General features: G+C 35.2%; 56 protein-coding genes, 1 pseudogene, 2 riboswitches and 1 other annotated feature (1 of these 60 only partly in view). Of the genes and pseudogenes, 43 read left to right on the top strand and 14 right to left on the bottom strand.

Annotated features, from left to right (window positions below; translation table 11 throughout):
- The 3 genes from G8Y84_RS01730 to menC all read left to right on the top strand — a co-directional run.
- Nucleotides 1–186, top strand: partial view of an Asp23/Gls24 family envelope stress response protein gene (locus tag G8Y84_RS01730; protein ID WP_037574529.1) — the end only. It extends 309 nt beyond the left edge of the window; the window shows 186 of its 495 coding nt (coding positions 310–495); its start codon lies beyond the left edge, outside the window; it ends in the stop codon at nt 184–186.
- 255 nt (nt 187–441) lie between these two features.
- Entirely contained in the window at nt 442–1,851 is a 1,410-nt protein-coding gene (gene menE, locus G8Y84_RS01735) for an o-succinylbenzoate--CoA ligase (RefSeq protein WP_037574527.1), read from the top strand.
- Complete coding sequence (menC, locus tag G8Y84_RS01740) at nt 1,848–2,837, top strand: o-succinylbenzoate synthase (protein ID WP_165806077.1); 990 nt, start codon at nt 1,848–1,850, stop codon at nt 2,835–2,837. The genes menE and menC overlap by 4 nt, the downstream gene beginning before the upstream one ends.
- Here the strand turns inward: menC and yidD are convergent.
- Nucleotides 2,834–3,064, bottom strand: a complete 231-nt coding sequence (gene yidD, locus G8Y84_RS01745; RefSeq protein ID WP_037574520.1) for a membrane protein insertion efficiency factor YidD — start codon at nt 3,062–3,064, stop codon at nt 2,834–2,836. The genes menC and yidD overlap by 4 nt on opposite strands.
- A 62-nt stretch (nt 3,065–3,126) precedes the next feature.
- Between yidD and ytkD the strand changes: the two genes are divergently transcribed.
- On the top strand, nt 3,127–3,591 hold the full coding sequence (gene ytkD / locus G8Y84_RS01750; protein WP_037574517.1) for an RNA deprotection pyrophosphohydrolase: 465 nt from the start codon (nt 3,127–3,129) through the stop codon (nt 3,589–3,591).
- A complete protein-coding gene (locus G8Y84_RS01755) occupies nt 3,578–4,363 on the top strand; it encodes an alpha/beta hydrolase family protein (RefSeq protein ID WP_210433435.1) in 786 nt (261 codons plus the stop codon). The genes ytkD and G8Y84_RS01755 overlap by 14 nt, the downstream gene beginning before the upstream one ends.
- A gap of 35 nt (nt 4,364–4,398) precedes the next feature.
- On the opposite strand, the gene pckA is transcribed toward G8Y84_RS01755, so the two are convergent.
- A complete protein-coding gene (gene pckA, locus G8Y84_RS01760) occupies nt 4,399–5,979 on the bottom strand; it encodes a phosphoenolpyruvate carboxykinase (ATP) (protein ID WP_037574513.1) in 1,581 nt (526 codons plus the stop codon).
- Nucleotides 5,980–6,184: 205 nt separating this feature from the next.
- Nucleotides 6,185–6,295, top strand: a riboswitch (SAM riboswitch).
- Nucleotides 6,296–6,403: 108 nt separating this feature from the next.
- Here pckA and metK point away from each other — a divergent pair.
- The 3 genes from metK (at nt 6,404) to G8Y84_RS01775 (ending at nt 9,687) form a co-directional block, all read left to right on the top strand.
- Nucleotides 6,404–7,603: a methionine adenosyltransferase gene (metK, locus tag G8Y84_RS01765; RefSeq protein ID WP_037574511.1), complete on the top strand. Its 1,200-nt coding sequence runs from the start codon at nt 6,404–6,406 to the stop codon at nt 7,601–7,603.
- Nucleotides 7,604–7,692: 89 nt separating this feature from the next.
- Entirely contained in the window at nt 7,693–8,601 is a 909-nt protein-coding gene (locus G8Y84_RS01770; RefSeq protein WP_037574509.1) for an NERD domain-containing protein, read from the top strand.
- 249 nt (nt 8,602–8,850) lie between these two features.
- Entirely contained in the window at nt 8,851–9,687 is an 837-nt protein-coding gene (locus tag G8Y84_RS01775; RefSeq protein ID WP_103158792.1) for an aldo/keto reductase, read from the top strand.
- 131 nt (nt 9,688–9,818) lie between these two features.
- On the opposite strand, the gene G8Y84_RS01780 is transcribed toward G8Y84_RS01775, so the two are convergent.
- From G8Y84_RS01780 to G8Y84_RS01790, 3 genes are read right to left on the bottom strand one after another with little or no spacing between them, the layout of a single operon-like run.
- Complete coding sequence (locus G8Y84_RS01780) at nt 9,819–10,193, bottom strand: fluoride efflux transporter FluC (RefSeq protein WP_037574506.1); 375 nt, start codon at nt 10,191–10,193, stop codon at nt 9,819–9,821.
- The gene (gene crcB / locus G8Y84_RS01785; protein WP_105965361.1) at nt 10,190–10,555 is read right to left on the bottom strand and encodes a fluoride efflux transporter CrcB; all 366 of its coding nucleotides are present in this window, start codon (nt 10,553–10,555) and stop codon (nt 10,190–10,192) included. Before crcB ends, G8Y84_RS01780 begins: the two co-directional genes overlap by 4 nt.
- Nucleotides 10,556–10,572: 17 nt before the next feature.
- Nucleotides 10,573–10,875: a hypothetical protein gene (locus tag G8Y84_RS01790; protein WP_037574501.1), complete on the bottom strand. Its 303-nt coding sequence runs from the start codon at nt 10,873–10,875 to the stop codon at nt 10,573–10,575.
- 149 nt (nt 10,876–11,024) lie between these two features.
- Here G8Y84_RS01790 and G8Y84_RS01795 point away from each other — a divergent pair, with 149 nt between their 5' ends.
- Both G8Y84_RS01795 and G8Y84_RS01800 read left to right on the top strand, forming a co-directional pair.
- Nucleotides 11,025–11,735, top strand: a complete 711-nt coding sequence (locus tag G8Y84_RS01795) for a transaldolase (RefSeq protein WP_037574499.1) — start codon at nt 11,025–11,027, stop codon at nt 11,733–11,735.
- A 100-nt stretch (nt 11,736–11,835) separates the two neighbouring features.
- The gene (locus G8Y84_RS01800; RefSeq protein ID WP_037574497.1) at nt 11,836–12,288 is read left to right on the top strand and encodes a hypothetical protein; all 453 of its coding nucleotides are present in this window, start codon (nt 11,836–11,838) and stop codon (nt 12,286–12,288) included.
- Here G8Y84_RS01800 and G8Y84_RS01805 read toward each other — a convergent pair.
- Both G8Y84_RS01805 and G8Y84_RS01810 read right to left on the bottom strand, forming a co-directional pair.
- Nucleotides 12,268–12,696 carry a competence protein ComK gene (locus G8Y84_RS01805; RefSeq protein WP_037574495.1) on the bottom strand — a complete coding sequence of 143 codons (429 nt, stop codon included), beginning with the start codon at nt 12,694–12,696 and terminating at the stop codon, nt 12,268–12,270. The two genes, G8Y84_RS01800 and G8Y84_RS01805, sit on opposite strands and share 21 nt — an antisense overlap.
- Nucleotides 12,697–12,713: 17 nt before the next feature.
- Complete coding sequence (locus G8Y84_RS01810; RefSeq protein ID WP_103158790.1) at nt 12,714–13,181, bottom strand: sigma-70 family RNA polymerase sigma factor; 468 nt, start codon at nt 13,179–13,181, stop codon at nt 12,714–12,716.
- Nucleotides 13,182–13,376: 195 nt separating this feature from the next.
- Between G8Y84_RS01810 and G8Y84_RS01815 the strand changes: the two genes are divergently transcribed.
- From G8Y84_RS01815 to ribH, 7 genes are all read left to right on the top strand, one after another.
- Nucleotides 13,377–13,601 (top strand): hypothetical protein, encoded by a 225-nt coding sequence (locus G8Y84_RS01815; RefSeq protein ID WP_037574491.1) that lies wholly within the window; start codon nt 13,377–13,379, stop codon nt 13,599–13,601.
- Nucleotides 13,602–13,763: 162 nt separating this feature from the next.
- A complete protein-coding gene (gene sagB / locus G8Y84_RS01820; RefSeq protein ID WP_037574490.1) occupies nt 13,764–14,630 on the top strand; it encodes a peptidoglycan release complex glucosaminidase SagB in 867 nt (288 codons plus the stop codon).
- A gap of 531 nt (nt 14,631–15,161) precedes the next feature.
- Nucleotides 15,162–16,790 carry an FAD/NAD(P)-binding protein gene (locus tag G8Y84_RS01825; RefSeq protein WP_165806078.1) on the top strand — a complete coding sequence of 543 codons (1,629 nt, stop codon included), beginning with the start codon at nt 15,162–15,164 and terminating at the stop codon, nt 16,788–16,790.
- Nucleotides 16,791–16,904: 114 nt separating this feature from the next.
- Nucleotides 16,905–17,034, top strand: a riboswitch (FMN riboswitch).
- 145 nt (nt 17,035–17,179) lie between these two features.
- Nucleotides 17,180–18,226, top strand: a complete 1,047-nt coding sequence (gene ribD / locus G8Y84_RS01830) for a bifunctional diaminohydroxyphosphoribosylaminopyrimidine deaminase/5-amino-6-(5-phosphoribosylamino)uracil reductase RibD (protein ID WP_107366670.1) — start codon at nt 17,180–17,182, stop codon at nt 18,224–18,226.
- Nucleotides 18,227–18,230: 4 nt separating this feature from the next.
- The gene (locus G8Y84_RS01835; RefSeq protein ID WP_037574483.1) at nt 18,231–18,860 is read left to right on the top strand and encodes a riboflavin synthase; all 630 of its coding nucleotides are present in this window, start codon (nt 18,231–18,233) and stop codon (nt 18,858–18,860) included.
- A 13-nt stretch (nt 18,861–18,873) separates the two neighbouring features.
- Entirely contained in the window at nt 18,874–20,055 is a 1,182-nt protein-coding gene (ribB, locus tag G8Y84_RS01840) for a 3,4-dihydroxy-2-butanone-4-phosphate synthase (RefSeq protein ID WP_105965366.1), read from the top strand.
- Nucleotides 20,056–20,072: 17 nt separating this feature from the next.
- Nucleotides 20,073–20,531, top strand: coding sequence for a 6,7-dimethyl-8-ribityllumazine synthase (gene ribH, locus G8Y84_RS01845; RefSeq protein ID WP_105965367.1), 459 nt, complete (start codon nt 20,073–20,075; stop codon nt 20,529–20,531).
- Nucleotides 20,532–20,740: 209 nt separating this feature from the next.
- On the opposite strand, the gene G8Y84_RS01850 is transcribed toward ribH, so the two are convergent.
- Complete coding sequence (locus tag G8Y84_RS01850) at nt 20,741–21,787, bottom strand: proline dehydrogenase family protein (protein WP_084276030.1); 1,047 nt, start codon at nt 21,785–21,787, stop codon at nt 20,741–20,743.
- Between the two features lie 527 nt (nt 21,788–22,314).
- On the opposite strand from G8Y84_RS01850, the gene G8Y84_RS01855 reads away from it, so the two are divergent.
- The 4 genes from G8Y84_RS01855 to G8Y84_RS01870 all read left to right on the top strand — a co-directional run bounded on the left by G8Y84_RS01855 (nt 22,315) and on the right by G8Y84_RS01870 (nt 25,298).
- The gene (locus G8Y84_RS01855; protein WP_037574475.1) at nt 22,315–22,647 is read left to right on the top strand and encodes a hypothetical protein; all 333 of its coding nucleotides are present in this window, start codon (nt 22,315–22,317) and stop codon (nt 22,645–22,647) included.
- Between the two features lie 197 nt (nt 22,648–22,844).
- Entirely contained in the window at nt 22,845–23,666 is an 822-nt protein-coding gene (locus G8Y84_RS01860) for an alpha/beta fold hydrolase (protein ID WP_037574472.1), read from the top strand.
- Nucleotides 23,667–23,786: 120 nt separating this feature from the next.
- Nucleotides 23,787–24,743 (top strand): L-lactate dehydrogenase, encoded by a 957-nt coding sequence (locus G8Y84_RS01865; RefSeq protein ID WP_103158785.1) that lies wholly within the window; start codon nt 23,787–23,789, stop codon nt 24,741–24,743.
- Between the two features lie 144 nt (nt 24,744–24,887).
- Complete coding sequence (locus G8Y84_RS01870; protein ID WP_037574466.1) at nt 24,888–25,298, top strand: transcriptional regulator, SarA/Rot family; 411 nt, start codon at nt 24,888–24,890, stop codon at nt 25,296–25,298.
- A 117-nt stretch (nt 25,299–25,415) separates the two neighbouring features.
- On the opposite strand, the gene mnmM is transcribed toward G8Y84_RS01870, so the two are convergent.
- A complete protein-coding gene (gene mnmM / locus G8Y84_RS01875) occupies nt 25,416–25,988 on the bottom strand; it encodes a tRNA 5-(aminomethyl)-2-thiouridylate-methyltransferase MnmM (RefSeq protein WP_037574463.1) in 573 nt (190 codons plus the stop codon).
- Nucleotides 25,985–26,944 carry a tRNA modification radical SAM protein MnmL/YtqA gene (gene mnmL / locus G8Y84_RS01880; RefSeq protein ID WP_037574460.1) on the bottom strand — a complete coding sequence of 320 codons (960 nt, stop codon included), beginning with the start codon at nt 26,942–26,944 and terminating at the stop codon, nt 25,985–25,987. The genes mnmM and mnmL overlap by 4 nt, the downstream gene beginning before the upstream one ends.
- Before the next feature lie 111 nt (nt 26,945–27,055).
- Here mnmL and G8Y84_RS01885 point away from each other — a divergent pair, with 111 nt between their 5' ends.
- From G8Y84_RS01885 to G8Y84_RS01895, 3 genes are all read left to right on the top strand, one after another.
- Nucleotides 27,056–28,237: an MDR family MFS transporter gene (locus G8Y84_RS01885; protein ID WP_037574457.1), complete on the top strand. Its 1,182-nt coding sequence runs from the start codon at nt 27,056–27,058 to the stop codon at nt 28,235–28,237.
- Nucleotides 28,238–28,368: 131 nt separating this feature from the next.
- Nucleotides 28,369–28,552: a binding site (T-box leader), on the top strand.
- Nucleotides 28,553–28,571: 19 nt separating this feature from the next.
- Complete coding sequence (gene leuS / locus G8Y84_RS01890; RefSeq protein ID WP_103159186.1) at nt 28,572–31,010, top strand: leucine--tRNA ligase; 2,439 nt, start codon at nt 28,572–28,574, stop codon at nt 31,008–31,010.
- A 26-nt stretch (nt 31,011–31,036) separates the two neighbouring features.
- Nucleotides 31,037–31,348 carry a rhodanese-like domain-containing protein gene (locus tag G8Y84_RS01895; RefSeq protein WP_037574451.1) on the top strand — a complete coding sequence of 104 codons (312 nt, stop codon included), beginning with the start codon at nt 31,037–31,039 and terminating at the stop codon, nt 31,346–31,348.
- 265 nt (nt 31,349–31,613) lie between these two features.
- Here the strand turns inward: G8Y84_RS01895 and G8Y84_RS01900 are convergent, their stop codons facing one another.
- Nucleotides 31,614–32,876 carry a BaiN/RdsA family NAD(P)/FAD-dependent oxidoreductase gene (locus tag G8Y84_RS01900; protein ID WP_103159184.1) on the bottom strand — a complete coding sequence of 421 codons (1,263 nt, stop codon included), beginning with the start codon at nt 32,874–32,876 and terminating at the stop codon, nt 31,614–31,616.
- 116 nt (nt 32,877–32,992) lie between these two features.
- Here G8Y84_RS01900 and G8Y84_RS01905 point away from each other — a divergent pair, with 116 nt between their 5' ends.
- From G8Y84_RS01905 to G8Y84_RS01940, 8 genes are all read left to right on the top strand, one after another.
- Entirely contained in the window at nt 32,993–34,633 is a 1,641-nt protein-coding gene (locus G8Y84_RS01905) for a putative polysaccharide biosynthesis protein (protein WP_165806079.1), read from the top strand.
- Entirely contained in the window at nt 34,633–35,349 is a 717-nt protein-coding gene (locus G8Y84_RS01910) for a pseudouridine synthase (RefSeq protein WP_037574445.1), read from the top strand. Before G8Y84_RS01905 ends, G8Y84_RS01910 begins: the two co-directional genes overlap by 1 nt.
- A gap of 106 nt (nt 35,350–35,455) precedes the next feature.
- A complete protein-coding gene (locus tag G8Y84_RS01915) occupies nt 35,456–35,875 on the top strand; it encodes a hypothetical protein (RefSeq protein WP_037574442.1) in 420 nt (139 codons plus the stop codon).
- A gap of 181 nt (nt 35,876–36,056) precedes the next feature.
- Nucleotides 36,057–37,466, top strand: a complete 1,410-nt coding sequence (gene pepV / locus G8Y84_RS01920; RefSeq protein WP_103159183.1) for a dipeptidase PepV — start codon at nt 36,057–36,059, stop codon at nt 37,464–37,466.
- Nucleotide 37,467: 1 nt separating this feature from the next.
- Nucleotides 37,468–38,316 carry a D-amino-acid transaminase gene (gene dat / locus G8Y84_RS01925; RefSeq protein WP_037574439.1) on the top strand — a complete coding sequence of 283 codons (849 nt, stop codon included), beginning with the start codon at nt 37,468–37,470 and terminating at the stop codon, nt 38,314–38,316.
- A gap of 230 nt (nt 38,317–38,546) precedes the next feature.
- Complete coding sequence (locus tag G8Y84_RS01930; RefSeq protein ID WP_037574436.1) at nt 38,547–39,338, top strand: phosphotransferase family protein; 792 nt, start codon at nt 38,547–38,549, stop codon at nt 39,336–39,338.
- 14 nt (nt 39,339–39,352) lie between these two features.
- Nucleotides 39,353–40,018 carry a tRNA (guanosine(46)-N7)-methyltransferase TrmB gene (gene trmB, locus G8Y84_RS01935; RefSeq protein ID WP_037574434.1) on the top strand — a complete coding sequence of 222 codons (666 nt, stop codon included), beginning with the start codon at nt 39,353–39,355 and terminating at the stop codon, nt 40,016–40,018.
- A gap of 86 nt (nt 40,019–40,104) precedes the next feature.
- On the top strand, nt 40,105–40,950 hold the full coding sequence (locus G8Y84_RS01940; RefSeq protein ID WP_165806080.1) for a YtnP family quorum-quenching lactonase: 846 nt from the start codon (nt 40,105–40,107) through the stop codon (nt 40,948–40,950).
- A gap of 163 nt (nt 40,951–41,113) precedes the next feature.
- On the opposite strand, the gene G8Y84_RS01945 is transcribed toward G8Y84_RS01940, so the two are convergent.
- Nucleotides 41,114–41,431, bottom strand: a complete 318-nt coding sequence (locus tag G8Y84_RS01945) for a hypothetical protein (RefSeq protein ID WP_105965374.1) — start codon at nt 41,429–41,431, stop codon at nt 41,114–41,116.
- Nucleotides 41,432–41,513: 82 nt separating this feature from the next.
- Between G8Y84_RS01945 and G8Y84_RS01950 the strand changes: the two genes are divergently transcribed.
- The 10 genes and pseudogenes from G8Y84_RS01950 to ccpA all read left to right on the top strand — a co-directional run bounded on the left by G8Y84_RS01950 (nt 41,514) and on the right by ccpA (nt 53,555).
- Nucleotides 41,514–42,593: a M42 family metallopeptidase gene (locus tag G8Y84_RS01950; RefSeq protein ID WP_103159181.1), complete on the top strand. Its 1,080-nt coding sequence runs from the start codon at nt 41,514–41,516 to the stop codon at nt 42,591–42,593.
- A 13-nt stretch (nt 42,594–42,606) separates the two neighbouring features.
- Nucleotides 42,607–42,915, top strand: coding sequence for a thioredoxin family protein (locus G8Y84_RS01955; protein ID WP_037574424.1), 309 nt, complete (start codon nt 42,607–42,609; stop codon nt 42,913–42,915).
- A gap of 92 nt (nt 42,916–43,007) precedes the next feature.
- A complete protein-coding gene (locus G8Y84_RS01960; RefSeq protein ID WP_105965375.1) occupies nt 43,008–43,868 on the top strand; it encodes a DUF1444 domain-containing protein in 861 nt (286 codons plus the stop codon).
- 8 nt (nt 43,869–43,876) lie between these two features.
- Nucleotides 43,877–44,476, top strand: coding sequence for a YtpR family tRNA-binding protein (ytpR, locus tag G8Y84_RS01965; RefSeq protein ID WP_165806081.1), 600 nt, complete (start codon nt 43,877–43,879; stop codon nt 44,474–44,476).
- A 14-nt stretch (nt 44,477–44,490) separates the two neighbouring features.
- Complete coding sequence (locus G8Y84_RS01970) at nt 44,491–47,808, top strand: DNA translocase FtsK (RefSeq protein ID WP_165806082.1); 3,318 nt, start codon at nt 44,491–44,493, stop codon at nt 47,806–47,808.
- Between the two features lie 22 nt (nt 47,809–47,830).
- Entirely contained in the window at nt 47,831–49,144 is a 1,314-nt protein-coding gene (gene murC / locus G8Y84_RS01975) for a UDP-N-acetylmuramate--L-alanine ligase (protein ID WP_037574413.1), read from the top strand.
- Nucleotides 49,145–49,220: 76 nt separating this feature from the next.
- Nucleotides 49,221–49,697, top strand: a pseudogene (locus G8Y84_RS11320) (DUF948 domain-containing protein); the annotation flags it as partial.
- Between the two features lie 363 nt (nt 49,698–50,060).
- The gene (locus G8Y84_RS01985) at nt 50,061–50,996 is read left to right on the top strand and encodes a hypothetical protein (protein ID WP_165806083.1); all 936 of its coding nucleotides are present in this window, start codon (nt 50,061–50,063) and stop codon (nt 50,994–50,996) included.
- A gap of 270 nt (nt 50,997–51,266) precedes the next feature.
- Nucleotides 51,267–52,358, top strand: coding sequence for a bifunctional 3-deoxy-7-phosphoheptulonate synthase/chorismate mutase (locus G8Y84_RS01990; RefSeq protein WP_037574409.1), 1,092 nt, complete (start codon nt 51,267–51,269; stop codon nt 52,356–52,358).
- 204 nt (nt 52,359–52,562) lie between these two features.
- Nucleotides 52,563–53,555 (top strand): catabolite control protein A, encoded by a 993-nt coding sequence (gene ccpA / locus G8Y84_RS01995; RefSeq protein WP_037574406.1) that lies wholly within the window; start codon nt 52,563–52,565, stop codon nt 53,553–53,555.
- 115 nt (nt 53,556–53,670) lie between these two features.
- Here the strand turns inward: ccpA and G8Y84_RS02000 are convergent, their stop codons facing one another.
- Both G8Y84_RS02000 and G8Y84_RS02005 read right to left on the bottom strand, forming a co-directional pair.
- A complete protein-coding gene (locus tag G8Y84_RS02000; RefSeq protein WP_103159176.1) occupies nt 53,671–54,825 on the bottom strand; it encodes an acetoin utilization protein AcuC in 1,155 nt (384 codons plus the stop codon).
- Between the two features lie 14 nt (nt 54,826–54,839).
- On the bottom strand, nt 54,840–55,472 hold the full coding sequence (locus tag G8Y84_RS02005; RefSeq protein WP_037574400.1) for a GNAT family N-acetyltransferase: 633 nt from the start codon (nt 55,470–55,472) through the stop codon (nt 54,840–54,842).
- A gap of 155 nt (nt 55,473–55,627) precedes the next feature.
- On the opposite strand from G8Y84_RS02005, the gene acsA reads away from it, so the two are divergent.
- Nucleotides 55,628–57,337, top strand: a complete 1,710-nt coding sequence (gene acsA / locus G8Y84_RS02010) for an acetate--CoA ligase (protein WP_105965382.1) — start codon at nt 55,628–55,630, stop codon at nt 57,335–57,337.
- Nucleotides 57,338–57,671 lie beyond the last annotated feature (334 nt).

Below are 57,671 nucleotides of genomic sequence, written 5' to 3' on the forward strand. Positions count from 1 at the left end.
GGTGAATCAGCACCAAAAATTTTCCGTAAAGTTACTGAAATTATTAAAGAGCAAGTAAAACACATGACTGGTTTAGACGTTGTTGAAGTGAACATGCAAGTAGACGATGTGATGACTCGTAAAGAATGGCAACAAAAAAATGAAAAAAATAGACAAAACAATAACGAAAACAAAGGTTTACAATAATTTCGTTGTTCACACCTAGCACAATTTGTGTTAGGTGTTTTTTTATGTCTTGAGATGTGAGGTGAACTTCTTAATGAGAGTTTTACTTTGTAAAGTAGCATGAAAATATAAATTTTAATAAATGACAATTGTGACTTTTAGATTTTGGGTTATTAATTCCTAAAGCTAAAGTTGCCCCCTAATTTGAGTCCTCTTTGTGCAACGCAATCAAATAAAGTTTATAATAGTATTGAGATTGTTTTTGGAGGCATAGATATGAAACATTGGCTTGAAATACGTGCAACCGAACAGCCTGATTTTATTGCGATAGAAACAGATGAATCGCAAATGACTTTTAAAGAATTATATGCACATTCAGTAGAGTTCGGGAAAAAATTAAAATCTTTAAATGTGCCACGTTTAGGATTTTACGTTAACAATACGATTGAAGCTATCATTGCTGTGCATGCCGCATGGCTTTACGGCATAGAAGTAGTGATGATTAATCACAGATTAACGTCAAATGAAATCATCAAACAATTAGACTCTGTCAATGTGCGCGATGTGATTACTACAAAACCGATAGAACTATCCGAATCGATAAATGTCTATTTATATCATGAAGTTCAATCAATATGTAATTCCGAGCCTACTGCTTTTGCAGATTTTAACATCCAAAATATTGCTTCTATAATGTTTACTTCTGGCACTACGGGTCCTCAAAAAGCTGTGCCACAACGTTTTAAAAATCATTTGGCAAGTGCAAAAGAATGCAAGGCTACATTAGGATTTTCCTCAGAATCTAAGTGGCTCACTGTTTTGCCAATTTATCATATTTCAGGTCTTAGTATCATTATTAGAAGTGCTATATATGGTTTTACTGTTTATTTAAAAGAAAAATTTGACGTTGTGGAGACCCTTGAATGTATCAAATCGAAACAGTTAACGCATGTTTCATTAGTCCCCCAAACTTTGATTAGACTCATGAATGGTGGGTTAGATCAACCGTATACTTTAGAAAAAATCTTGCTAGGCGGGGCGAAACTAGACGAAACGATGATTCAGAGCGCTTTAGAACGTGAACTTCCGATTTATAATTCTTTTGGCATGACAGAAACTTGCTCCCAATTTTTAACTGCTTCTCCTAAGATGCTTAAAACGCATCCCAATACAGTCGGAGTGGTAGGACCTTCACAAGAAATTAAAATCAGTCAGCCCAATGCTCAAGGACATGGCATACTATGTGTTAAAGGACAAAATGTGATGGAGGGCTATCTTTATCCAAGTGAAGTGAATTCGCAAGCTTTTGATGATGAAGGCTTTTTTAATACGGGAGACATCGCAAGTGTCAATGATGGCTATGTAACGATTTATGATCGTAGAAAAGATTTAATTATTAGTGGCGGAGAAAATATTTATCCGTTCGAAATTGAGGCTTTAACAAAAACATTTCATGGCGTTGAAGATGCGATGTGTGTGGGCATTCCCGACGACACTTGGGGTGAACGACCGATTCTTTATGTAGTTAGTTCCATAGGGGAAAAAGTGATTACAGGTCTACAAGAATTGTTAAATGAACGCTTAGCAAAATACAAACATCCTAAAGTGATATATTTAGTAGAAACTTTACCATATACAAGTACTGGTAAATTACAAAGACAGGTTTTAAATGAGGGACATTTATGATTATAAAAGATGTCAATTTTTATATTTTTGAACCTTGTTTTAAACAAATGATTCAAACTCCAAAAGTGACAATGACCCACCGTAAAATACTGATTATCGGACTTGTAGATAACACGGGTAAAGAATGGTTTGGAGAATCTAATGTTTTTGATTCAGATTGGTATTACGAAGAAACCATTGATTCTGTAAAAAGAGATATTTTAAATTGGTTTACCCAAACGAAGGGGCAACCGTTACATTTCTTTGACCAATTGGTTGAAAGTTTAAATCTTCTCAACGAGGCACCAGCAGCTAGAGCAACTGTGATGATGGCGTTATATCCGAATTTTCATACGTTATCTTATTTTCAAATTGCGCCCATACAAACGATTAATGGAGATTTTAATGATAGAATTGTGCAATTAGATCACGTCGCACGTCTAAAACTAAAGTGGTCATCACATATTTTAGAACAAGTTCAAATAATACGACTTATGTATCCTGATATGCCAATTAGTATTGACGCAAACCAAACGTTATCTGCATCGGATGTACCGACTTTAAAACAATTAACTAAAGCACAGATTTCTTATATAGAGGAACCTTTTCATACGAATGAATTATTAAAAAAGGCGGACGTGTTACCACCTATTGCTATTGATGAACAAGCCACTTCTATACAGGCTATTTCTCAACTTCGTAAGTCTTATCCTATCTCTGTTGTTGTGATAAAACCATTTCGCCTAGGTGGAATTGATCGGACGCTAGAGTTAATCCATCAATTGCAAAAAGAGGGTGTCAAAATTGTTATAGGAGGCATGTATGAAGCTGCATTAAGTCGATATTATACAGCGTGGCTCAGTCAACAAGGAGACTACGCAGGGGATGTGACACCACATGGTTACTATTTTGACGTTGACTTGTGTGCAACATCAGGTCAACTTAGGGACGGACAATTATATTTTCAGCCCCCAACGGTTGACCGTCGTTGTTTAAAGCCTTTTTAATGTTTGTTTTCTTTTTTTAAAGGTACAGGATCAAAGCCCCCTTTATGGAGTGGATGACATTTTGAGATTCTTTTGATTCCAAGCCATGTTCCTTTGATTGCGCCATGAACTTGGATGGCCTCGATTGTATAATTGGAACATGTTGGGTAAAATCGGCAAGATGGAGGCGTAAGAGGGGATATAAATTTTTGATAAAACCGTATAGGTGCAATGAAGAGTCGTTTCAAAGTTGAAACCTCCTTTTTTGTATTGATTTTATTTTAACATAATGAGTAAAGGGGAATGGCATTTGGAGTTTATTGATCAGAAGAACCAACATATTACTTTACGTTTTTGTGGCCCAAATGATGAACGAACAGGGGATCATGTCTTAGGACTGACACGATTCAACCAACAATGGTTATTTACAAAACATCGTCGTCGGGGCATTGAATTTCCAGGAGGTAAACGCGAGCAAGGTGAGTCGAGTGAAATCGCATTGGCCCGTGAAATCTATGAAGAGACAGGAGGACAATTGGAAGCGGCTTACTACATCGCGCAATATACTGTGTCAAATGAAGTACGGACGTTTTCTAAAGATGTCTTTGTCTGTTTTATTCATTCGATAGATTCTAAAAATGATTATTTTGAAACTGATGGACCAATTTGTTTTGAGACCCTTGATGATATTCCTGATATAAATAAAAGCTTTTTGTTAGAAGATCCAGCCATATTGAAATGTGTTGAAAGGATGGGTGAGCTTGGATTTTATTAATCGTAAACGGATGCCATCACAACTACAAACACACCGTGTCGAAGAATTAACGTATGCGGTCGAAGGTCTTCATGTCAAAGGGTTAAGTTTAATCCCATTTCAACCTGTACGACGCATTATTGTTTATTTACGTGGAGGAAAAGGTCAAGTCGGACGCGTGAGACTTGCGCGGCTCTTACAATTTATTGATAATCATACGCTAGTATTTGCCCCGTATTATCGAGGGAATAACGGGAGTGAGGGACAAGATGATTTTGCGGGAGAAGATTTGAAGGATGTGACAGTAGCTATTCAAATTTTAAAAGCGCAATTCCCAGAAGCTCATCTTCATTTGATAGGATTTTCAAGAGGCGGGATTCAAGGTCTTTTAACATTTCAAGATGCACAAGTAGATAGCTATATTATCTGGGGGGGAGTGAGTGACTTACATTTAATGTATGAAGAACGTGTCGATTTGAGAGGGGTGTTACGACGAATGGTGGGTCATCCTAAAAAGGCGCTGCAAGCTTATGAAAAGCGAGATGCAATGAAACATATTGGCAAAAGCGCGCCCCCCATTTTAATTATTCACGGAGGCAAAGATGTGCAAGTGGGGATTCATCAAGCTTATACTTTAGAAGCCCATCTAAAAAAAGTTGGAGCTACATTTGAGGCTTTTTACCAACTTGATGAAGGACATGTTCCGCGGCCAAATGCGATGTGTCAAGTACTAAAAGTGATTCAACAATGGATGGAAAATATTGAATTCCATAAAACAAATAAAAAGCTGTGAAGTGTCTATAATAGACGCATTCACAGCTTTAATTATTACCCTTTAAATCCACCTGATTTTTCAAGATGTTCAGTTTCTGGACCAAACTTTTTGAAATTGTCTTTAAATCTTGCCACTAAGTCTCTGGCTTGTTTGTCATAGGCTTCTTTATTTGTCCAAGCGTTGATAGGTTGTAAAATTGTTGTAGGAACATCCTCAACCGTCTTAGGAATACTTAAGCCAAAGATGTGATCTTCTTCAAACTCTGAATTTTTAAGTTTTCCACTGATTGCATCATTAACCATTTTTCGTGTATGACGAAGTTCAATACGATTGCCTTCACCATATTTTCCACCAGTCCAGCCTGTATTCACTAAATATACATCTACATCATGCTTGTCGATTAAACGACCTAATAAGTCGGCATAGACTTTGGCATTTAATGGTAAGAATGGGGCACCAAAGCAAGTTGAAAATGAAGGTTGTGGTTCCGTAATACCACGCTCAGTACCAGCAAGTTTAGATGTGAAACCACTTAAGAAGTGATACATCGCTTGATCTTTCGATAATTTTGAAATTGGAGGTAAGACACCAAAAGCATCTGCTGTTAAAAAGATAATTGTGTTAGGATGTGATGCTTTTGAAGGTACGACAATATTATCGATATGATGAATAGGGTAGGCAGCACGTGTGTTTTCTGTTAATTTGTTATCATCAAAATCGACATAACCATGCGCATCGACAACACAGTTTTCTAAAACAGTACCGTAACGAATGGCATTAAAAATTTGTGGTTCTTTTTCTTCTGAAAGATGAATTGCTTTTGCGTAACAACCGCCTTCAATGTTGAAAACACCATTTTCATTCCAACCGTGTTCATCATCACCGATTAATTTACGATTAGGGTCAGCTGATAATGTGGTTTTCCCTGTACCAGATAAACCGAAGAATAGGGCGACATCCCCTTTATGGCCTACATTAGCAGAGCAATGCATACTCATAATATCCTGTTCAGGTAATAAGTAGTTCATGACAGAGAAGATTGATTTCTTCATTTCGCCTGCATACTCAGTGCCACCAATTAAAACAGTTTTGTGCTTAAATGAAATAATTACGAATGTTTCAGAACGTGTGCCATCTTTTTCTGGGTTGGCTTTAAAAGTAGGTGCTGAAATGATTGTGAAGTCTGCTTTTATCTTAGAGGCTTCTTCTTTTGAGCTAGGCTTAATAAATAAGTTTTGTGCAAATAGATTATGCCAAGCAAATTCGTTCACAACAGTAAGGTCAAGTTGGGAATCTTTATCGCTCCCTGCATAGCCATTGAAAACAAAAACTTCTTCTTTTTGATCTAAATATTCGATAACCTGATAGTATAAGTTTAAAAACTTTTCTTCAGAGATAGGTTGGTTAATTGGACCCCAATCAATATCATCTTTCACTTGAGGGTTATCTACAATATATTTATCTTTAGGAGAACGACCCGTATACTCTCCAGTTTTAGCATTAATAGCGCCAAGTTCAGTCAATTCAGCTTCTTCTCGTTTTAAAATTTTATTGTAGAGTTCTGTCGTTGTTAATTGAAAGTGAGATGAAGGCTTGTGAATTAAAGCATCAATTGCTTGTGTGTCAAATGACATGAATAATCCCTCCAATAGTTATTTCGGTAATGTAAGCCTTTACAATTCAAGAGTATAACACATTGATTTCATTATCCCTACCAAATTTAGGTAATTTATTAAGAAAAATAAATAGATTGAGATATCGCTGATATATTTGAGTAACATAAGCTGTGGTGGAATTGACACTAAACATAAATTTATGTAATATAGTGCTTAACGGATTCTCTTATCCTGAGTGGTGGAGGGACATGGACCCAATGAAACCCAGCAACCTCTTCTTAATGAAGAAAGGTGCCAAACCGTTTGCGGACAAATATTGTCTGAACGATAAGAGCGAATGGACGTTTAGAGCCTTCTCTCTATTTTATAGTGTGAAGGCTCTTTTTTGTTGGCTCAGTTAGAGAGAGAACTTCGTAATTATTAAAAATCAAAGGAGCTTATTATGACGTACAATAGACGATTATTTACATCAGAGTCGGTCACAGAAGGCCACCCCGATAAAATTGCAGATCAAATTTCTGATGCAATTTTAGATGAAATTTTAAAAGGTGATCAAAATGCCCGAGTAGCTTGTGAAACTACTGTAACGACAGGTATGGCTTTAATAGCTGGAGAAATTTCAACTTCAACTTATGTTGATATTCCTAAAGTTGTGAGAGAAACAGTGAAGCAAATCGGTTATACACGAGCAAAATATGGCTACGACTACAAAACGATGTCCGTATTAACTGCAATTGATGAACAATCTCCTGATATTGCACAAGGCGTAGACCGCGCGTTAGAATATCGTGATAATGAAAGTGATGAAGCATTAAATATTGGTGCGGGAGACCAAGGTTTAATGTTTGGCTACGCTACTGATGAAACAGATACGTATATGCCGTTGCCAATTGATTTATCACACAAATTATCAAAACGCTTAACAGAAGTGCGTAAAAACGGTACATTAGAATATTTAAGACCAGATGGAAAAGTACAAGTAACGGTAGAATATGATTCGAATAACCAACCTCAACGCATTGATACCATCGTCATTTCAACACAACATCACGAAGAAGTCGAATTAGAAAAAATACAAGAAGACCTTAAAGAACATGTGATATATCAAACAGTTCCAAAAGAATTAATAGATGAAGAGACAAAGTTCTTTATTAATCCAACTGGTCGATTTGTGATCGGGGGACCTCAAGGTGATGCAGGTCTCACTGGACGCAAAATAATCGTAGATACGTATGGCGGCTATGCCCGTCATGGAGGAGGTGCTTTCTCAGGAAAGGATCCAACAAAAGTTGACCGCTCAGCCGCTTATGCCGCTCGCTATGTTGCGAAAAATATTGTGGCTGCAGGTTTGGCTAAAAAGTGTGAAGTTCAAATCGCTTATGCTATTGGAGTTGCGCAACCAGTCTCCATATCAATAGATTCTTTTGGCACAGGCAAAGTTTCAGAAGATATTCTTATTGAGGCAGTTCGACAAAACTTTGATTTAAGACCTGCAGGTATTATTAAAATGCTAGATTTACAACGTCCTATCTATAAACAAACCGCAGCTTATGGTCATTTTGGACGAAATGATATTGACGTACCTTGGGAAAAAACAGACAAAACAGAGATTTTAAAAGAAGCGGTCGCTTCAGAGAAATAATGTTTTTTCTATAAAGACTCGCGATTTGATGTGCTTTTTTATATAATGTATATATTAAAGTAAATGTAGAAAAAGGTAGGTAATTGTTAATGTCTCAATTAGATCCAATTCAGATTGGGTTGATCGCTGTGAGTGTACTAGCACTTTTATTTTTAGTTTTATTTTTGTTTGCCTTGCGTAGCAAAAAAAAGGCTAAAGAAACGTACGCGAATCAGTATCAATCCAGAGAAACAAAATTAAACAATGAGCATAAAGAAGCGTTAGAAAAGGCGCGCATCGAAAAGAAAAAATCAGATACGCGTCATAAAGAGGAATATGACACGATGGTTTCCTCAAAAAACCGTGAAATTGATGCTTTAAAATTATTTTCTAAAAATGATAGTGAGTACATTACAGATATGAGATTGCTAGGCATACGTGAGCGATTGGTAAAAGAAAAGCGAATTCGTCCTGAAGATATGCATATCATGGCTAATATCTTTATGCCTACAAATGATTTGGAAGAGATTACGCGCATTAGTCACCTTGTACTTACAAGAACAGGTTTATATATTATTGATTCAGAATTACTAAAAGGTCATGTTTATCAAGGTGTGAGTCAAAACCAATTTAGAGAAAATCCAATGATGGAACATGTTTTCAAAACATTACATTTAGATGGTCAAACGCCACAAACCATCGTGCTTGATCAAAAAGAAGATCAACAAAAACTTACGGTTATTGATTACACAAAGCATCTTGATTCAGTAGAAAAACTAGCAACGACGTTACAACAAAAACTTAACCTTAAATATGCACCGACCCCTATCTTATACTTTAATCCAAGACATGAAGGGGATATTACGATTTCTAATTATGCCCCACAAAGTGGAACAAAGGTGTTAGTAGGGCCTGCGCAACTTGACGAATTTTTTAACAAATTTGTTTTCCATGGTAGAATTCAATATGATGTGAATGATCTTCAAGCGATTATGGATGAAATTGAAGCGTTCAATTAATTGTATATCAATTATTTTAGAGAAAGTGGATTTCACGCCTAAGGGTGGGGTCCACTTTTTTTGATTTTGGAGCATGTAAGTAAACATGTCATCATTTATTCATTCGGTTTCATTAATGTAACGAGCGAAAGGAGAAGATGTTAATCATTGTGTTTTTATATGGATAATTTGTAGCGTAAAAACATATTATTTTACGATGAAGATTCCACTCGGGTATGATTAAAGTGAACAAGAAAGGATGAGTGCGATATGCAATACGTTAAATTTTATAATGATCATCAAATGCCTCAAGTAGGTCTAGGTGTTTTTAGAGTGAAAAATGATGATACAGCAAAAGAAGCGGTCAAACATGCTATTTTAAATGGTTATAGAAGCATTGATACGGCAATGATTTATGAAAATGAAGAAAAAGTTGGTGAAGGTATTAGAGAAGCTTTAGAAGCCTCTCAACTTAAAAGAGAAGATTTATTTATAACATCTAAGTTATGGATGAGTGATTATGGACGAGAAAATGTGGCAGAAGCTTATGAAACATCTCTGAAAAAACTTGGACTTGACTACTTAGATTTATATTTAGTACATTGGCCAGGCCAAGATGAAGATGTGATGATTGACACTTGGAAAGGTATGGAGGCATTATATAAAGAAGGAAAAGTTAAAAACGTAGGTGTTAGCAATTTTAATATTGAGCATTTAGAACGATTACTTGCTGAGACTTCAATCAAACCTGTTATTAACCAAGTGGAGTTTCATCCATATTTAACACAAACAAAACTAAGAGCGTATCTCGAAGCGCAACACATTAAAATGGAATCCTGGTCTCCATTAATGAACGCCCAAATTTTAGATGATAACACAGTTCAAGAGGTTGCTAATGAAGTGAAGCGCACACCGGCACAAGTGATTATCCGTTGGAACATTCAACATGGTGTTGTAACCATTCCAAAATCAGTGACGCCAAACCGTATAGATGAAAATTTAAATGTATTTGACTTTGAATTAAGCGAAGCACAAATGACACGCTTAGATCAATTAAATGAAGATCGTCGTATTGGACCTGATCCACTTACATTCAATGGTCAATAAATCTATTTAGAACAAAAAAGTTAAAAAGAATCTCAGCATGTTTTCTATTACGTGAAAAACGCATGTTGAGATTCTTCTTTATAAAATACTATCATAAATTATTTAGACATTATTTCATTAAAATACCTATTTTAATGAAATGAGTCAAATAAAACGAACGAGCACTGATAACCAATAAAAATAGCGATAAAACAACCTAAATATTGTATGACAAATAGCAAAATGAATGATTGCCAATGTCGATGTTGAATCATTTTAATAAGATCTAATTGTAAGGTTGAAAATGTGGTGAATCCTCCTAATATGCCTACAAAAACGAAAAAATATAATGCGTGGTGCTCTGTGAATAAAGGCGTCAAAAAGCCAAACATAAAGCAACCACTTATATTAATGATAAATGTAGATAATGGAAAGGAGTAGCGTCCTTGTGGAGGAATGAGTTCAGTGAGAAAAGCTCTTAAAGTGGCGCCAATGCCCCCGCCAATTAAAATAGCAATGAGTGTCATGATAAATCCGCTCCCAATTTATAACCGAAGCCACAACTAATTAATCCCATGCCACTACTTACTATAAAGTAAAACAAGACTTCGAACCATGCCTCATTTTGAACAAATGAATAGAGTTCAAATTGAAAAGTTGAGAATGTCGTTAAGGCTCCTAAAACCCCGGTTGTAACCGCTTTTTTTAACTGAGGATATCTTTTAAAAAGATGGAGTGCATATGTGCTTATAAGCCCCATAAAAAAAGCTCCGATAATATTGGCGAAAAAAGTGCCAACCGGTAGCTCATACCAAAAGGGGATTAAGGAACAAAAGTAACGCAGCAAAGCACCCAAAGCTCCACCTAAAAAAATAAAAAAGTACTGCATATTTCCACCACTTTCGCTTAGAAAATACCAAATGTAAATAGCGATGTAATGATATGGAAAATAATCACAATTAATAAGAACCAAGGTAGGAGTTTAGAAGCTTTATGTATCCAACTCTTTGATTTAGGCAAATACTTAATAGACTTATCTGCAAAAATAATAGCAAGGATTAAAATGAGCGCATTAACAAAAATGCTAAATATAATGATTTTCACTACGGATTGAAAGTGTAAGTTTAATAAAGGATTCATGGAGTTTAAATATAAGCTAATAAGTGTTAGCAATAAAGCTAAATAAAAGTATTTTTTGGATTTTGACATATGAATGCCTCCTTATCGTTACATATCATATCATATTTTATTTCATTAAAGAAATGGATACTTTTGATAATTTGTAAGCGTAAATATAGCGTTAAGACTATAAAAAATGATATAACTTAAATATCTAATCTTACTTCTAGGAGGGCATTATGAATAATTTAAAAGTGCAAGTATTTGCAGATGGTGCAGATATTAACCAAATGAAACAAGCATATCAAAATAAAGAGGTTGACGGTTTTACAACGAATCCGAGTTTAATGGCTAAAGCAGGTGTCAAAGATTACAAACAATTTGCTAAAGAAGTTGTAGAAGCTATTCCGGATGCTTCAATTTCTTTTGAAGTTTTCGGAGATGATATGGAAACAATGGAAAAAGAAGCTGAAATCATCCAACAATTTGGTGAAAATATTTTTGTGAAAATACCTATTGTAAATACAAAAGGTGAAACAATGTTACCTTTAATTAAAAAGTTGTCTGCAAAAGGTGTGAAATTAAACGTCACAGCTGTTTATACGATCGAACAAGTTAAAGACATTACAGAAGCAGTGACTGAAGGCGTAGAAACTTATGTATCTGTATTTGCAGGGCGTATTGCAGATACTGGTGTAGATCCTTTACCGCTTATGAAAGAGGCAGTAGAAGTCACTCATAGTAAAAAAGGTGTGCAATTGCTATGGGCAAGTTGTCGTGAATTATTCAATGTCGTACAAGCAGACGAAATTGGTGCAGATATTATTACTTGTCCAAGTGATGTCGTTAAAAAAGTACCCAACATCGGCCGTGATATAAATGAACTTTCAGTCGATACAGTTAAAGGATTTTCTAAAGACATTCAAAGTTCAGGTTTAAGTATTTTATAATCGAGTCAATGTAAACAAAGAAGACTCAAACACTTCGGATTTTTCCGAAGGTTTGAGTCTATTCTTTTATCATATTTCATAACCCATAAGGAGTAATTCAATGATTAAAAGTTCAAGAGAAAAGACAATTACAAAACAACTATGGTATTTAAATAAAAAAGAGAAAACACGTTTGGCTCAAACACTCAGACACTATGATGAAAGCGAGTTTATTCAAAATTACAAAACAAACAATCAATTTGTCGTCTCTTTTTTAAAGCAAAAAGTATTTAATTCCAAAGAAAAATCTCAAATGCATTTATTAGGCGCTTTGATAGGTTTATTCGTTGCCAATGTGATATTATTAGGCTTTTTCATTTTAGGCCTATTATTAACTTTAACTTCAGTAAAGCATCTAATAGATCCTACATCTTCATTGAATGGGGCGTACGTGAGTATAATTATGATTACGAGTATTTTTGCTACACTCCTCACATTATTATTAATGAAACCTGTGAATGCATTTTTTACAAAACGATTAATTGATTATAAATTAAATCGAATGCATAAGTAGCTGACTTAATAGCATACATTCTTTCCATTTTTTAGCACAGAAGGTTATTGGGGCATTGACAGTAATCTGATGATAATTTGAAAAAATTATGTGTGTTTGTCTTCTAAAAGAATGCATTCCAATGACTTGTACCATATTGATATAAATTTGCTCTGTGGAACGTTTGGCATAAAGTGGACAGATGATGAGTTGAGGAGAAACAAAGATTGGAATATATTGTCCAATATGGAGCAATTCACTGGAGAGTGCAATTTGTGTGGATAAATGTTTGTGGTGTTCTTTAAGTAACACTTGGATAAAACGTTGAAGGCTAAGCGTTGAATATATAGAAAAAGTGGTATATTGTACCTTTAAAGCATACGTTAAAGACTCAGCAGTTTTAAAATATAATAAAGTGTGATTGTTCAATGAGTACATCTTCCTTTCTATGGACGGGGGCTCATGTTGCTTTTTAAGATGTCATAAGTTTGCCGTTGATAATTTTTGATTGTGCTTAAAGCACAACACATCTTCTCACATATTTCTTTTTGCGTGTAGCCTTGAAGATGGTAAACGAGCCATTGACGTTGTTTGGATGTCAGTTGATTAAATATGAAATAAAGTTCTAGTGATAAGAATGATGTTTTCGGAGCTATTTGAGTAGCGAGGGAAGCTTCTGATAAAATGGTGATCATCTGTTGTTTTCTAAAAAGATCTAAAAGATAAAAGTGAAGTTTAGTGCGGAGATAAGCATGGAAATTTTTCGAACGTCTGTAATCATATTGATGTTGGAGTTCCCATAAACGAATCATCAACATTTGAAAATACTCATCATAATTATACCGAATATAGTATTTTTTGAGAAGATAGTGTATATACTTTTCATATTTCATATATAAATCTTCGTAATTCATAATTTTCCTCCTAATGTAAAATTGACCGGTCGAATCTTTTGTATCAGTTTTTATTAATTGAGGCACATGGATTTTTATGATATTTTTAGATTGAATTCAACGTAACAACGACATAAAGGTTTGTGTTTTAGAAAAATTTAGTCCTTAATGTAGAATTTCGACGTTTTTTACATAGAATGGGAAATGGAGGAACATATGGATTACGAACATTTAAACTTAGAACATTTTTTCGCACGTCATGATGATTTAGACATTATCCGTGATCGATCTGAGTTTGTCATGATTAATAATATGACGAAAGAAATGATGTATCGTGAAGGCGCTACAGAGGGAACAATAGACTTAACACAATATTATTATAAAAATCGTTCTCAAGCTGTAAGCTTTATTATGATGGATTATTCTCGCCCTAAACAGTAATGAATTTCTTTACATATTCATTACTTTTTTTTTATGAATTCATGACAAGGTATAACTTCAATTGTTTTCGGGTCATATTGGTGGTAAAATTTGTATTCAAGCGTGAATGTTTAATAGAAACTTCTTTTTTCTATTGAAACAACATTTTGAAGAGGTGTGTTTATGAGAAAGCACAAAAAAGGTTCAATAATAACTGTAGTGTTGTTACTAATTGTGACGGCAATTGCAGGATTTTTATTTTTTTCAATGATTAAAGACCAAATCTTTTTCAAATCGGTTAAGCAGGTCGAACGTGTTGAAAAATTGAATGTAACATTAGATCAAGCAGCCAAAAAACAAATAGACAACTATACGAGTCAACAAGTGTCAAATAAAGACCATACAAATTGGCGTGATGCCTCTCCGACTGAAATTCGTCAGGCGATGGATAGTTCAGGATTTATGGATGACAAAAAACAAAAATATCAATTTTTAGATTTATCACAATATCAAGGCATTGATGAAAATCGTATTAAACGTATGTTAATCAATCATCCTACATTGCTTAACCATACTGAGGATTTCTTAAATGCAGCAAAAGCAAAACATGTGAATGAGGTTTATTTAATTTCTCATGCGCTATTAGAAACTGGTTCAGTAGCCTCTGAACTTTCTAAAGGTGTCGAAATCGATGGTAAAAAATATTACAACTTTTATGGTGTCGGTGCTTTAGATGAAGACCCGATTAAGACTGGCGCAGAATATGCGAAGAAAAAAGGTTGGGATACGCCACAAAAAGCCATTTACGGTGGTGCCGAATTTATTCATGATCATTATTTAAAAAACCCTGAACAAAATACACTTTATAGTATGAGATGGAATCCTAAAAATCCTGGAGAACATCAATATGCAACAGATATTAATTGGGCAAAAAGTAATGCGACAATCATGGCTGACTTTTACAAAGATATGAAGACAGAAGGAAAATATTTTAATTGGTACGTTTATAAAGACGATAAAAAACATCAAGATGGTAAAAACCACGAATAACTTAAAAGTCGACTTTCATTTTATTATTGAAAGTTGGCTTTTTTAGGTTTATTTTGCGTTATTCTTTCGGCCTAAATAAAAGAACAAAATGACTGTTGTGATTAATAATTTGAAAATACGTTTTAACATTTCACTAACTCCTTTATTTCACGCTATTCAAGTTTTAATTCGTTTAAAAATATTAAAATGTACTAATGATAGTGATGCTTCACCTAATGGTATAATAATCTTTAAGAACAGAATATGAATTTGCTTTAGGTACAAATATGGGTTGAGTAGGTACTACTTCATTGTAGCTCATAATTATGAAAAAGTGTTAATTTGATTTTATGAGAAGTGCAACAAGCCCATCATACCATTAAAATCAAAGTTAATTATAAGCCCGAAGTATTAGCGATTTCATCCTCAACATGTAAAAAAACGCACGCATATTTGAATTTAAATATGCGTGATGAGGCTTTGAAAAGAGATTAATTATCCTAGGTAAAATAGGGTAAAATTAAATGATAATTGGAGAAAGGGTGATGAAGTATGAAGGTGGCGATTATTGGAATGGGAACAGCTGGTGTGAGTGTTCTCCGCCATTTAGTGAAATTTAAGCAGTTTAAACAATTAGAAGTGGATGTCTATGATAACGAAGTAAATATGGGACAAGGTAAACCATTTCAAGATGACAGTGAAGATTTGTTAACAAATGTACCTGCAGATATGATTTCTTTAAATCAAGACAATTTAAATGAATTTAAAGAATGGTATCAATCTCAAAATAAATTTGATTATGGTGATGCAACTTATTTACCACGTTTTGTGTTTGGTCATTATATGAAAGGGCAACTTGAAACGTTTTATAATACATTTGAAAATATCAATGTAATAACGCAAGAAGTCACGCATATGTATATTGAGGAAGCGCGTAATAAAATATTACCTCAATCCATTAATCTATGTACTGGAGACGATGTTTCTAGTTGTAAAAAATATGATTATGTATTTTTAACAATAGGGACAATGAGTTACAACGATCCTTATCAACTTAAAGGGACGCCAAATTATATTCAATCTCCTTATCCAGCGAATCGAACGTTAGATAATGTAAATGATGAAGACGAGATTGCAATTATTGGTAGTGGTTTAGCAAGTTTGGATGTCATACGTTATGCAGTGAGTCACCATCAGAAGAAACCGATTATTGTCGCAGGACGAAGTGGCAAATTACCGAGTGTTCGGGGCGAAATGATTGATATTACTTTAAAACATGTCACACCTGAAAACTTTGATTATCTGAAACGTCAAAATATGGGTGTTGTGCCATTAGAAGAGGCGATTGAATTATTTAAAAAAGAATGTGAAGACTATAGCATCCCATTACAAAAACTGCTTAAACGTCGAAAATATGACGCCGTGAGAGACTTAAACTATGACTTAAATCATCCTGAAGACGTTGGGGCATTACAAAGTCTATTAGAAACGATAAAAGAAAATATGGACTGGATTTGGAATAGTTTTAGCCGTGAAGATCAAGAGCGCTTTATGCATAAATATCAAAGATATATCGTGGAAAACTCCAATCCAATGCCGCAGGAAACAGCACGTTTGGTCATTAGAGAAATTAAATTAGGACATTTACAAGTGCTCTCAGGTTTAGAAAATCTTCGTCATTATTATGGTAAATTTAGACTTGGATTTAAAAATAGTGAAGAGGAAATCAAAGTGGATGTGGTGATTAATGCAACAGGGTCTAAAAAACATTTAGCGCAATTAGACGAAGATGACAAACTACTTTTAGATATTGCCGATCGTCAAATTGTTCAAGCCCATCCAATGGGGGGGATTCAAATCGTTCCAACCTCCAATGAAGTGGTTAGCCCATTATACGGGACATTAAAAAATATGAGAGCCATCGGTCAAATGACCAATGGTGTCAATTATCATCGTAATGGGGTTCCAGCGATTGTACAACAAGCCGTGCGTTCGGTTGAAAACTTGTATGAAACATTAGATGAACTGCAAACCTTAGAAAAAGAAAATATTAAAGCAGATAAAAAGAAAAAAGACGCTAAGGATAAGAAAGACTCTAAAAATGACAAGAAAGAAAAGAAACATAAAAAAGACAAAAAGAAAAAAGAGAAGAAAAAGAAAAATAAGAAAAATAAAAAGTAATATCACTCTGTTTGCGTGTCAATTCGTTGTCAAAAATGAACAGGTAAGCTAATATAGACTCAAGTACTTAATTAAGTGCTTGAGTATCTTTTTATCTCAATACAATTTCATAAGCTATTCTTTCGGGGCTGGGTGAAATTCCCAACCGGCAGTAAATAAAGCCTGCGACCCGTAGTTATTAACTATGGCTGATCTAGTGAGATTCTAGAGCCGACAGTGAAAGTCTGGATGGGAGGAAGAATAATCGTCACAAGCATAAAATTTAAACGGTTTTATGTTTATTTTCTGATGAATTTTTAAATAGACGTCAGTTTCTTAAAGTTGTCTATTTTTAAAATATTAACTTCCACTCGAATCGACAATCGGGTGGTTTTTTTTGAGGTGAAAGATTGCTGAATTATTTAGATAAAGCCATTACTTTAGCTGAGTTAGTCGAAGGACAAACGGGTTTAAACCCCTCTGTGGGTGCCGTTATTGTGAAGGATGGCAGAATTATAGGAATGGGTGCACATCTTAAACAAGGAGAACGCCATGCCGAAATTCAAGCGATTGATATGGCGGGTTCTAAAAATGTTGAAGGTGCCACAATGTATGTTTCGTTAGAACCTTGTTCGCATTTTGGAAAAACTCCACCTTGTGCTAAACGTATAATTGAAACAAAAATAGCCCATGTGGTGTATGCTGCTCGTGACATAACGCTTCCAGCAACAGGTCATCAAATGATGGAAGAGGCAGGTGTTAGGGTAGACTATCGCCCACATCCGAGAGCAATGGCACTGTATCAAGACTTTTTTAAAAGTAAACAAAATGGATTTCCAACCGTCACTGTTAAAGTAAGTGCAAGTATGGACGGGAAACAAGCAACAGATGATGATGAAAGTCAATGGATTACAAATCCTTCTGTTAAAGAAGAAGTATTTCAATTGAGACATCAACATGATGCCATTATCACGGGAACAGGGACGCTGCATAAAGACAATCCTAGCTTAACGGTCAGAAAAGAAAATGGGCATCATCCTACAAGAGTCGTTTTGTCTAAAAAAGGAAAGATACAGTGGGACTTACAAATGTTTCAAGACCAAGAAAGTCCGATAATGATTTATACAGAAAACAAAGAGCTCCAAACATCGTTACCAAATGTAAAAATCATTTGTTTAGAAGAATGTCACGTGGAGACGATTTTAAAAGATTTATATCAAAAAGGATTTGGACGTGTTCTTGTCGAAGCAGGTCCAAAGGTTACCTCTCAATTTTTATCATCTAATATGATAACGCATTTTATTTTATATTTAGCCCCGAAAATCATTGGTGGAAAAGGTTTAAATCAATTTTATCAAACTGAAGAAATTCTAGACTTAGACCATGTACACCAATTTGAAATTGTTGAGACCTCATTAATAGATACTAATGTGAAAATACACATGAAAAGGAAGTGACATGATGTTCACTGGTATCGTTGAAGAAGTCGGAACAATTCAATCTATCCGCAAACAATCTCCTACAACCCAAATCACGATTTCGTGTTCTAAAATTTTAGAAGATATGTCAAGAGGAGACTCTATTAGTGTAAACGGAACATGTTTAACAGTGACCTCATTTAACGAAAATAGCTTTAAAGTAGATGTTATTTTAGGTACAGAAAATAAAACATATTTAGGACAACTTCAAGTAGGTGATCGTGTTAACCTTGAACGTGCATTGCTCGCTACAGGCAGATTAGGTGGTCATTTTGTACAAGGGCATGTCGATGGCAAGGGGACGATTACAAATGTACGTCAATCGCCTAATGAATGGATTTATACCATCGAAGCGTCTAAAGATTTGTTAGCTCAAATGATTCCTCAAGGTTCGATTGCAGTGGATGGTATTAGTTTGACAGTTTTTGACAAATCTAATACGTCCTTTGAGATTCATTTAATTCCTGAAACACGAGAAGCTACATCACTTTCTTTAAAATCTAAAGGAGATGCTGTGCATCTTGAAACAGATATGTTATTTAAATATGTTCAAGCTTTAAATCACAACAAACAGGAACTTAAATTAGACGATTTACTAAAAGCAGGTTTTTAATGGAGGTATAAGGATGGAATTCGATTCAATTGAAAGTGCCCTAAATGCACTAAAAGCAGGCGACCCTATTGTCGTTTTAGATGATGAAAATCGTGAGAATGAAGGCGATCTTATTGCTATCACTGAATGGATGAAAGATGACACGATTAATTTTATGGCTAAATATGGACGCGGACTAATTTGTGCACCTATATCAAAATCTATTGCAGTTCAAGCAGGATTATCTCCGATGGTTGCTATGAATACTGATCCACATGGGACAGCGTTTACAACAAGTATCGACCATGTCTCTACAAGTACTGGTATAAGTGCATATGAGCGTACTCAAACAATTCGTGCGCTCATCCAAGAAAATATGAATACACAGTCATTTAACCGTCCAGGGCACGTGTTCCCTCTCATCGCACAAGAAAACGGTGTATTAGCGCGTCGAGGTCATACAGAAGCTGCGATTGATTTAGCAATGTTAACTGGAGCAAAGCTAGCGGGTGTCATTTGTGAAATTATGAATGAAGACGGTACGATGGCTCGTGGAGAGGATTTACAAGCTTTTAAAGAAAAACATCAATTAAAAATGATTACAATAGAAGCACTTGTTTCTTACATTAAAGTCCACCGCAAATTAATTAAACAAGAAGCAAAAGTTAAGTTACCTACCCGTTACGGTTCATTTGATATGATTGGCTTTACCTCAGAGTTTGATGGACAAGAACATCTCGCAATTATTAAAGGGGATATTCATCCTGAAATGAATGTACGTATCCACTCAGCTTGTGCAACAGGGGATATTTTTCATAGTGAACGTTGTGATTGTGGCGAGCAACTGGAAAAAGCCATGGCGTACATTCAAAAAAATGGAGGTATCATTCTATATCTTCCTCAAGAGGGCAGAGGAATTGGTTTAATGAATAAGTTGAAAGCTTATGAATTAATCGAGAAAGGCTATAATACAATCACTGCCAATGAAGCTTTAGGCTTTGAACCAGATTTGCGTGATTATGATATTGCGGCGCAAATCTTAAAACATCTTGGCGTTTCTTCTGTACATTTATTAAGCAATAACCCAGATAAATTTCAAGGTTTAAAGAAATACGATATCGATATTAAAGGAAGAATACCTTTAATTACAAACGAAAACGAAAATAATCATGACTACTTAGAAGTTAAAAAAACACAAATGGGACATCTCATTTAATTTAGGAGGCTATTAATATGAAATTTGAAGGACAATTAATTGGAGAAGGTTTAAAAATAGGAATCGTTGTAAGTCGCTTTAATGATTTTATTACAGGACGTTTAGTCGATGGAGCATTTGATGCGCTAACACGTCATCAAGTCAAAGAAGAGGATATCGATATTGCGTATGTACCGGGTGCCTTTGAGCTTCCATTAGTTGCGAAAAAAATGGCGCAAACAGGAAACTATGATGCTGTGATTACATTAGGATGTGTCATTCGTGGTGCAACATCACATTACGATTATGTGTGTAATGAAGCGGCTAAAGGGATCGCAAAAGCGAGTGAAGACACAGGTGTACCTGTGATATTCGGTGTATTGACGACTGAAAATATTGAACAAGCTATTGAACGCGCCGGAACGAAAGCAGGTAACAAAGGGGCAGAAGTGGCTGTTGGCGCTATTGAAATGGCAAATTTACTTAAAAAGTTCTAATGATTCAGTGAGGGAGAAAAATAGGGGGAATATTTAATATGCATACTCTCCTACAAATTTCTTTAATTTCATTCGGAAATCATACAACAAGACAAAAAACTGGCTGAGACTTAAAATCCACCAATACTTGAAAAGCCATCAAAACTTACCATTAGGTAAATTTTGATGGCTATTTTAATACCATATAAATCTATTTATGTTTCAACGGTTTATAATCTTTTTACACAGCGTTTGTTTTTCATCTCTTTTTCTGAAGAACAAGGTTTTTGATGATGACATTTTTTCTTTTTCAATCCTAAAAGCGTCGATAGAACTGCGATTCCACCAATAATAGCTAAAGCTTGAGGTTTTACGAACTCCTTAAATGCTAATGTTAAATTTTGCGGTCTTTCGGCTAAACGACGCATAAAGTAACCAAACCAATCATCACCATAAGGCACATAAATCGTAAAGTTATAACCTTCTTTTGCAATTTGTTCTGCTAACTCTGTACGGAATCCATATAGCATTTGAAATTCAAATTGAGATTTATCAATCTGATTATCTTTTACGAATTGTTTAACATGATTAATAATATGATGATCATGTGTGGCAATTGAAGTGAAGTTTTTCGCATTTAATAAACGTTTTTCGATAAGTCTTATGTAATTCTGATCAATTTCTTCTTTTGTTTGGTAAGCAATATGTGCCGACTCCTTGTATGCACCTTTAACGAGGCGGAGACGTAATTCTGGATATTTATCAATGAGAACATCAGCTTTAAATAAATAAGCTTGAATAACTGTACCTACATTGGTGAACTCACTTTTCAATCGATCAAGTGTTTGAGTGACGTCAAACAGACTATCATATTTTTCTGTGTCAAAATTGATATGCATATTATCATAAGTTTTAGCTGTGTTGACGATTTCGTGAACATTTTCAAATGCCAATGCACGATCAAATTCTATACCGAGTTGACTTAATTTAATCGACATATGCGCATTGAGATGATTGTCATGTAACACTTTCATCACTTTTAAAATCTCATCTTTTGCATCTATCGCTTCTTGTCGGTTATGGACAAATTCCCCTAGAATGTCAACTGTACCGGCGATATTTTTATCATTTAAGCGCTTTATCGTTTTGACAATGTCTGGTAATTGATTGCCTGCAACTACTTTGTTTGCACCTAATGAGGGACCTACTTTTTTTGCGGCATTGTTCAAAAAGGTATTATTGGATAAAGCAATGAAAAAATTCTTAACAAAACTCATTTCTATTCCTCCCATATCTCTGTCATACTAATAGTGATAGTGTATCACGATTATCGCTAGGAGGAAAACGGTTTCATAAAAGTTTTTTGATTTTTATAAAAATATAGTGAAAAGGTTCGAATAATCTTAAATAAAATCTTCAATCTGTGCTTTGAGTTAGAATGTGAACAGTTTCTTATCAATGAGATGAAGTTGTAGACGTTGAGTACGAAAGTTGGATGGTCGCATCGATAGGTTCTTGCATCAATGCAGTATACACTGGAAAATTAAATATCAAGAAGAAACTAATGAGACACTTTAAAATGAATTTCATACGCGACTCCTTCACGAATATGACTTAAAATTAACATAGCATAGGGTTATAAAGTTCATAATAAGATGATGTAAATAAACGTTAAAGAAATCGTGTAGGTTATTAATGTTAACTTAGTGTAAAAATGAGAGGGAAAACTTTACGGTAAATTTAAAATCAGAGTGAGCGAACCGTGATAAAATAATAGTAAGCATATTAAAGGGAGACATGTTAAATGTTTAAAGATTTGGTCTATTATACCTTAGGAACTGAACTTGATACGTTTGTTCAATATTTTGTATTCGAACTTATTTTGCTCGTACTTATCGGTCTCGCGATTGTTTTAATTACAAAAAAACTTTGGCTTGCATTCGTCGTTATTCTTGCGTTAAATATTATTGATGCAGGTATTATTGCGAATTTTAATGCTTCGCAAGGGGAAGGAACATTAATAGGTCAGTTTTTCTTAATGTTAGTTGCGAAGTTTTTCCCAACTTTCTATGAAATTTTGTTAGTTCTATTAATTTCACGACTACCGATTATTAGAAAAAAATTCAACATTGCGTAATGATATTGAATGAATTGCGAAAACCTATCCTTCAAAAATAGATTAAGTTGAGCTGGGACAATAAACTGTCTCAGCTTTTTATGTTTTAAACAAATAGAGAGTGAAATTGCGTTTAACGATTGATATATGTTAGCGCATTTGAGGGATAATTGTTAAGATAAAATAAAGTATTAAAGCAATAGGAAGGAATTGGCAATATGTGGAAATGGGAAACTGAAAATGAAGCAAAAGGTGTTATCGTTATTATACATAATATGCTTGAGCATACTGGACGTTATGCATATGTAATTACACATTTGAGAAGAAATGGATATCATGTGATTATGGGTGACTTACCTGGTCAAGGTCAAAGCTCTCGTACAAAAAAGGGGCAAATTGATAATTTTGAAGTTTATCAAGAACGTGTATTAGAATGGGTGCAAATTGCAGAAGAATATCATTTACCCACTTTTGTTATTGGTGTAGGATTGGGTGGTTTAATCGCTGTTAATCTTCTTGAAAAAGTTGATTTACCGATTGAGGGATTGGTTCTCTTGTCTCCATTATTTGCGTTCCACAATTCAAAGCAAACACGTAAACTGTTTTTGACTTCTCACGTAGGGGATGTTTCTAAAAGTGCAAAATTTGATTTAGGTTTTGATATAGAAGATTTAACTTCAAATCCAGAAGTTCAAGAAGAGACGCAAAACGATTCTTTGATGTTAAAGAAAGTGAGTTATCATTGGTATAAAGAAGTGGCTCATGCAATGAAAAAAACTGGAGAACATTTGAATCAAATGCGTTCGTACCCATTATGTGTCATGTATGGTACTGAAGATAATATTTCAGACATTGAAATGACGCAACAATTTATTTCTCAAACTTTAAGTGAAGAATTGTATTTTAAATCTTGGAGCGGTTTGGCACATGAAATTCAAAATGAACCTGAAAGAGAAGCGGTTATGCGCTACGTATTAAGCTTTTTAAACAACCGCGTATATGCAGCAGGTTTTGTTGTCAATGATCAAGAAACAATTTAAGTAAAAGTTATTCTACTCATAATAAAATGTTGCAGACATCGCGAAATCATGGTAAATTAATAATGTGAAAAAAATCACAATAACATTATTTAATGAACTGATTGATAGGAGCGTGTCAGTATGGGAAAGAAAAGTAATAAAGTGGTATTAGTAGGTAATGGCGCTGTAGGTGCAAGCTATGCATTTACAATGGTGAGTCAAGGTATTGCTGATGAATTGCTTATCATTGACATTAACGAAGATAAAGTACGTGGAGATGTACTAGATTTAAACCATGGGGCACCTTATGCAATGTCTCCTGTAAAAGTTAAGCAAGGTAAATACGAAGATTGTGGCGACGCAGATTTAATTGTCATTTGTGCAGGAGCCCCTCAAAAAGTCGGAGAAACTCGTCTTGACTTAGTAGAAAAAAATGCAAAAATTTATAAAGGCATCATTACATCAATCATGGACAGCGGTTTTGATGGTATTTTCTTAATTGCTGCAAACCCAGTTGATATTTTAACTTACATAACATTAAAATATTCAGGTCTGCCTAAACATAAAGTCATTGGTTCAGGTACTATTTTAGATACTGCACGTTTCAAACATTTGTTAAGTGAAGCTTTCGATGTTGCACCTTCAAGTGTACATGCAAATATTATAGGTGAACATGGCGATTCAGAAGTTCCTGTATGGTCAAGCGCAACGATTGCAGGTGTGCCATTATATGAAGAGTTAAAAAACGATCCAGAAAAATCTCACTTGATTGAAGATATTTACGTTCAAACACGTGATGCGGCATATGACATCATTAAAGCAAAAGGTGCCACTTATTATGGTGTTGCTATGGGCTTAATGCGTATTTCTAAAGCGATTTTACGTAACCAAAATGTTGTTTTAACCGTTTCAAGTTATTTAGAAGGTGAATACGGACATGAAGGCGTATATACTGGTGTGCCAACTGTCATTAATGGCGAAGGTGCAGTACGTATTATTGAAACGCCATTAAATGATGAAGAAACTGAGAAATTTGCAAAATCTGTTAAAGTTTTAAAAGATATGCAAGCTTCTATTGACTACTTATTTGAATCATAAAATTCAAAAGTACAAATTTTATATTGATTATATATATTTGTTTTTGACGAAATTAATATGATTAAGTTTTTTTGAGTAGGGTAAACATACCATAATAAACCAAATAGTATGGTAAAAGTTTAAACTATAATAGGAGGCTTAATCATGGCGAGTCAATCAAAATATGATGTCAGTGACATTGTACTATTAGATAATTTGCAAAAAGAAGTCGAGTATATTTTTGACGAAATTGAAAATCAGTACGGTTTGTCAAAAGAGGAATTTTTAATTCTTTTAACGTTATGGGATAAGGGTTCAATGACGTTAAAAGAGATGGATGAGTATGTAAAAGTCAAAGCGTATAAAAGAACGAGAACTTTTAATAACCTCGTTGAAAAGAAATGGATCACTAAAGAACGACCTACAGATGACGAACGTACGGTGATTATTCATTTTAACGAAGACAAAGAGCAAGACAAACAAGACTTAATCAATTTCACATGTGAACAAATCGAAAAACATCAAGATAATTTAAGACATCAACTTAAATCTATTATTGATGGTTGTGAATTATAAAATAAGTCTGCAATATACAAACATGTAAATTATTACTGATTGATATTTCTCTCTTATTTTTAAACTTAAATAATTTGGTGTATGTAAAATAATTAAACGATAAGAAGCGCTAGACCCTTACGGCCTAGCGCTTCTTTTTTCTATTCCAATAATAAATGGAGGATGATTTTGTTGGTTAATAAATTCATATTTTAAAATATGCGCCTTCTCTTGATCGAAGGAATGAAAGTAATTGAGTAACGTTTCGCTTTCAACGCGTCCCTCAGGGTGCCCAGGGTATATGGCTAAAACAATAATTCCTTCTGGACGCAATAATTCAAAAATGGATTCTATGGCTAAAATTGTGTTTTCTGCGTTTGTAACAATAGATTTATCTCCTTTAGGCAAGTAACCTAAGTTAAACAAGGCAGCATCTACCGAATGTCGATGGGATTCAGCAATATAATTTGTAATTGTCTCATGTCCTGTTTGAAGAAGGGTGACATGTGACATCTCCTTTACTTTTTCTCGTGTATTCTCAATGGCCAAAGATTGTATATCACAAGCGTAGACATGACCATTCGGGACGGATTGTGCTAAAAACAATGTATCCCATCCATTTCCACATGTCCCATCTATCACTACACTTTTGTCAGTAATATGAGAAGTAATAAGAGATTTGGCGAAGGGAAGGACACGTTGAACAATCATGTTAATACAGCACCTTTGCCATTATACTTGGCGCCTTGAACAGAGTTGCGTCTTGCTAATTCTTTGTCAATATCATTTAAAATTTCCCATTTATTGACACTCCACATTGGTCCGACAAGAATGTCAATCGGACCATCACCCGTAATACGATGGACAATCATTGTCGGAGGTAAAATTTCTAATTGGTCACAAACTAATGAGATATACTCTTCTTTTGTCATGAATTCAAGTAAACCTTTTTCATATTGTTTAACCATAGGTGTACCTTTTAATAAATGAAGCAAATGAATCTTAATACCTTGAACATCCATTTCAGCGACAGCCTGAGCGGTTTCCATCATCATGTCATAATTTTCGCCTGGAAGACCATTAATAATATGTGAACAAACATTAATATTATGTTTTCTTAACTTTTGTACACCTTCGTAATAACATTCCATATCATGCGCGCGATTGATTAAATCAGATGTTTTTTGGTGGATAGTTTGTAAACCGAGTTCAACCCATAAGTAAGTCCGTTTGTTAAGTTCAGCCAAATAGTCGACTACATCATCTGGTAAACAGTCTGGTCTTGTACCGATTGATAGGCCTACAACACCTTCTTCATTAAGTGCAGCTTCAAATTTTTCACGCAACACCTCCACTGGTGCATGCGTATTTGTAAATGCTTGGAAATAGGCAATATATTGACCTTCATGCCATTTCTCATGCATTTGTGCTTTTATTTTTTTAAATTGAACTTCAATGGCATCAGCACGATTGCCTGCAAAATCACCACTACCCGCAGCTGAACAAAACGTACATCCTCCATGTGCCACGGTACCGTCACGATTGGGACAGTCAAACCCGCCATCAAGGGCTACTTTGAAAATTTTTTGGCCAAATCGATTTTTAAGATGATAATTTAAAGTATGATAGCGTTTATTTTCAAAAGCATATGGAAAATATTCACCCATTTGCTGTAACTTCCTTTCTTTGTACATTATATCTCAAGATTTTAACATATTTTAATGACATCGTGTTATAGTGTTTTATTATAGAGAAATAAATAAAGAGGTGTTGAACTTATGAAAATGCCGAAAGAAATATGGTGGCTTGTGATAGGAATGGCAATCAATATCACTGGTGCCAGTTTTTTATGGCCATTAAACACGATTTATATGAATGAAGTACTAGGGAAATCTTTAAGTACTGCAGGGGTTGTATTAATGGTGAATGCTTTTGGTATGGTCGTTGGTAATTTAATTGGGGGCACGTTATTTGATCGCTTGGGTGGCTACCGGACGATAATGTTAGGGACTTGGATAAGTTTGTTCGCTACAATTGGCCTTAACTTTTTTCACGGGTGGCCATGGTATGCACTTTGGCTTATTATTTTAGGTTTTGGCGGCGGAATGATTATTCCAGCGATTTATGCGATGGCTGGCGCTGTTTGGCCAAGAGGAGGTCGACAAACGTTCAATGCTATATATTTAGCGCAAAATATTGGTGTGGCCTTAGGTGCAGCATTGAGTGGTTTTGTGGCTGAATGGAGTTTTAACTATATATTTATCGCAAACTTGTTCATGTATATTCTATTTTTCTTCGTTGCGCTATTCAATTTTAAAATGGATTATCGTGCGACAGTCAAGACTGCTGAAACGATTGAGGGCATGACGCATGTTCAAAATAAAAAGCATTTTACGGCTTTGATATTAATTTGTGTGATGTTTGCCATATGTTGGATTACATATGTCCAATGGCAAACGACGATTGCATCTTTCACACAAGAAATAGGTATTTCAATGAGTCAGTATAGTCTTCTTTGGACAATAAATGGTTTACTCATTCTGTTAGGACAACCATTAATTTTGCCAATTATTCATTTACTGAAAGGACAATTAAAAAAACAACTTTTTGTAGGTGTATTTATTTTTATTATTTCTTTTTTTGTTACTAGTTTTGCTGAAAGTTTTACAATGTTTATCGTTGGTATGGTGATATTAACCTTTGCTGAAATGTTTGTTTGGCCAGCCGTTCCAACGATTGCCAATGCACTTTCTCCAAAAGGCAGAGAAGGGGTCTATCAAGGTATTGTCAATTCGGCTTCAACAGTTGGTAAAGCGTTCGGTCCTCTTATAGGCGGGATTTTAGTAGATGTTTATAATATGCAAGTCATGTTTTTGTTTATGATTGGCTTATTGGTCATTTCCTTAGGTTTTCTATCGATATTTGATCGTCGAATTGATAAAAAAGTACTTTATCATTAACTGATATCATCCTCTTGCATAAATGCTGTAAATTTCATATGATAGTAATAACTATAGAATGTCTTTTTAGTATATTAATCTTATGAACTATAGGGATATCAAAGACATGAATCATGGGTTTGTTTAACTTTTACAAATCAAGGAGTAGTAACTTCATTTGTATTTCCAAAGAGAGTCAGTGTTGGTGTGAACTGATGTAATACATGAAGTGAACTTGCCGTGTTTATAATATATTTTTATGACATCTCAATCCATTATGTAATGAAGCGCACAGTAGTGAACTAGGGTGGTACCGCGGTAAACATCGTCCCTATTAAAGCATCATGGATTTGAGATGTTTTTTGAATTAGGAGGAAAGCTTGTGAATTATAACCATCAAGAGATTGAAAAAAAGTGGCAAAAGTATTGGCTCGAAAACAAAACATTCAAAACTGAAGACAATTTAGGACAAAAGAAATTTTATGCCTTAGATATGTTCCCTTATCCCTCTGGAGCGGGTTTACATGTGGGTCATCCTGAAGGCTACACGGCGACAGATATCATTTCGCGCTATAAACGTATGCAAGGATATAATGTTTTACATCCAATGGGTTGGGATGCATTTGGTTTACCAGCAGAACAATATGCTTTAGACACTGGTAATAGCCCGGCTGAATTTACAAAAAGAAATATTCAAACATTCAAACGTCAAATTCAAGAGCTCGGGTTTAGTTATGATTGGGATCGCGAGGTAAGTACAACTGATCCTGAGTATTATAAATGGACACAATGGATATTTATCCAATTATATAAAAAAGGTTTAGCCTACGTCGATGAGATACCTGTAAACTGGTGTGAGGCATTAGGAACAGTTTTATCAAATGAAGAAGTGGTAGATGGTGTATCAGAACGTGGAGGCCATCCAGTAGTGCGTCGTCCAATGAAACAATGGGTACTTAAAATCACAGAATATGCTGACCGATTATTAGAGGATTTAGAAACTTTAGATTGGCCTGAATCTATCAAAGATATGCAACGTAATTGGATAGGTCGTTCTGAAGGAGCAAAAGTCACTTTCAATGTAGAAACTATAAATGAAACAATCGAAGTATTTACAACACGTCCAGATACAATTTATGGTGCCACTTTCCTTGTATTAAGTCCTGAGCATAGTCTAGTTAATCAAATCACAACGCCCGAATTTAAAGATCAAGTTAAAAAATATCAGGATGCGGCAGCAAAAAAATCAGATTTAGAACGTACTGATTTGGCTAAAGAAAAAACAGGTGTGTTTACAGGAGCCTATGCCATTCATCCTTTATCGGGTGAACGCGTACCGGTTTGGATTGCGGACTATGTGCTTTCTACTTATGGTACAGGTGCAGTTATGGCAGTCCCTGGTCACGATGAACGTGATCATGAATTTGCAGAAACATTTAATTTACCTGTGCAATACGTCATTGAAGGAGAATTAACAAACGGTGTCTTCACTGGAGATGGGCCACACATTCATTCTGATGCATTAAATGGAATGAATAATTCAGAGGCTATCTCAAAAGCAATTGAAATTTTAGAAGCTAAAGGTCATGGTGAGAAGAAAGTGAACTACAAGTTGCGTGATTGGCTATTTAGTCGTCAACGTTACTGGGGTGAACCTATTCCAATTATTCATTGGGAAGATGGTTCCATCACAACTGTACCTGAAAATGAACTCCCATTATTGCTACCTAAAACTGATGAAATCAAACCGTCAGGCACAGGGGAATCACCTTTAGCTAATATTGATGAGTTTGTAAATGTGACAGACCCAGAAACGGGTATGAAAGGACGTCGTGAAACGAATACAATGCCGCAATGGGCGGGAAGTTGTTGGTACTACTTACGATATATCGATCCTAAAAATGATCAAATGTTAGCAGATCCTGAAAAATTAAAGCACTGGTTACCTGTTGACTTATACATTGGCGGGGTAGAACATGCGGTATTACACTTATTATATGCACGTTTTTGGCATAAAGTGCTTTATGATATTGGGGTTGTTCCGACGAAAGAACCTTTCCAAAAATTATTTAACCAAGGTATGATTCTTGGTGAGGGCCATGAAAAAATGAGTAAATCAAAAGGTAATGTCGTGAATCCTGATGATATTATAAATTCTCATGGCGCTGACACATTGCGCTTATATGAGATGTTTATGGGGCCACTTGATGCATCAATTGCTTGGAGTGAAAATGGCTTAGATGGTTCTAGACGTTTCCTTGATCGAATTTGGCGTTTACTCGTAACTGAAAATAATGAATTGAGTCCAAAAGTGGTTCGAGAAGAAACACCACAGCTTGAAAAGTCTTATCACCAAACCGTGAAAAAAGTCACAGAGGATTTTGAATCCTTGAACTTCAATACGGCCATTAGTCAGTTAATGGTATTTATTAACGATTGTTATAAAGCAGAAAAAATCAATCAATCGTATATCGAAGGATTTGTAAAAATGTTAGCACCGATTGCCCCTCATATCGGTGAAGAATTATGGTCAATTTTAGGCCATGAGGGCACAATTACTTACCAACCGTGGCCGAGTTATGATGCAGAATTACTTGAAGGTGACGTCGTTGAGATTGTCGTTCAGGTCAATGGGAAAGTACGTGCTAAATTAGAAATTCCTAAAAATGCATCAAAAGAAGAAATGGAACAATTCGCATTTGAAAATGAAAATGTTCAACAAGCGATTGAAGGTAAAGACATTAAAAAAGTAATAGCTGTTCCACAAAAATTAGTAAATATTGTAGCCAAATAATTAAGAAATGAGAAGGGATGGATAAAATGAAGGAAATTACAACGGATGAGTTAAAAACGTTACTATTACAAAATGAACCAGTGCATATCGTTGATGTTCGCGAAGATGAAGAAGTCGCTATGGGAATGATTCCAAACGCTAAGCATATCCCTATGAATGAAATTCCCGATCATTTAAAAGAATTCCATCAAAATCAAACTTATTATATTGTTTGTGCAGGTGGTGTACGTAGCGCTAAAGTTGTGGAATATTTAAATGATCATGATATCGAAGCGGTCAATGTCGAAGGCGGAATGCATGCCTTTGGTAATGAAGGACTTGACTATCCACGAATTTAAAGCTTTAAAAAGTAATGTGATTGGGACTTAGCGCCCGTTTAAAATTAAAAAGCCATCCAAATTTATCAGAGGGTAAATTTGGATGGCTATTTTGTTACAACTTAATTCAATAAAATTGAGTCGGTAAAGTTTATAACTTTAGGGTTGTGAATAAATATAGTTATTTTGATTGATTCCTAAGCCGAGACTTCTGAGGCATCTAAAAAGCGAGGCTTTATGGAACAATCTAATACATGAAATTAATTATGTCCCAGCCCCACATTTTTTAACCTTGATAAAATCCAGCAAAATAACCCGCAACATAACCTGTAACTAATGCGCTTGTAATATTATATCCGCCAGTATAACCATGAATATCTAATACTTCCCCACACAAAAAGAGGCCAGGTGTCAGTTTGGATTCCATCGTTGAAGGCGTAATTTCTTTAATTGAAACACCGCCTCCAGTCACAAAAGCTTTTTCAATAGGAAGTGTTCCGTTGACTGGAAAAGTAAAATTTTTAAATAAATGCACAAGTTGATGCAACTGTTGTGCTGTTAAATGGTGTGACGTTGTTTCGAAATCGATTTGGGCTTGTTCAATAATGAAGTTAAGATAACGCTCTTCAATCAGTCCGTGCAAACTATTTTTAATGATTTTATCTGGTTGTTTTTTTAATTGTTGGCGAATCTTATCTTTCAGTTGCTCCTCGTTCACGTCAGGAAAAACGTCTAAATGTATGAGTATTTCTTTTTGGTGTTGTTGTTTTTGCTCATAATAGACAAATTGACTGCAACGTAGTGCTGCGGGTCCACTGATGCCAAAGTGTGTAAACAACATATCCATTTGATGAGTGATGCGTTTTTTTCCGTTTTTCTTCAAAACAGATAATGCAACATTTTTTAAGCTCAGACCCTTAAGTGTTTGCTTTTTGATAAATGGTGAGGAAGAAGTTATCGGGACCTCTGTTGGAAAAAGGTCTGTAATAGTGTGCCCATATTGCTTAGCGAAGCGATACCCGTCCCCAGTTGATCCAGTTTGAGGGACACTCGTTCCTCCCGTCGCAATGATTAAACTATTGCCCACAAACTTTTTATGATTTTGAGTATACACTTCAAATTTTTGTTGATCATTTTTTTGAGTTTTTACCACAGCGGCTTCTTCGATAACTGTAACGTCATGTTGTTTTAATGTTCGGATAAGTGTATTCACCACATCTTCGGCTTTATTACTTACTGGAAACATGCGACCATGGTCTTCTTCTTTTAGAGCTACTCCCCGGGATTCAAAAAAGTCAATGATTGATTCATTATCAAAAATTGAAAAGGGGCTGTATAAAAATTTTCCATTTCCAGGAATGTGCTTAATAATTTCAGCATACGGAAGGCGATTAGTGACATTGCAGCGACCGCCTCCTGATATTTTTAATTTTCGACCAAGACCTTTTTTCTTTTCGAGAAGTAATACGCGTTGACCTTGTTCACTAGCAGAGATTGCAGCCATGAGTCCACTTGGCCCACCACCAATGACAATCGTTTGATAGCACATATAAATATTTCTCCTTCGTTTTGATATTACGATTTTAACATAATAGGAATACGTGTATAATAACCATATTGTGTTATAATTTAATTTTGAAATTAGTAGGTTAGGTAGGTTGAGCTATGAGTGAAAATAAAGAATTAGTCAGAGGGACCTTTCTTCTAACAATTAGTATTCTTATTACCAAAATTTTAGGGATTATCTATATTATCCCGTTCTATAAAATTATTGGGGGCGCCGACAATCTAGCGCCATTTAATTATGCTTATGGTCCTTATAACATTGCAATTGCTGTTGCAACAGCGGGTGTACCTTTAGCTGCCTCTAAGTACGTGGCTAAATATAATGCACTCGGCGCTTATCGCGTGAGTCAGAAACTATATAAATCTAGCTTTATCGTCATGAGTATCACAGGGATACTTGGATTTTTAGTTTTGTATTTTCTTTCACCAACAATTGCCTCCATTACGATTGCGAATAATTCGAATGATGCAGACGGGTGGACGGTAGATCAAATTACATCTATTATTCGCACAATCAGTTTTGTTGTTATTTTTATTCCGTTATTAGCCACTTGGAGAGGGGTCTTCCAGGGATACAAATCCATGGGGCCTACAGCACTCTCTGAAGTCACAGAACAAATTGCGAGAATTTTGTTCATATTAGTAGGGAGCTATATCGTGTTAAACGTGGTGAATGGCTCTGTACTCTTTGCAAATGGTATTGCCACATTTGGTGCTGCTATTGGTGCAATCGCAGGCTTATTAACGCTTTGGTGGTATTGGATTAAACGAAAACCACATATTCAAAAGATGGTCGAATCAGATATGACTGGGATAGACGTCCCTTATAGTAAAATGTACAAAGAAATTATTTCTTACAGTATTCCTTTCGTCATTGTAAGTTTAAATTTCCCATTATTTATTATTGTTGACCAATTAACACACAATAACGCCTTGAGCTTAGTGGGAATTACACCACGATTACAAGACATGTTTTTTACGATGTTGAATATGACTACAAATAAAATTGTGATGATTCCTACATCACTCGCTGCAGGTTTTGCGATTAGTTTAATACCTTATATTACAAAAACATATGAGTCCGGGGATTATTTAGAAATGCATAAGCAAATACGGACATCACTAGGTGTACTCATGTTTATTACAGTACCGGCGAGTCTAGGAATCATGGCGCTTGCTATCCCATTATATACTGTTTTTTATGAGTTCAGTGTTGATGGTAGTCGCTTACTATTCTTTTACGCCCCAGCAGCTATTTTAATCTCGTTATTAAGTGTAACTGCATCAATGTTACAGGGGATTGATAAACAAAAACTGACAGTATTTATCGTTTTCGGCTCGGTAATTATCAAATTTATTCTCAACACGCCGTTGATTATCCTTTTTCACACTGCAGGCGCCATTTTAAGTACAAGTATTGCATTGCTTTTCGCAATTTTATGTAACCTGATAGTTTTAAAAAAATATGCACGATTTAAATTTGAAGATACCATTTTTGATGTATGCCACATCTTCTTATATGGGTTCATCATGATGATTGTTGTTGAATTGACTTATTTTGTTCTACAATTCTTTATTTCACCATCTACTCAAATAGGTGCCCTTATCATTACAGTGATTTGTGTCATTGTGGGTGGTTTGGTTTATGGTGTATTAACAATGCGCACTAAATTGGCAGACAAATTTCTAGGCGACATCCCAAATAAACTCCGTCGCAAACTGGGGTTGAGATTTTTATAATGAGAATTGATAAGTATTTAGCTGATATGGGCGTCGGGTCTCGTTCAGAGATTAAAACATTACTCAAAAAAGGAGAAGTCACGCTCAATGATCATCGAGTAAAAGCAGCTAAAACACAAATTAATCCGTACGAAGATCGTATCACTGTGAACCAAAAAGTAATAGCCTATGAGCCTTTTGTGTATTTAATGTTAAACAAACCAAAAGGAGTCATCTCAGCCACAAAGGACGACCGACATTCTACACTTATAGATTTAATACATGATTATCAACACCTCGATTTATTTCCTGTAGGTAGATTAGATAAAGATACTGAAGGGTTAATTTTAATTACAAATAATGGAAAGTTTAATCATTTATTAATGAGCCCTCAACATCATGTGTCTAAAACCTATTATGTGGAAACAAAGCATGTTATTGAAGAAAACACGATAAATATTTTTAAAGAAGGCGTTCCCTTAAAAGAAGGAAAATTAAAACCTGCAAGTTTAGAAATAATAGAATCAAATTCAGCTGAAATCACCATTACTGAAGGGAAGTTTCATCAAATTAAACGGATGTTTCATTATGTTAATAATGAAGTCATTTATTTAAAAAGACTCAAGATTGCCGAATTAACTTTAGATGAAACATTGCCACCGGGTGGTTATCGAAAACTAACAGAAGATGACTTCCAACGACTTGGACTCACTAAAAAAGATATAGAATCAGAGTGACAAATAGATGAATATTTCAAAATAGCTATATATTTCCTTTCTTTGAAATGTTTCAGACATCTCTAAGTGGGTATTTATTGGTAAGAATTCAAAGAGGTGATATTAAATGGCTAAATCAGCAAATCTATTGAGAGCCATCATTGGTATTGGTGGCGCAGCATTAGCGGTTGTATTGTCAAACAAACAAAATCGCGATGTATTGAAACAAGAAATTGATAAATATAAACAAGATCCTGATACTTATAAGCAAAATGCACGAGAAAAAGTATCTAATGTGAGTGCATTAGCGACAGAAGAATTAAACAAAGTGAAAGCTGATCCCAAAGCTTACGTGAATGAAGCTAAACAAGATCCAAAAGCATTTTTAAACCAAAAGAAATCACAATTTACTCAAGGTAATGGTTCAGCGCACGAGCAAAGAGAAGCAGCATTTGATGATGAAGGTGGCGGCGATCCATCTAATAATCTACGTGTTGTTACTGAAGAAGAATTAAAAAACAATAAAAATGGTGGAACTAACGAGTAGTATTGAGTTCTACAGTTTAATACAAATTTCTCCCTCCAAAAGTATTTTGGAGGGGTTTTTAATAGGTAATAGTCCTATCTGTTTTTTCAGAAAAATAAAAAATATTTCAAGGGTTCTACTGTTGTTTGAGAACCAAATCATGTAAAATGGATTCATAATATACAAAAGGAAGATGATCAGCATGTGGAGAGAAAAAGTACGTGAATATGAAACGGAAATTGTTGAAGATTTAAAAGGATTACTTGCGATAAAATCAGTACGCGATGATGCGAAAGCCACTGATGAATTACCAGTAGGTCCTGGTCCAAAAGAAGCATTGGACTATATGTATGCTTTAGCCAAACGTGATGGATTTACGACATTTGACACAGATCATATTGCCGGACGTATCGAAGCTGGAAAAGGTGAAGAACTGTTTGGGATTTTAGGTCATGTAGACGTTGTTCCTGCAGGGGATGGTTGGGATACAGATCCTTTTGAGCCGGTGGTTACAGATGACCAAATTATTGCTCGGGGCACATTAGATGATAAAGGACCCACAATTGCAGCTTATTATGCTGTGAAAATTTTAAATGATATGAATGTGGATTGGAAAAAGCGTATACATATCATCATAGGAACGGATGAAGAATCAGACTGGTTATGTACAGATCGATACTTTCAAACTGAAGAGATGCCAACAATTGGTATTGCACCTGATGCAGAGTTTCCACTCATTCACGGAGAAAAGGGAATTACGACATTTGATATTATTCAAAAAAACCGTGTGAATGATGACAATGAACCAGAAGTTGAATTATTATCATTAAAATCAGGTGAGCGATACAATATGGTGCCTGATTTGGCTGAAGCGGATGTACTAGTCAAAGAAAATGTAACTGATTGTATTCAACAGTTTGAAGCATTTTTAAATGAACATCAACTCAAAGGTCACCATGAAGTAGATAGTGGTATATTAAAATTAACAATTGAAGGTAAAGCTGTTCATGGAATGGATCCATCCATTGGCGTTAACGCAGGATTACATTTAATTCATTTCCTAAAAGATTTAAAACTGGATATCAATGCACAAAACTTCGTAAACCTTAGTGAGTCTTATTTATTTGAATCACATTTTGGTGAGAAAATGGGCATGAAATTCCATACTGAAGCAATGGGAAGTTTGACTACGAATTTCGGTATTATAAAATATGATAATAAAAATGGTGGACAGTTCGGAGTTAATTTAAGATATCCTGAAGGCTTTGATTTCGACAAAGCTATAGGTGATTTTACAGAGGAAGTGGGTAAACAAGGCTTTGACATTAAAATTGGTAAGGTTCAAAAGCCACATTTTGTTGATCCTGATGACCCATTTATTAAAAAATTACTGCAAGCATACCGTAATCAAACTGGGGATATGCGTGACTCTTATACTATAGGTGGCGGGACATATGCACGTAACCTAGAAAAAGGTGTTGCATTTGGCGCTATGTTTGAAGATTCCGAGGATTTAATGCATCAAAAAAATGAATACATTACGAAAAAGCAACTCTTTAATGCAACAAGTATTTATTTAGAAGCAATTCACTCGATTTGCGTGGAGGGATAATATGACAAAAGTATTGTTAAACGAATCATTTGTAGAAGAGAAAGACGCGAAAGTCGCATTTAATGACAGAGGATACAATTTTGGTGACGGTATTTACGAATATGTGCGCATATATGATAATAAGCTTTTTACGGCGAAAGAACATTTTGAACGATTATTAAGAAGTGCGAACGAAATAGGCTTAGAGCTTAACCATACCGTAGATTCTCTAACATCTTTAGTACGTGAACTCGCGCAAGTTAACCAGGTGACGAATGGTGGGATTTACATTCAGGTCACACGAGGGGCTGCACCTCGTGATCATGCATTTCCAACTCCTGCAGTTGAACCTGTATTGACAGGTTTTGTAACTTCATACGAAAGACCTTACAAAGAATTAGAAGAAGGTGTTTCTGTTGTGACAACTGAAGATATTCGTTGGTTACGTTGCGATATTAAAAGTTTAAATTTATTAGGAAATGTACTTGCCAAAGAATTTGCGACTAAGTACAATGCTGAAGAAGCCATTCAACACCGCGGCGATATTGTTACTGAAGGGGCTTCAAGTAACGTATATGCAATTAAAGACGGTGCTGTCTACACACATCCAGCAAACAATTATATTTTGAATGGCATTACACGAAAAGTCATCAAATGGGTTTGTGAAGATGAAAATATTCCATTCAAAGAAGAAACATTTACTGTAGATTTCTTAAAGGCCGCAGATGAAGTCATCATTTCTAGTACATCGGCAGAGGTGATGCCTGTTGTTAAAATCGATGGTGAATCTGTTGCAGAAGGTAAAGTAGGAGATTTGACACGAATTTTACAAAAAGGGTTCGAAAAATATATACAGTCACATTCAGCGTAATGTGTTAAAATGATATAAAATAATACGAAGCATTATGATGTTAAAAAATAGAAAAATGTGTCGTTTAGTGTCTCATTTTTGGTTGAAAATCGAACGGTTTAATTATAAAATCGTTTATGAGTGCTAATTTAGAAATTGAACGTATTCGTACGAAATAAATGATATTAATATGGCTCTTGAAATTATTTCTTTCTTGAGCCTTTTCTCTTTGAAAGTGAGGTGAACGTGTTGTGGAGCAGTTCTATCAATTAGGTTGGACGCTCGATTCAGCTGGTGGCGCATCAGGTGAAGCGTATATGGCAGAACAAGATGGTCAAAAATTGTTCTTAAAAAGAAACTCCAATCCTTTTATTGCGGCATTGTCTGCTGAAGGTATTGTGCCCAAGCTTGTTTGGACAAAGCGAATTGAAACAGGTGAAGTAGTTACGGCACAGCATTGGAAAAATGGTCGAGAACTAGAAGCTGATGAGATGAATCAACACCGAGTTGCTCACTTATTAAAAAAAATTCATCAATCACGTCCACTTCTAACCATGTTAAAACGAATGGAAATGGAACCTATCACGCCAGAGATTATGTTGAAAAAAATTAATGCGTCATTGTCCAGTAATGTTTTAACACATCATATTATTCGTCACGCATTAACTTATTTAGAATCCCATGTACCAGAATATGATCCTCGTTTTTATACGGTTGTACATGGTGATGTGAATCATAACAACTGGCTCCTTTCAGACAAAGATGAGCTTTTCTTGGTTGATTGGGAAGGTGCAATGATAGCGGATCCAGCAATAGATATCGGAATGCTACTTTACAACTACGTTCCTAAAAATGAGTGGTCTTCTTGGTTTGAAATATATGAAGTTAAAGAAACAATGAATCTAAAAAAACGAATGAAATGGTACACAGTGATTCAATCTATTGGTATGGTTCAATGGAATGAAGAACATAAGCGATTTAAAGACATGAATACATGGCTCAAATTTTTACATGCTGTGATGAAGAGTAATGTATTTATATAAGGAGACTATGAATCATGAGAATGAGAAACAAGCCTTGGGCTGAATCTTATCTAAGAGAACATGGGGATATTGTGGACTTAGACGGGGTACATCAACAACGTGTTTCGTCTTGGTTTGATAAAGAGCAACCTATTCACATTGAAATTGGTTCAGGTATGGGGAAATACATTACTTCCCTTGCGGCTCTAAACCCTAATATTAATTACGTGGCGATTGAACGTGATAAAAATGTTATGATTCGCGTATTGGATAAGGTCCTAGACCAAAAGTTAAAAAACATAAAATTGCTTTGTAATGATGCAGTCATACTTAATGAATACTTTGCTCCACACGAAGTCAGTCGTCTGTATCTGAATTTCTCGGATCCATGGCCTAAAACGAGACACGCTAAACGTCGCCTCACCAATCACCGTTTTTTAACTATTTATAAACAAATACTTCATCCTGAGGGTGAACTTCATTTTAAAACAGATAATCGAGGCCTATTTGCCTATAGCTTAGAAAGTATGTCTCAATTCGGAATGTACTTTACAAAAATAAATTTAAATCTCCATCAAGAAGATGAAGGAGATAATATCCCAACAGAGTATGAATTTAAATTTGCTGAAAAAGGCTCTAGGATTTATCGCATGGAAGCGAAGTTTCATCAGGATTTTACACACATGATGAACAAAGACTAATTTTACATAATAAAACGTGAGATATTGTAATCAAACACTAGGCTTTGATTCTTGTCTCACTTTTTTAATAAAAAGGGGCGGAAATTATGAAATTAGGCAATTTTGAAATTCAATCCTTAAATGGGGGGACGACCCAAATGGATGGTGGCGCGATATTTGGAGTTGTGCCTAAACCACTATGGGTTAAAAAGTATCCAGTAAATGATCAAAATCAAGTTCCACTCGTCACACACCCTTTATTGATTCAAACAGGTGATAAAAACATTTTAATTGATACTGGGATAGGTCAAGGTAAGCTTACAGATAAACAACTGAGAAATTATGGCGTAACGGAGGAAAGTCAAATCGCTAGGTCTTTGTCTCAACTTGGTTTAACAGTTGAAGATATTGATCTCGTTTTGATGACACATATGCATTTCGATCATGCTACAGGATTAACAGATGAAGAGGGTAGCGCTATATTTCCAAATGCTTGGCACTATATACAACAAGATGAGTGGCATGAATTTATAAGCCCTAATATAAGAAGTAAAGCTACGTATTGGCCTCAAAATAGAGGGACATATGAATCTAAAATGATTTTATTCGAACGAGATATCGAACCGTATCCCGGTATTAAAATGGTTCATATCGGTGGACATAGTTATGGCCATTGTATTATTGAAATTGAAAGTGAAAATGAAAAAGCCGTTCATATGGCAGATATTCTATCAACGAGCGCACACATCAACCCACTTTGGGTGACGGCCTATGACGACTATCCAATGCAATCGATTCGAGAAAAAGAACGTTTAACGCGGAAATACGCATCTGAAGGCCGTTGGATTTTGTTTTATCATGATGTCACAAATTTGGCAATTCAACTTACGGAAGATGGAAAGAAAATTCAAACTCAAATAAAAAGAGATGTAAATGGGGATAGCGATAAATAAGCGTGAGTGGAATTTAACAAGGGCTAAAATTAGGACTAAAAAAGGTGTCAGTTTTGTAACATTTTGTTTAAACATCTAAAATGTTGCAATCTAAACTGCCACCTTTTTTACTTTTCGGGATGAAGATTAACATTATTCATTATTAATCTCCCCGGTTATAGGACTACTTGTCTTCGATATCTAATATTTCGCCTGTTTTCGAATCGGCATAAAATGTATATTGATGAATGACATCATTTCGTTTCGTTGTGATGCCACCTTTGTAAGCTTTATAATCAACGCCATTTTTATGGTAAGACACGGGTTCATACAATATAAATGACCCTGTAACATTATGAAAATACTTTTTGACTTTTTCTAGAACTGTATTCGGGGGTTTAATTTTGTCATTTTCATTACGAATAACATAGAAATAACTCCCCGCCATTAATGTTCCAATTGCAAAAGGAATCATGAGGGGCCAATTTTTTTTCGTAAACATAGCTTTCGCCTCCTTAAAAGACTTAGCTACAGTTTATCATATTTTAAGTGGTATACTGTAATAAATGAGATAAATAAAAGGAGTGAATCAAGTGAACGATATCACTTTTAATCGGATTAAAACTTTAACTGAATTGCATGGTGCTCCTAATTTCGAGGCGCCAGTGCGTCACTTTTTAAAAGAACAGATGTCGCCTTACGTAGACGCGTTTGTCTACGATCGTATGGGTGGTATTTATGGTGTGAAAAAAAGTAAAAAAGCAAATGCACCTCGAGTCATGATAGCTGCGCATATGGATGAAATTGGATTTATGGTTACAGAGGTTACGCAAGAAGGATTCATCAAATTTACTGCGCTTGGTGGTGTAGCGAATGATATTTGGCAAGGGCAACGATTAAAAATTCGTACCTCTACAGATGAAGAAATTATAGGGGTGGTTGCTAATATTCCTAAGCATTTTCGAACAGGCCAAGAAGGCGCACCTAAAATAGAAGATTTATTGTTAGATATTGGTGCTGAAAATAAGCAAGAAGTATTTCAACGAGAGATAGCTATTGGTGATCCAATCGTTCCACATACAGAACTTATTCAATTGTCTGAACACCGTTTTGCAGGGAAAGCATGGGACAACCGCTACGGATGTGTTATTGCCTTAGAAATTTTAGAAGCGCTCAATGACATAGACCTAGAGGTGGATTTGTATGTAGGTGCAAATGTTCAGGAAGAAGTAGGATTGAGAGGGGCAGAGGCCGCTACACATTTAATACAACCAGATTTAGCCTTTGTGGTTGATTGCTCTCCAGCCAATGATATGAAGGGGCAATCAGGTCTCTCTGGTCAATTAGGGCAAGGCGCATTGTTACGAATTAAAGATGGGACAATGCTATTAAAACCGAACTTTAAAGCCTTTTTAATGGATTTGGCCACTCAACATCATATAAAATATCAATATTATATCTCACCAGGTGGAACAGATGGTGGGGTCATCCATAAGTCATTAACGGGGGTTCCAACCGCTGTTATAGGTGTTTGTGCAAGATATATTCACAGCACAGACGCTGTATTTGATATCCGAGACTATCATCAAGCGAAACAATGGTTATTACATGCGATTCGTAGCCTAAATGAAAAACAAATTCAACAATTACAATACGAACAATAAAGGAGGATTTATAATGAAATCCATTCAAAATGTAGAGGAGTATCAAAATTTAACTCAATCCAAATCAGTTTTTATGTTTACCGCAGGATGGTGTCCTGATTGTCGTTTTATTGAACCTGATTTACCAAAGTTGGAAGAAAAATATCCTAATTTTAATTTTGCATCTGTTGACCGTGATGCTTTTATAGATTTAGCAATTGATGAAGGGGTCATGGGCATTCCAAGTTTTATTGTGTATGATGGTGGTGAACGTGTGGGAGACTACATCGGCAAAGAAAGAAAATCAATTGAACAAATCGATCAATTTCTAGCACAATTTTAATGATATTTTCACCTTTAGGACATGGTTTTTCTCTAGTCCTAGAGGTGTTTTTATTGTAAACTAATGTAAGGCATGTATTTAGGAGTGAAAATATGAATGTCTTTAAAATGAGAGATACATTGAAATCACGTTTAACACATTTAGAAGTACAATATCAATTTAATCGTGACCAAGAATCATTAAGAATTTATCGAACAGACAATCAAAAAGGAGTCACAGTAAAGCTGTCTCCCATTGTAGCTAAATACAATAAAGGGCAAAAAAATATCATTGATGAAATTGTTTACTATGTTGAAGAAACAATTCATCAAATGCAAGATGAAGCCCATAAGATTTTAAATGAAAAACGTATTATGCCTGTCATTCGTGCAACAAGTTTCCCAACTCAAACTAAAGAGGGAAACGATTTTGTTACAGAAAATCATACAGCTGAGACAAGAATTTATTATGCACTAGACTTAGGAAAGTCTTATCGTTTGATTGATGAGTCTTTATTAAAAGATTTAAATTTAACAGAGCAACAAATCAAAGAAATGGCTTTATTTAATGTGCGAAAATTAGATAACCCATATAAAACTGATGAAGTTAAAGGAAATATTTTTTATTTTATTAATACTAATGATGGTTATGATGCAAGTCGAGTATTAAATGCCTCATTACTCAGTTCATTTGAAGATAAAATTGAGGGTGAAATGCTAATTGCACTCCCTCACCAAGATGTGTTGATTATTGCGGATATTAGAAATAAAACAGGTTATGACATTATGGCACATATGACTATGGAGTTTTTTACAAATGGGTTAGTGCCAATTACCTCATTGTCATTAGGCTTTGAAAAAGGACGTTTTGAACCTATTTTTATATTAGGTAAAAATAACAAATCTAAATTAAATGCATCTCCAAATGTGGTTCAACATTTAGGTGCCTCTAAAGATAACAAAAATAAGGAGTAGATGTACGAATGAATTTATTTTATAATCCGACTGGTGTAGGCAATGTCGCATTCCTACAAATTGAAACAGTTGATGGACCGTTTGAATATGAACAATTTGGTGATATTATTGCCATTAAAAAAGATTCACAAATTGTAGGGTTTAATATATTCAACGCAAAAGAACATTTAAATTTAGAAGGACAAGGTCATATTAAGTTTAAAGAGGAGCATGCCACTGCAATTCAAAAATTAATCGATGACTCTAATTTGGATTATAAACTTGATGCTGATTTTTCACCAAAATTCGTTGTAGGATACGTCCAACAAAAAGAAAAACATCCAGATGCAGATAAATTGAGTGTTTGTCAAATTGATGTTGGAGATGAAACATTACAAATTGTTTGTGGCGCACCTAACATTGAACAAGGGCAAAAAGTGGTCGTTGCTAAAGTTGGAGCAGTGATGCCTAGTGGCATGTTAATTAAAGATGCAGAATTAAGGGGTGTCGCTTCTAGTGGTATGGTGTGTTCAATGAAAGAGTTGAATTTGCCAAATGCGCCACAAGAAAAAGGAATTATGGTATTGGAAGACCATTATACTGTTGGACAATCATTTTTTAATGAATAAAGGAGGGCGTATTTATGAGCTGGTTTGATAAATTATTTGGTGAAGACGAGCCATCAGACCAAACATCTTTTAATAAAAAACGCTCGACAGTTAGAAAATCTGAAAATCGTAGTTTAATTCCACAGTCGAATGATATCTATCAACGGCCGAAAGGGAAATTTAGATTTCCGATTGCGATGGATGGGCAATCTGATTCTTTTCAACAAACAGAAAGGTCCGAGCAAAAACAACATAGACATGCGACCCGACCACATTCTGGTCTACAAGTAGATCGTAAAACACGACGTCATCGAGGTCAACGTTCAAATAGTACGCCTTATTCTTCACAGCAAGAACGAGAGGTAAAAGAGAAAAATACTGCAAATTATCAAAGAAATAAAGCGATGCGTACTTCTTTATCACATCAAGATTATACGAGACGTCGTGAAACAAACTCAAACGTACATAATTCTTATAAAAATAAGTATCAATCACAAGAATCTGGCTATCATCATTCACAGAATGCAACATCCCCTCATAGTAAGACATTTTTACATCAGGAGTTTAAGGCGAGTGAAGTGCCTTCAGCAATTTTTGGGACGCAAGAACGCAAGACCATACAAAACAGTGGTTTAAGTCAACCCCCAGGTGCACGCTCAAAACAAGCGCAACAGCCGTCTAATAATAGAACATCTTCACAAGTCAAAATACCATCGCATTCTAAACGTGATAACACGGTTAATATTGAAAACATTTATGCTTCACAGATTGTTGATGAAATTCGTAAAGAACGAGAAAAGAAAGTGCTTCAAAAGAAACGCTTTAAAGAAGCTTTACAACATAAAAAAACCTCACATCATACAGAGGAGCAATCTAGTATACAAAAAGCGATTGATGAAATGTACGCATCGCAAGCGCGCCATTTATTAGGTGATGATTATCATAGTGCTTATGAAGAAAAGGAACATGATGACTTAGTAGCAACTGCGCAGGATAAGGATTCTCATGCGAACCTTACTGAAAATCAAACGCCTCATGATGCGTCAATCGAATACGAAGAAATCGACTTAAATCAAATTGATGCATCATCACACATATCCGAGAAGGACATCAATGAGAATGAAGAGCACATAGCGCAAGAAGACAATCTAAGTGATGAGACAACATCAAATAACACTTCTCAAGCACCTGGCCAAGATTTGACTGTGAAAGCGATCAATAATGACAAGCCTCATCAACAATCAGAAGAATTATACGATTTTGATGAAAATGAGGATACAAATGATCAAAACGAGAACGAATTAATGGATGAACCTCAAAATCATAGTGAACCGCCTCAGTTAGCTCAACACGAGGTTGCACCAATGACAAGTCAAACAGAGACGCTTCAACCCGATTCATTACAACATAGTGATGATGTAGAGGAAGACACACAACGCCTTGATACACATTATGATGAACATGATGAAAGGGGTGCGGAGACATCTGCTACAGTCGATGTTCCTCAACTAACACCAACAGAAGCGGTTGAGGACAATGAAAAGGATATAAATCAAAGCTCTAAAGAAGATTTACAAGAGCGATTTGACGATGAAGATATCTCTGAATCGAAGGAAGTCAAAATTTCTGAGCCACCTTTAAAACCGCACTTACACGAGACGGATAAAACAAATGAACATGAAGCGAAAAGACCTATTCGTAAAGGAAGTAAACCTTTTAATGTGGTGATGACACCTTCGGATAAAAAGAGAATGATGGAACGCCAAAAGACGTCTACAATCATGAATGAACAACAACGTACATCGCCATCTTCAACGCCCAATACACAAGTGACGAACGATAATACACATCAACCTAGGGAAACTACTTTTAAAACAGAGCAAAATAATCATCTAGAAAAGCTTCCCTCATCAAAAGATGTAGCTGAAGATGCTGATTCAACTAAGAAAATACGACGCGGTCCTGTATTGCATCTACCAAGTATCGATTTGTTAGATCAACCAGAAGTCCAAGAAAGTGATAACGCATGGATAGAAGATAAAAAACAACAATTAAATGATGCTTTTTATTATTTTAATGTACCCGCAGAAGTTGTTAATGTTATCGAAGGTCCAAGCGTAACGAGATTCGAATTATCCGTTGAAAGAGGCGTTAAGGTCTCACGTATTACCGCATTACAAGATGATATTAAAATGGCTTTGGCAGCGAAAGATATTCGGATTGAGGCACCTATTCCTGGGACAAGTCTAGTTGGAATTGAAGTTCCAAATCAACATCCAACAAAAGTTAATTTGCGATCGATTCTTGAAACAGAGGCGTTTAAAAATGCAGAATCTAAATTAACGGTCGCAATGGGGAATCGAATCAATAATGAACCATTATTAATGGATATTGCCAAAACACCACATGCACTTATTGCAGGAGCTACAGGCTCAGGTAAATCAGTTTCTATAAATAGTATTTTATTATCCTTACTGTATCGCAATCATCCAGAGGAATTAAAATTATTATTAATCGACCCGAAAATGGTAGAACTCGCACCATATAACGATTTACCACACCTCGTGGCACCTGTCATTACAGATGTAAAGGCAGCAACTCAGAGTTTAAAATGGGCTGTAGAAGAAATGGAACGTCGATATAAGTTATTCGCACAAACTCATGTGAGAAATATCACGGCGTTCAATAAAAAAGTCAATTATGACCAACGTATGCCCAAAATTGTGATTGTGATTGATGAATTGGCTGATTTAATGATGATGGCACCTCAAGAAGTTGAGCAATCTATTGCCAGAATTGCGCAAAAGGCGAGAGCGTGTGGTATACACATGCTCGTTGCAACTCAAAGACCATCTGTTAACGTCATTACTGGTTTAATTAAAGCAAATATTCCAACGCGAATTGCATTTATGGTATCATCGAGTGTGGATTCTAGAACAATACTAGATAGCGGTGGTGCCGAAAGATTACTCGGATATGGTGATATGCTTTACCTTGGCGGTGGCATGAATAAACCAATTCGCGTACAAGGCACTTTTGTTTCAGATGAGGAAATTGATGAAGTTGTAGATTATATTAAATCACAAAGAGAACCTGAATATTTATTTCAAGAGAAAGAGCTCCTAAAGAAAACAGAAGAACCAGCAAAAGATGAATTATTCAATGAAGTTTGTGAATTTATGGTAAAAGAGAGACATATCTCTACCTCTCTTATTCAGAGACATTTTCAAATAGGCTATAATCGTGCAGCTAGAATTATTGATCAACTAGAACAATTGGGCTATGTTTCCGGCGCAAATGGTTCAAAACCTAGAGATGTCTATCTCACTGAGGCAGACTTACACGACTCATAAATTAAGAAAGGGGCATATCATCATGACCAAATACCATTTTGTCGGTATCAAAGGAGCAGGAATGAGTTCTCTTGCTCAAATTATTCATGATTTAGGATATGATGTTCAAGGTTCGGATATTGAACAATATGTATTTACTGAAATTGCATTGAAAAATAAAGGCATAAAAATCTTACCTTTTAGTGCAGATAATATTACTGAAGGGTTAACAGTCATCGTAGGAAATGCTTTTAAAGATACGCATGAAGAAGTTAAAAAAGCGAATGAATTAAACTTAAAAGTGATTCGTTATCATGATTTCTTAGGAGAAGTCATCAACCAATATACCTCTGTAGCGGTGACAGGGGCACACGGCAAAACATCAACAACGGGATTATTATCTCATGTAATGAACGGTGACAAAAAAACATCATTTTTAATCGGAGACGGTACAGGAATGGGGTTACCGCAAAGTGAATATTTTGCGTTTGAAGCTTGCGAATATCGTCGCCATTTCTTAAGCTATGCTCCTGATTATGCAATTATTACAAATATTGATTTTGATCATCCAGATTATTTTGCCGATATAGATGATGTTGTCAATGCCTTCCAAGGTATGGCAAATAATGTTAAGAAAGCCATTATCGCATGGGGAGACGACCCACATATTAAGGACATTAAAGTTGATGTTCCTGTTTATTATTATGGTTTTGATTCTTCAATGGATATTTATGCGGATAACATTGAAATCACGGATAAAGGTACTGCTTTTGATGTCTATATTAGAGGAGAGTTCTATGATCACTTTATTTCTCCACAATATGGCAACCATAATATTCTAAATGCATTAGCGGTCCTTGCTATTGCTTATATGGAAAAATTAGATACGCAAAATATTAAAGATGCGCTCATTACTTTTGGTGGTGTTAAACGTCGCTTTAATGAGATTTTTACTAAAAATCAAGTATTAGTTGATGATTATGCACACCATCCAAGAGAAATAAGTGCTACAATTGAGACAGCTAGAAAAAAATATCCAAACAAAGAAGTTGTGGCGATTTTTCAACCCCACACATTCTCTAGAACAAAAGCATTTTTACAAGAATTTGCTGATGTACTTAATCAAGCAGATTCGGTATATCTATGTGATATTTTCGGTTCTATTCGAGAAAATACGGGTGAATTGACAATTAATAACCTTCTTGAACTTGTTGAGAATGGACGCTTAATTTCAGAATTATCCGTTGAAATGCTCGAAAAACATGATAATGCTGTTATACTATTTATGGGTGCTGGTGACATTCAGAAAGTATTAAAAGCTTATTTAGAAAAAATCGGCGTAGAACATAGTTTTTGATGTTTGAGCACTGGGAGTTTGGGTATCTATATAAAATAAATAGCATATTTTAAAAGTCAATAGGAGGCGTTTACGAATGGAATGGATTTTACCACTCGCAGGAATTATTGCTGCCATCGCATTCTTAATCTTATGTATTGGAATCGTTGTAGTGTTAGTTTCTGTAAAGAAAAACTTGGATCATGTTGCTAAAACACTTGATGGTGTGGAAGGACAAATTCAAGGTATTACACGCGAATCTACGGATTTACTTCATAAAGCTAATCGCTTAACTGAAGATATCCAAGATAAATCAAATCGTTTAAACTCTGTAGTTGATGCTGTTAAAGGCGTTGGCGAATCAGTTCAAACATTAAATGGTTCGGTTGATCGTGTAACGCACTCAATTACGAATAACATTTCACAAAATGAAGACAAGATTTCTCAAGTTGTTCAATGGTCAAATGTTGCGATGGAAATTGCTGATAAATGGCAAAACCGTCAAAGTCGTAGAAACAGTGCAACTTACAAAACGAATAATGTGTCATCTGATGCACATCGTGGTTCAAATTCAAATTCATCTATTTCTAACAAAGAGTTAGTAAATAATGAATATGAAAATAAAGATCTTCAAGATTTTAATACGAACCCAGAATCAGTTAACACAAAGTACACAACTTTAAATGATGCTGATTCTAATCGTCAATCTTCAACTCAACATACTTCAACTAATAAAGAATTAGTGAACAATGAGTATGAAAACAAAGACTTAGATGATTTCAACACAAATCCTGAATCAGTTAACACAAAATACACAACATTAAATAATGATTCAAATCGTAAGTAAGTCGACGGTTAGTTGAATAAGTCTTGATTACACGCACTTAAATGAGGTACATACTTTGTTTAAGTGCTTTTATTTTAAGGAGGCATAAAAATGGAAAAATACAATCGTGATTTGCATTCAAAAGGTTTAGAAAGTTATGAGGTTTCTCAATATGATCGAGAAGCACCTCAGCGTTTAGATTTAGTTTTTGGTTTTGTTGCAGGTGCTGTATTAGGGAGTTCATTAGGATTGTTATTAAAACCAACACTAGAAGCAAAATCTAAGAAAAAAGAGCAAGTGAAAACAAAAAAAGTGAATGACCAAAATTCAACATTACGTGATGAAGCTAAACGTAAAGCAGAAGCGTTAAAAGCACAAGCACAACGTGTACGAAAAGATTCTCAACGTGAACGTAGTGTATTAACTGATTCAGAAGACCCATCATCAAAAGAATTAGCTGCGCAACGACGTGCGATTCAAAGTGAAGTTGATAGCGACCGTTTAGAAGGACAAACATCTAAATCTGCACGTGAGGAAAATAACGGTCAAAATACAGCAGGTGTTGCAACAGCAGGGGTGACTGCTTCTGGATTAGCACAAGCTGCGAAAAATAGTGACCAACAAAATGAAAATGAAACATCAATTTCATCTGATTCCAAAGATGATGCAATGGCGGCACAACAACGTGCAATTCGTGCAGAAGTAGATTCAGATCGCTTAGAAGGACAAACTGGACCTACTGCTACAGCACAAGCAGAAGGTAAAGATGAAAAACTAAGTCAAGAAAAATCAAATCAACAAAAGACCTCAGAAAACACTGCTTCATTAGGTGCTCAACGTCGTTTGCTTAACGGCAACAAAAAAGAATCAACTACGACTTCTGCTAACAAAGAAAATGATTTTAGTAAAAAAGATGCGAAATTTGAAAATGGCGTAGTGACACATGACTCAGATAAAGATTTTACACTTTCTGATCATAATGAAAAAGTGAAAGAAGAAGCTAAAAAAACTAACAGTAAAGTAGATAAGCATACTTTTAATAAGTAACTTTAAATAACAAAATTAGCGTAACGTTTTTACCATCGAATGAATGAATAAGAACCTATCTTGTTCTTGTTCATTCATTTTTTTGTAGCTTTTTTAACCGATAGCAACTACGATACTATTAACGATAATATAAATGAGAATTTTCAAAAAATTTAGCCTAATTTTAGAAGATGGGTTGAAATAATCATATATTCTTGTTAGAATACGAAATATCACTAGTTATTTTACCGCTTTAAAGCAAGTGAGAAAATTTAAGTTGGGGTGAATTTCATGACGAATCATTTAGAAACGTACAGAAAAGAAATCGAAGACATTAACGAACAGATTTTAACATTACTTTCCAAACGAGGTGAGCTCGCTAAAAAAATAGGCGAGGAAAAAAGAAAACAAAGTACAGTGATTTATGACCCTCAAAGAGAAAAAGAAATGTTAAATTCGTTAATTGATAAAAATCAAGGACCTTTCAATGACAATGTCATTAAACAGTTGTTTAAGGAAATTTTTAAAGCCTCAACTGATTTACAAAAGTCTGATAATGAAAAACATTTATACGTCTCTCGTAAACTTAAACCTGAAGATACAATTGTGACGTTTGAAAACGGCGGGAAAATTGGAGAGGGACTTAAATCTTTCGTATTTGGTCCGTGCTCAGTAGAATCCTACGAACAAGTTGAAGCAGTTGCTAAAAATTTAAAAGAAAAAGGTGAAAAATTTATTCGAGGTGGCGCTTTTAAACCAAGAACTTCACCATATGACTTCCAAGGATTAGGCGAAGAAGGCTTAAAGATTTTGAAGCAAATTAAAGATAAATACGACCTTAATGTTGTAAGTGAGATTGTCCACCCAAATGATTTTGCGATTGCAGACCAATATTTAGATGTATTCCAAATTGGCGCACGTAATATGCAAAACTTCGAATTACTAAAAGAAGCAGGGCGAACAAACAAACCTATTTTATTGAAACGTGGTTTATCAGCAACGATTGAAGAATTCACATACGCAGCAGAGTACATTGCCAGTCAAGGTAATCAAAATATTATTTTATGTGAACGCGGTATTCGCACATACGAAAAAGCGACACGAAATACTTTAGATATTTCTGCGGTACCTATTTTAAAACAAGGCACACATCTTCCTGTTTTAGTTGATGTGACGCATAGTACAGGTCGTAAAGATATAATGTTACCTGCAGCTAAAGCAGCATTGGCGATTGGCGCAGATGGGGTGATGGCTGAAGTTCATCCTGATCCAGCAGTAGCTTTAAGTGATAGTGCACAACAAATGAATTTAGAAGAGTTTGATTCATTCTACAATGAAATCAAACCTCTTTCAGAAATGTACAATAACAAAACACTTAAATAAATACTTGTTTATTTTAAAAGGGGAGAATTCTTGAAATTTTCTCCTTTTATTATCGTTTAAATACATATAATTACTATTATTTCGTGACAAACCTATGACATGAAGATTTTTATATTTCTAATCTATCGATATTATGGTAAACTTTGAAAATGTGATGAAAACGGAATATAATAATAGAGTAAGCGTTTACAAGGAGGTAGAAATATGACAGTAACCATATATGATGTCGCTCGTGAAGCCCGTGTTTCAATGGCGACAGTATCACGTGTTGTAAATGGAAATCAAAATGTTAAACCTGAAACAAGGGAAAAAGTTAATGAAGTCATTAAACGATTAAATTATCGTCCAAATGCTGTTGCAAGAGGTTTAGCAAGTAAGAAAACAACTACAGTCGGTGTGATTATACCTGATATTTCTAATATTTATTATTCTCAACTTGCGAGAGGATTAGAAGATATTGCAACGATGTATAAATATCACACAATCATTTCGAATTCAGATGATGATCCTGAAAAAGAAAAAGAGATTTTTAACAATTTATTAAGTAAACAAGTGGATGGCATTATCTTTTTAGGTGGCACACTGACGACTGAAATTAAAGACCAAATTTCAAAAGCCTCTATACCCGTTGTTGTTTCAGGCACAAACGGAAAAGACGACGGTATTGCTTCAGTAAATATTGACTTTAAAAAAGCGAGCCAAGAAATCACTGAGCAATTAATTAAATCAGGTGCAAATAAGTTTGCGTTTGTAGGTGGAGGCTATTCTAAAAAAGCCCAAGACGATGCACTCGAAGGATTAAAACAACAATTATCTGAACATCAATTAGAAGTGGATAGTCATCTTTTATATGTAGGGAACGAAACATATAAAGATGGAATACGTGCGTTTGAAAAATTAAGCGCTTACCAACCAGACGCTGTGCTTTCAATCAGTGATGAACAAGCGATTGGGATTGTACACGGTGCGATGGATCACGGGCTAAATGTACCTGAAGATATTCAAGTTATCAGTTTTAATAATACACGTCTCGTTGAAATGGTACGCCCACAACTTTCAAGTGTAATACAACCGCTATATGATATTGGGGCTGTTGGCATGCGTTTATTAACGAAATATATGAATAATGAAGAAATCGAAGAACCCAATGTGATTTTACCTCATAAAATCAGATACCGCGGAACAACCAAAGTTTAATAATAAAACCCTTGTTTCTCAAAAGTCACTCAAAAAGCGTCAATCTTACACAGCTTTAAGAGTTCCTCCTTGAATCAAGGGTTTTTGTTATAGAATAAAGCAATATGAATAGGGTTTAAAACCAATTTTTAATCTTATTCGCCACACTTTGATTTTTATCAGTAATCTCTTGAGTTCTTGGTATATTTTGAAAATCAGGAAATGTCTCTTCCCAAGTTTCAGGAAGCGAAATCGAGCTATAATGTTGCCATTTGGTTAACCAAGATTCAGGTAAACGTCCAGTTAATGGGGGGTGATCGATAAGGCTTAAATAGACGTGACTCCAAGCGCGGGGCACTACTCGCCAAATATTGTAGCCACCACCACCAAGCATGAGGACTTTTCCGTTGGCATACTTTTTTGCAATGTCATGGACAACGTAGGGGATTTCATATAATGTATTTAAATCACAATGCATATGAGTAAGTGGATCCAAATAGTGAATATCAGAACCATTCACACTAACGATAAAATCAGGTTGAAAAGCAGCTGCAACAGTTTCAAGTGTCTGTTTAAATACGGACATGTAACTTTCGTGTTCCGTATAGGGTTCTAAAGGGACATTTATAGTATAGCCGAATCCTTGGTCATCACCTCGTTCAGTATAATGACCAGAACCAGGAAATAAAAATTTTCCAGTTTCATGTATAGAATAATTCATGACCTCATTTGAAGTGTAAAACCGCCATTGTACACCGTCACCATGATGGGCATCAGTATCCACATATAAGACACGTTGATGATATTTCTGATATAAATATTTTATATAAATTGCAGCGTCATTATACACACAAAAACCGTTTGCGCGTCCTTCTAATGCATGATGTAGACCGCCACCTAAGTGGCAACCATTTTGAAATTTTCCTTCCATTATCGCATCAATTAAATTTAATCCTCCTCCAACAATGGTCGCTGTGCTTGTATGGATTTTTGGGAATACATGTGTATCTTCATCGTCTAAACCATACTTGCTCTTTTCATCAGGCGTTAAAAGGTTACGTTCCCCACGTTTAATCGCTTGGATATAGTCATATTTATGAACAGTTGCAATTTCATCTACAGTGGCAATACGAGGTTTAATGATTTGATTGTGATGAAGTAAACCAGTAGCGTCCAGTAACTCTGTTGTTAATTTCAGACGCATTTGATTAAAGGGATGTTTATTATGGAAGCGATATTGCAAAAGTGCATCTGAATAGACATACCCAGTTTGAAAAGTATTTTCTCCCATTTGGATTCCCCCCATTAAAAAAAGAACCTGTTCATGTAGCGTAAGTCGTCAAATGTCCTCATTTGATCTACTGTAATATTTTTTCCAATACGTGCCATTAGGCTATTCGCAGGGTGGCTTGTGATTTCTGGATCATCGGTGGCAAATACTTCTAAGCCGCCGTTTGCCATCATGCGTTGCATTAATTTTTTATATTCAAAAACGTCGAGACCTGAATTTTTTAAATCCCAATGCCAGTAATATTCAGTTGTGATAATGATATAATTCTCTAATTCCGGACTTCGAGTACTCAACTTTAAAAGTTCACGACCTAATCCATAACTTCGATAAGGTAGACTGATTTCAATAGCGCCAAGTTCCAATAAATAGGGGAGGTTCCCATTAGACCATCTTTCCATAGGGTCTGGATAAAGATAGGTGACGTAGCCAATTATATGTTGATCTACTCGAATAATATAAATTCTCCCTTCATCCAAAGTGCTTATTTCTTGTATCGCTTCAAATTGTTCGATGGGTTCTCGAAATGCATTTAATCCTTCATCAAAGGTCATGGTTTCTAATTGTAATTTTGTCACTGGTCCCTCTAGGATAGTTGCTTTACCGTTGATCATTAAAGTTTCTTTTTCATATGTTTTAATGTGCTTCATGAGAGACTCCTTTCTAAACAAACTATTAATGATAGTATAGCCAAATCATATTGAATTTTCATCTATTATTCAGAATAAGTGAAATTTTTTGAAAACAATATCCTGATGAGCTATAATTCAAATGAAAGCGATTTCAAACAAGGGGGGTAATCATCATGAAAGTTGAAGTATACAAAGGGGAAGAAGGAAACTTCAATTTAACAGAATATGAAAAAATCTATCAAAATTTTAAATGGGAAGATGTTGAAAAAGCATTTTCCTGGTCAAAAACTGGAAAAGTTAATATGGCCTATGAATGTATTGATCGTCATGTTGATGAAGGAAAAGGAGATAAAATTGCCTTAAATTATAAAGATGACGTGCGTAAAGAAAGTTATACATTTAATGAGCTGAAACAGAAATCTAATCAAGCAGCTAATGTTTTAAAAACAAAAGCTCATGTTCAAAAAGGGGATCGTGTATTTATTTTTATGCCACGTACGCCTGAACTCTATTTTGCATTTTTGGGTATATTAAAAATTGGAGCCATCGTGGGGCCGCTCTTTGAAGCGTTTATGGAAAAAGCAGTGAAAGATCGTTTGGAAAACAGTGATGCTAAGGTGATCATCACGACGAATAGTCTATTACCGAGAATTCCAAAAGATGATTTGCCAAATTTAGAAACGATTATCGTAGTGGATGAAAATGTCAGTGATGAATATGTAGATTTTAATACAGAGATGGAACATGCGAGTGATCAATTTGAAATAGAATGGTTAAATCAAGACGATGGTCTTATTCTTCATTATACTTCGGGATCTACTGGACAACCTAAAGGCGTATTGCACGTACAAAAAGCCATGTTAGTTCATTATATTTCAGGAAAATATGTGCTTGATTTACAAGAAGATGACGTTTATTGGTGTACAGCTGATCCAGGTTGGGTCACAGGGACTTCCTATGGGATTTTCGCTCCATGGTTAAATGGAGTAACCAATTGTATTGCAGGAGGTCGTTTTTCTCCAGAAGCTTGGTATAGTATGATTGAAGAATTCAAAGTGACGATATGGTATACTGCACCAACAGCTTTACGTATGCTTATGAGTGCTGGAGATGATTTAGTAGAAAAATATAATTTATCCTCAGTACGTAGTATCCTCTCGGTGGGTGAACCCCTTAACCCAGAGGTTATAAAATGGGCTAAAAAAGTGTATGATAAGCGTGTGTTAGATACTTGGTGGATGACTGAAACAGGTGGACATATGATTGTCAACTATCCATCCATGGATATTAAATTAGGTTCTATGGGCAAGCCATTACCAGGAATTGAAGCGGCGATTATTGATAATGAAGGAAATCCGTTACCGCCTAATCGCATGGGTAACCTTGCTATAAAAAAAGGGTGGCCGTCAATGATGTACAAAATATGGAAAAACCCCGAAAAATATCAGTCCTATTTTATAGGTGACTGGTATGTTTCAGGCGATTCTGCCTATCAAGATGAAGATGGATATTTTTGGTTCCAAGGTCGTGTCGATGATGTCATCATGACTGCGGGTGAACGTGTCGGTCCTTTCGAAGTGGAATCGAAATTAGTAGAGCATGAAGCGGTTGCAGAAGCAGGGGTTATTGGTAAGCCGGATCCTGTTCGTGGCGAAATCATTAAGGCATTTGTCGCATTAAGAAAAGGTTACGAACCGTCTGATGCATTAAAAGAGGACATACGAAAGTTTGTGAAAGAAGGTTTAGCTGCGCATGCAGCACCACGTGAAATCGAATTTAAAGATAAATTACCAAAAACACGTTCAGGTAAAATTATGAGACGTGTATTGAAGGCATGGGAACTTGATTTGCCTACAGGTGATTTAAGTACTATGGAAGATTAATCTCATTTCAATAGGTAAATAATTTTAAATTTACTATGAAATAAAAATATAGGTTTAATGCTTTGAAACTATTCAACATTTGATATGAAGAGTTGGAGACGTGGCATTCATCTGAAGAATGAGTGTCGCAATACCAACTCTTTTTATGATGTTATTGTTGGGTTCTTAAATGCAGGCTTGGAAAAAACTATAGAGCAATGATTTTACTGTTGTTCTAAGCTAATAGTCGCATAGGAAATGGCGTAAAAGAGTTAGCTATATATAGATAAATAAAAACCTGACTCTATTTATCGAATTTTATAAACGCTTTTATTCGACAAGTATGGATGAGTCC

It is taken from the genome of Staphylococcus sp. 11511212 (genome assembly GCF_011394755.1).
In the GTDB taxonomy this organism is placed as follows: Bacteria; Bacillota; Bacilli; order Staphylococcales; family Staphylococcaceae; genus Staphylococcus; species Staphylococcus chromogenes.

Bases quoted from the DNA above. Each gene is read 5' to 3' on its own strand.
- trmB (WP_037574434.1), top strand. From the start codon at position 39,353: ATGAGAATGAGAAACAAGCCTTGGGCTGAATCTTATCTAAGAGAACAT.
- G8Y84_RS01870 (WP_037574466.1), top strand. From the start codon at position 24,888: ATGGCGAGTCAATCAAAATATGATGTCAGTGACATTGTACTATTAGAT.
- mnmM (WP_037574463.1), bottom strand. From the start codon at position 25,988: ATGATTGTTCAACGTGTCCTTCCCTTCGCCAAATCTCTTATTACTTCT.
- ccpA (WP_037574406.1), top strand. From the start codon at position 52,563: ATGACAGTAACCATATATGATGTCGCTCGTGAAGCCCGTGTTTCAATG.
- pckA (WP_037574513.1), bottom strand. From the start codon at position 5,979: ATGTCATTTGACACACAAGCAATTGATGCTTTAATTCACAAGCCTTCA.
- leuS (WP_103159186.1), top strand. From the start codon at position 28,572: ATGTTTTTTGAATTAGGAGGAAAGCTTGTGAATTATAACCATCAAGAG.
- menC (WP_165806077.1), top strand. From the start codon at position 1,848: ATGATTATAAAAGATGTCAATTTTTATATTTTTGAACCTTGTTTTAAA.
- acsA (WP_105965382.1), top strand. From the start codon at position 55,628: ATGAAAGTTGAAGTATACAAAGGGGAAGAAGGAAACTTCAATTTAACA.
- G8Y84_RS01885 (WP_037574457.1), top strand. From the start codon at position 27,056: ATGAAAATGCCGAAAGAAATATGGTGGCTTGTGATAGGAATGGCAATC.
- G8Y84_RS01900 (WP_103159184.1), bottom strand. From the start codon at position 32,876: ATGTGCTATCAAACGATTGTCATTGGTGGTGGGCCAAGTGGACTCATG.
- ribH (WP_105965367.1), top strand. From the start codon at position 20,073: ATGAAATTTGAAGGACAATTAATTGGAGAAGGTTTAAAAATAGGAATC.
- G8Y84_RS01775 (WP_103158792.1), top strand. From the start codon at position 8,851: ATGCAATACGTTAAATTTTATAATGATCATCAAATGCCTCAAGTAGGT.
- G8Y84_RS01865 (WP_103158785.1), top strand. From the start codon at position 23,787: ATGGGAAAGAAAAGTAATAAAGTGGTATTAGTAGGTAATGGCGCTGTA.
- G8Y84_RS01910 (WP_037574445.1), top strand. From the start codon at position 34,633: ATGAGAATTGATAAGTATTTAGCTGATATGGGCGTCGGGTCTCGTTCA.
- G8Y84_RS01815 (WP_037574491.1), top strand. From the start codon at position 13,377: ATGGATTACGAACATTTAAACTTAGAACATTTTTTCGCACGTCATGAT.
- murC (WP_037574413.1), top strand. From the start codon at position 47,831: ATGACCAAATACCATTTTGTCGGTATCAAAGGAGCAGGAATGAGTTCT.
- menE (WP_037574527.1), top strand. From the start codon at position 442: ATGAAACATTGGCTTGAAATACGTGCAACCGAACAGCCTGATTTTATT.
- mnmL (WP_037574460.1), bottom strand. From the start codon at position 26,944: ATGGGTGAATATTTTCCATATGCTTTTGAAAATAAACGCTATCATACT.
- G8Y84_RS01945 (WP_105965374.1), bottom strand. From the start codon at position 41,431: ATGTTTACGAAAAAAAATTGGCCCCTCATGATTCCTTTTGCAATTGGA.
- ribB (WP_105965366.1), top strand. From the start codon at position 18,874: ATGGAATTCGATTCAATTGAAAGTGCCCTAAATGCACTAAAAGCAGGC.
- G8Y84_RS01960 (WP_105965375.1), top strand. From the start codon at position 43,008: ATGAATGTCTTTAAAATGAGAGATACATTGAAATCACGTTTAACACAT.
- G8Y84_RS01780 (WP_037574506.1), bottom strand. From the start codon at position 10,193: ATGACACTCATTGCTATTTTAATTGGCGGGGGCATTGGCGCCACTTTA.
- G8Y84_RS01795 (WP_037574499.1), top strand. From the start codon at position 11,025: ATGAATAATTTAAAAGTGCAAGTATTTGCAGATGGTGCAGATATTAAC.
- G8Y84_RS01790 (WP_037574501.1), bottom strand. From the start codon at position 10,875: ATGTCAAAATCCAAAAAATACTTTTATTTAGCTTTATTGCTAACACTT.
- G8Y84_RS01860 (WP_037574472.1), top strand. From the start codon at position 22,845: ATGTGGAAATGGGAAACTGAAAATGAAGCAAAAGGTGTTATCGTTATT.
- ytpR (WP_165806081.1), top strand. From the start codon at position 43,877: ATGAATTTATTTTATAATCCGACTGGTGTAGGCAATGTCGCATTCCTA.
- dat (WP_037574439.1), top strand. From the start codon at position 37,468: ATGACAAAAGTATTGTTAAACGAATCATTTGTAGAAGAGAAAGACGCG.
- G8Y84_RS01810 (WP_103158790.1), bottom strand. From the start codon at position 13,181: ATGAATTACGAAGATTTATATATGAAATATGAAAAGTATATACACTAT.
- G8Y84_RS01970 (WP_165806082.1), top strand. From the start codon at position 44,491: ATGAGCTGGTTTGATAAATTATTTGGTGAAGACGAGCCATCAGACCAA.
- G8Y84_RS01770 (WP_037574509.1), top strand. From the start codon at position 7,693: ATGTCTCAATTAGATCCAATTCAGATTGGGTTGATCGCTGTGAGTGTA.
- G8Y84_RS01985 (WP_165806083.1), top strand. From the start codon at position 50,061: ATGGAAAAATACAATCGTGATTTGCATTCAAAAGGTTTAGAAAGTTAT.
- G8Y84_RS01855 (WP_037574475.1), top strand. From the start codon at position 22,315: ATGTTTAAAGATTTGGTCTATTATACCTTAGGAACTGAACTTGATACG.
- G8Y84_RS02000 (WP_103159176.1), bottom strand. From the start codon at position 54,825: ATGGGAGAAAATACTTTTCAAACTGGGTATGTCTATTCAGATGCACTT.
- G8Y84_RS01835 (WP_037574483.1), top strand. From the start codon at position 18,231: ATGTTCACTGGTATCGTTGAAGAAGTCGGAACAATTCAATCTATCCGC.
- G8Y84_RS01990 (WP_037574409.1), top strand. From the start codon at position 51,267: ATGACGAATCATTTAGAAACGTACAGAAAAGAAATCGAAGACATTAAC.
- sagB (WP_037574490.1), top strand. From the start codon at position 13,764: ATGAGAAAGCACAAAAAAGGTTCAATAATAACTGTAGTGTTGTTACTA.
- G8Y84_RS01825 (WP_165806078.1), top strand. From the start codon at position 15,162: ATGAAGGTGGCGATTATTGGAATGGGAACAGCTGGTGTGAGTGTTCTC.
- G8Y84_RS01905 (WP_165806079.1), top strand. From the start codon at position 32,993: ATGAGTGAAAATAAAGAATTAGTCAGAGGGACCTTTCTTCTAACAATT.
- G8Y84_RS01895 (WP_037574451.1), top strand. From the start codon at position 31,037: ATGAAGGAAATTACAACGGATGAGTTAAAAACGTTACTATTACAAAAT.
- G8Y84_RS01915 (WP_037574442.1), top strand. From the start codon at position 35,456: ATGGCTAAATCAGCAAATCTATTGAGAGCCATCATTGGTATTGGTGGC.
- G8Y84_RS01940 (WP_165806080.1), top strand. From the start codon at position 40,105: ATGAAATTAGGCAATTTTGAAATTCAATCCTTAAATGGGGGGACGACC.
- G8Y84_RS01955 (WP_037574424.1), top strand. From the start codon at position 42,607: ATGAAATCCATTCAAAATGTAGAGGAGTATCAAAATTTAACTCAATCC.
- metK (WP_037574511.1), top strand. From the start codon at position 6,404: ATGACGTACAATAGACGATTATTTACATCAGAGTCGGTCACAGAAGGC.
- G8Y84_RS01850 (WP_084276030.1), bottom strand. From the start codon at position 21,787: ATGAGTTTTGTTAAGAATTTTTTCATTGCTTTATCCAATAATACCTTT.
- G8Y84_RS01800 (WP_037574497.1), top strand. From the start codon at position 11,836: ATGATTAAAAGTTCAAGAGAAAAGACAATTACAAAACAACTATGGTAT.
- crcB (WP_105965361.1), bottom strand. From the start codon at position 10,555: ATGCAGTACTTTTTTATTTTTTTAGGTGGAGCTTTGGGTGCTTTGCTG.
- G8Y84_RS02005 (WP_037574400.1), bottom strand. From the start codon at position 55,472: ATGAAGCACATTAAAACATATGAAAAAGAAACTTTAATGATCAACGGT.
- pepV (WP_103159183.1), top strand. From the start codon at position 36,057: ATGTGGAGAGAAAAAGTACGTGAATATGAAACGGAAATTGTTGAAGAT.